Origin of the sequence: Streptomyces sp. SP18CS02 (genome assembly GCF_036322365.1) — a bacterium.
GTDB lineage: Bacteria > Actinomycetota > Actinomycetes > Streptomycetales > Streptomycetaceae > Streptomyces.
The window spans coordinates 282,334-337,944 of the sequence record NZ_JAQYXC010000291.1; the positions used below are offsets into that span (position 1 = coordinate 282,334).

The window sequence follows — 55,611 nt, forward strand, 5'->3', positions numbered from 1 at the left end:
AGCGCCACGTCGCCGTGCGCGTCCTGGAGCAGGACGGGAACGCCGATCCCGGACGGATCGGTCCGCAGGTGTATCCCGGCCCGCTCGATGAGTCCGGCCGCGACGCCCAGTCTGCGGCCGGAGTCGTGGTTGCCGGAGATCATCACGGTGGGCACACCGGCGTCGGCGAGCCGGTGCAGCACCGAGTCGAACAGCTCGACGGCGGCCAGCGGCGGTACCGCGCGGTCGTAGACGTCCCCTGCCACCAGCACCGCGTCCACCTCGCGGTCGCGCACCGTCGCCACGAGGTGGTCGAGGAACGCGGACTGGGCGTCGAGCAGCCCGACGCGGTGGAACGACCGTCCCAGGTGCCAGTCCGAGGTGTGCAGGAGTCTCATGATCCCCGAGGGTAACGGCGGGGTCGGACATCCGGTGCGGCTTCAGGCGTCCTCGTACACCTCTCCGCCCAGCTCCAGCCGGGCGGTCCCCGCCGTCGCATCGGCCAGCCAGGCGCGGAAGTTGGCGGTGTCGGCGTCCGGCAGACCGAGGTCGATGGTGACGGCCTCGGCGTAACGCACCTCACGCACGGCCCGGCCGGTCGCGCGCAGGTCGTTCTCCAGCTTCCCGGCCCGCTGGTGGTCGACCGTGACGGTGGCGAGCCGGAAGCGCCGGCGGGTGATCGTGCCGAGGGCGTCCAGCGCTTCGCCGACGACACCGCCGTACGCCCTGATGAGCCCGCCCGCGCCGAGCTTCACGCCGCCGTAGTAGCGGGTGACGACGGCGACGACGTAGCGCATCTCCCGGCGGGTGAGCATCTGGAGCATCGGCACCCCGGCCGTACCGCCCGGTTCGCCGTCGTCGGCGGCCTTCTGCACCTCGGCGTCGGCGCCGATGACGTACGCGAAGCAGTTGTGGGTGGCGCTCGGGTGCTCCCGGCGTACGCGTGCGACGAAGTCCTGCGCCTCCTGCTCGGTGGCGGCGGGGGCGAGCGCGCAGATGAAGCGCGAGCGGTTGATCTCGGTCTCGTGGGCGCCCTCGCGGGCCACCGTCCGGTACTGCTCCTGCATTCCGCCACCCTATGCGCCCTGCTCGGCCGCCTGCTCGGCGAGGCGGCGCTTCGCCTCGTCCCAGCCGATGGGGAGGTCCGAGACGGGGACCTCCCAGAACGTGAAGGCGGAGCCGCACATGGTCCGCCGCAGCCCCGTCATGATGCCGCGATGCGGTTCCGCACGGGCGTAGGCGTACAGGGCCTCGCGGTCCTGCCACGCGGAGAGGGTGTAGAACGTCCGCTTCAGCGGTCGCGCCTCCAGAGAGGCCCCGAGCGCTCCGGGCGCCTTGCGCACCTGTCCCCACGCGGAGAGGGACTTGAGGAAGAAGCGCGGCACGTCGCGCACGGAGCGGACCTCGAACCTGGAGGCCATGACGACGGCCGTGGCGCCGGGCGGAGCCGGATTCGGGGTGACCCAGGGAATGGTCGGCATGAGATCTCCTTGATAGCGAGTGGCGAGTGCCACTATCCATATTTAGATAGTGGCACTTTCCATTCTTGGAGGGAAGGGGACACCCGGCCTTCCACCCGGGGACCCGCTTCCGGGGAATCCCCACCGGCGTCCGCCGGTTCGCGCTCACAGCGGATGGCGGCGGGCGGCAGCGGAGACGCCGAGGAGAGCGACTACGGTCGATCCCGACCGACGACAGCAGCGACCGACGACAACCGCGGACGGCGGCCACCGGCGGCAACCCACTCGGCGGCCCCACCGCAAAGGCCCACCACAGGAGGCAGACGTGCCCAGCGAGACGGACACCATCCGCAGGATCCTCACCGAGTCGGGCGACACCTGGGCGGTGGTGGGCCTGTCGGACAACCGGGCCCGCGCGGCCTACGGCGTCGCGGCCGTGCTCCAGCGCTTCGGCAAGAGGATCGTGCCCGTGCACCCGAAGGCCGAGACCGTCCACGGCGAGCAGGGGTACGGCACGCTCGCCGACATCCCCTTCCCCGTGGACGTCGTCGACGTGTTCGTGAACAGCGACCTGGCGGGAGCGGTGGCCGACGAGGCGGTGGCCAAGGGCGCCTCGGCTGTCTGGTTCCAGCTCGGCGTGATCGACCAGCAGGCGTACGAGCGCACCACGGCGGCCGGGCTCGACATGGTGATGGACCGCTGCCCCGCGATCGAACTCCCCCGGCTGGGCTGATCCGCCCGGACGGACGCGGGACCGCCGACCGGCCGCGCCGGTCTTCCCGCCCGGCAGGACGCGCCCGGGCCGCTGCCCGCGCGCCGGCCCCCGCCGGACACGGCGCGCCCGATGCCGGTTCCGGTGCCGGTGTCCCGGACACGAGTCCGGGGCCGACGAGGGGCCGGTGCGGTGCCGGGCCGGGCGGTGCCGGGCCGGTGTGTGCCGACGTCGGCCCGGCCGGGCGCCGGGACCGTACGACGGCGGCCGCGCCGCCACCGCGAGCGCGTCCGACCGGCTGTCTGCCTGACTGTCTGTCTGTTGGTCTGTCAGGCGACGTCGATGCCGAGGCCCTCCAGGACCACGGCTCCGGGCAGCTGCGCGAAGGTCTTGCCGGGCACGATCAGCTTGCCCCGGCGGCGGCCGCTGCCGATCAGGACCCACTCCGTGTCGACCACCGCCGAGTCGACCAGCAGCGGCCAGCCGGACGGCAGGCCGATCGGGGTGATCCCTCCGTACTCCATGCCGGTCTCGCCGGTCGCGGTGTCCATCGGCGCGAACGAGACCTTGCGGGCACCCAGCTGCTTGCGCACCACTCCGTTGACATCGACCCTGCTACGGGACAGGACCACGCAGGCGGCCAGGGACGTCTCGCCGCCGCGCTTGCCCGCGACGACCACGCAGTTGGCGGACACGTCGAGCAGCGTTCGCCCGTGATGCTCGGCGAAGACGGCGGTGTCGGCGATCGCCGGGTCGGTGTCCACGTACAGCAACTGCTCCGCGGGCACGCCCCCTTCCCAGGCCCGTACGGCGTTCGCGACGGGCGCGGTGAGCTGATCGAGGCAGTCGGGGGCGGGGCGGGCGTCGTCGAAGTTCCCGAGGGGTGCGCGCATGCCGGTCACGCTAACAGCGGCGCCGGCCCGGTCGGCCGGCCGTCTCAGCGTACGGGAGGGATGGAGACCGCCATCGTCATCTCCACCGCCTCCTCGCCGTCGTTGCGGTAGATGTGCGGGACGTTCGACTCGAAGACGGCGGACGTCCCGGCCGGTACGGGGTGCGCCACGCCGTCGACGACCAGCGTCAGCCGCCCGGCCGTGACGTGGAGCAGCTCGGTGGTCCCGTCGGGGTGGGGATCGGAGGCGCTGGCGTCGCCCGGCATCAGCGTCCAGGCCCACAGCTCCAGCGGACCGCGCGCTTCCGCGCCGACGAGCAGGGTGGTGTGGCTGCCTTGGGCGGTGGACCACATACGGACCGCCTGCTCCTGCGGCACCAGGCGCACCTGGGGGCCCTGCTCGAAGTCGAGCAGGGTGGTGATGGAGACACCGAGCGCGTCCGCCAGTTTCACGGTGGTACCGACGCTGGGGTTCGTACGTGCCTGTTCGATCTGGATGATCATGCCGCGACTCACGCCCGCCCGTGCGGCGAGGGCGTCGAGCGTGAAGCCCCTTTCGTTCCGCCAGCGCTTGAGATTGCGGGCGAGCGATTGGGTGAGCTGATCGAGGTCCGACACATTCCGTCCAATATTTTAAATGAGGCGTTCAATCCACTGCACTACGGTGTGGTGCACCCGATTGTTCACCGCACTGTACTGCGAGGACAGGGCGACAGCACGGTTCACCCGGGTCATCGCCCTCCCGCGGGGACGGCCGGCGCCGGGGCGGACCCTCGCCGCCCGGTGCGGGTCCGGCCGGGAACAAGGCGTCGTGCCGCCGGTCACATCTTCTTCAGTTCCGCCAGCGCCAGCAGCTGTTCAGGGGTCACGCCGTCGGGAACCGGTACCGGCGCGGGCGTGCGCAGCGGGGGCTGCCAGCCCTTCTCCGGGTCCCAGCTGCGCACCACCTTGGCCGGCGCCCCGGCCACCACGGCGTGATCGGGCACCTCGCCCCGTACGACGGCACCGGCGGCCACCACCGCGTTGCGGCCGATCCTGGCGCCGGGCAGGACCACGGCCCCCGTGCCCAGCCAGCACCCCGGGCCGATCTCCACCGGCTCGGAGCGGGGCCACTGACGGCCGACCGGCGTATGCGGATCGTCGTAGCTGTGGTTGGTCGAGGTGATGTAGACGTACGGGCCGCAGAACGTGTCCGGGCCGATGGTCACGGGGGCGTCGGCGATGACATGGCTGCCGCGCCCCAGCACGACGCCGTTGCCCAGGGTGAGGATCGGGTCGGCGCCCAGGTCGAGGCCCGGCATCATCCCGGCGGTGAGCGTCACCTGCTCGGCGATGATGCAGTGGTCGCCGAGCACGATCCACTCCTCGCCGAACACCGTCCCCTGGGGAAACGCCAGCCTGGTCCCGGGGCCGAGTCCGCGGAAGCGCAGCCGCCCGGGATGCTCGGCGGTCACGGCCCCCGCCTCCTGCACCCACCGCCAGCCGCCGTGCACGGCGCGGGAGAGGACGCGGCGCCGCCAGGCGGTGAGAGAGGAGAACGTGTTTCTGTTCTTCGGCACCCGCACACGGTAGTCGGCCGGATGTCGACGGCCCGGCGCGGCATGCTGTGATGTTCGCCCCACCGTCGCGGGCCCGGTGGCCGTCGCCTACGGTTCCCCTGGCGCGACCAGACGGCACAAGAGGCATCCGAGGAGCGGGCGATGGCAGAGCGGGCGTTGATCACCGGGGTGGGCGGCAAGGAACCGGACGTGGACCCGGGGGCCTTCGCGGCGCCGACGTCCGTGGTGATCGGTGAGGTGACGATGGCCGCCGGATCGAGCGTCTGGTACCACACGGTCCTGCGGGCCGACTGCGGGCCGATCGTCCTCGGCGCCGACAGCAACATCCAGGACAACTGCACCGTGCACGTCGACCCGGGCTTCCCGGTCACGGTCGGCGAGCGCGTTTCCGTCGGTCACAACGCGGTGCTGCACGGCTGCACCGTCGAGGACGACGTGCTGGTCGGCATGGGCGCGACCGTCCTCAACGGAGCCCACATCGGCGCCGGTTCGCTGATCGCCGCCCAGGCGCTCGTACCCCAGGGCATGCGCGTACCTCCGGGCTCGCTGGTCGCGGGCGTACCCGCCAAGGTCAAGCGGGAGCTCACCGACGAGGAGCGCGAGGGCATCAAGCTCAACGCGGCGATGTACCTGGAGCTGGCGAAGGGGCATCGGGAGGCCCACCAGGGCTGATCCGGCCCGCTCCCGCCCCGGGCCCTGTCCCGCGGGCCCTGTCCCGCGGGCGGGAGGGGACTCCCGCGAAGGACGCGGGCCCGGACCACCCGGACCGGACTGGACCGGACCGGACCGGACCGTCCTCAGTCGGCCGACGCGGGGGCCGGCGCCGGATCGGCCGTCGGCCGGACATCGGTACGGGCGGCCGCGCCCTTGCCCGCCGTGACCCCGGCCGTGCCGGTCCCGGCTCCGGTCCCCGTCCGCTCGCCGGCCGCGCCCTCGGCCTCGACCCGCGCGGCCGCCTTCTTGGCCCGGTTCTTCAGCACGAGCATCGAGGTGAGACCCACCAGGACGGCGAGGACCAGACCCAGCCAGGAGAAACGCTTCAGCCATGCCTCGGCCACGATGCCGACCGAGTAGATGACGGCCGTCGTACCGCCCGCCCACAGGATCCCGCCGAGGATGTTGGCGATGAGGAACTTCCAGTACGGCATGCGCAGGACACCCGCGAGCGGGCCCGCGAAGATCCGCAGCAGCGCCACGAACCGGCCGAAGAAGACCGCCCACATGCCCCACTTCTCGAAAGACCGTTCCGCCATGGCGATGTTGGCCTCCCCGCAGTGTTTGGGGAATCTGGCGCCGAGCCAGGCGAGCAGGGGGCGTCCGCCCTTGCGGCCGATGGCGTATCCGATCGAGTCACCGATGATGGCGCCGGCCGTGGCGCAGGCGCCGAGGACGTACGGGTCGATGTCGCCGTGCTGGGAGGCGAGCAGCGCCGAGCTGACGAGGACGATCTCGCCCGGCAGCGGGATGCCGAGGCTTTCGAGCCCGATCACCACCCCCACCAGGAGGTAGATGCTGACCGGTGGAACGGTCTCTAGCCACTCCTGGACGTGCAACGCCGGTTCCTCCGTATCACCTGTGACTGCCCGGCGCGCGGGGGCGCGCACGCCGGGCAGCCTACCGCGTCAACGGACGACGACCCGCGCGCGTGTGGTGAGCCGCAGATCACGGGAGGAGACGCCGATACGCACCGTGCGCACGCCGGTTCCGAGGACCCAGCCGGGCCGCTCCGGGTCCCAGGAGGAGAGGGTCCGGGCGGCGACGCGGACGGTGACGCGGCGGCGCTCTCCGGGCCGGAGCTCCAGGCGCCGGTACCCGGCCAGCACCTGGGGCACCTGCTCCAGGCGGGTCAGGTCCGGCGACGGGCCGACGTACAGCTGGGCGACGGTGACACCGGCGCGGGTTCCGGTGTTGCGCACCGCGAAGCAGGCCGTGAGGCCGCCGCCGCGCGCGGGCGTCACGGTCAGCCCCTCGTACGCGAAGGTGGTGTAGGACAGCCCGTGACCGAAGGGGAACAGCGGCTCGACGCCCTCCGCGTCGTACCAGCGGTAGCCGGTGCGGATGCCCTCGGAGTACTCCTCGACGCCGCCCGCCCCCGGGTACCGGCTCGGGTCGCCTGCCGTGGGGTGCAGCTCCTCCGAGGCCGGGAACGACTGGGTGAGCCGGCCGCCGGGATCGGCGTCGCCGAAGAGGACCGCGGTGGTCGCGGCGGCGCCTTCCTGACCCGGGTAGTACATCTGCAGGACGGCGCCGGTCCTGGTCAGCCACGGCATGGTGAGGGCGGACGAGGTGTTGAGGACGACGGTGGTCCGGGGGTTGACCGCGGTCACGGCGTCGATCAGCGCCTCCTGGCCGCCCGGCAGCGCGAGGGTGGTGCGGTCACGCCCTTCGGTGGCGTCCTCGTACGCGAAGAGCACGACACTGTGGGCGGCACGCGCGGCGTCCACCGCCTCGGCGACGTCGGCGGCGCGGGTGGCCCCGGTCGTCCGGCGGAGCCGGAAGAGCTGCCCCTTGGCGCCGCCCTTCGCGGTGACGCGCAGGGTGTGCCGGCCGGCCGTGAGGCCGAGGGTCCCGCGGCGGACCTTGAGGCCGTCGGGCGCCAAGGCGACCAGGCCGCCCGCGAAGAACTCGGCCAGGCCGTCCTGGACGGCGAACACGTCGACGCCGTCCAGGAGGACCTTCGGGCGCTCGCCGCCGTAGTGGATGACGAAGGTCCACGCGTCGGCCTCCTCGACGGTGAGCGTCCCGTCGTACGTCCAGGTCCGTCCCGCCGGGACGGCCATGCCCTCGAAGGCGGCGGCGGGAGCGAGGGCGGCCGCCGGCAGCGGCTTCCCGTACAGGTCCTCGCCGACGGCGTGGGCGACCGTGGCGCCGTGGCCCGCCCGGGCGGTGATCACGTCGAGGGGGCTGTCGGCCCGGTCGGGGACGACATGGGCGCTGCCGCCGCCGCTGACGAACGCGAGGGCGCCGGTCGGGCCGATGACGGCGAGGGACCGGGCGGCCGCCCCGGCCAGCGGCAGGGTGTGGTCCTCGTTGCGCAGCAGGGTCGCGCCGGCGACGGCGACGCGGTACGCGACCCGGGCGCCGGCCGCCGCGTCGCGGACGGGGCGGTCGGACGCGGAGCCGTCGAGGAGGCCGAAGCGGCCCATGACGGTGAGGACGCGGCGTACGGACCGGTCCACCAGGCTCTCGGGCACCCGGCCGTCGCGTACGGCGTCCCGGAGGGGGGTGCCGAACCAGCGGCCGCCGGGCATCTCCATGTCGAGTCCGGCGGTGAGCGACGGCACGGTGCTGTGGGTGGCGTCCCAGTCGCTCGTCACCCAGCCGTCGAAGCCCCACAGGTCGCGCAGGATCCCGGTGAGGAGGGGGGCGTTCTCACAGGCGTGCACCCCGTCGACCTTGTTGTACGCCGCCATCACGGAACCCGCCCCGGCGGCGACCGCCGCCGCGAATCCGCGCAGCTCCGTCTCGTGGACGGCCTGCTCGCCCGCGCGGACGTCGACGGTCGTGCGGTCCCTCTCCTGGTTGTTCAGGGCGAAGTGCTTGACCGTGGCGATCAGGCCCTCGCCCTGGATGCCCCGGATCTCCGCCGCGACGAGGTCGGAGGTGAGCAGCGGGTCCTCGGCGAAGGTCTCGAAGTTCCGTCCGGCGTAGGGGGTGCGGATGAGGTTGGCCATGGGCGAGAGCAGGACGTCCTGCCCGAGCGCCCGGCCCTCGTGTCCGATGACCCGGCCGTACTCACGGGCCAGGCCGGGGTCGAAGGTGCTCGCCAGCATGACGGGAGCGGGCAGCGCTGTGGCGCGGGCCGTGACGCGCACGCCGGCGGGGCCGTCGGCCAGCCGCAGCGGTGGGATGCCCAGACGCGGCACTCCGGGGATCCAGCCCGCCTGGCCGAGGCCGGCCGGGTCCTTGGCCCCGTGGAGGAAGGTGAGTTTCTCGTCGAGGGTGAGCCGCGCCAGGATGTCGTCCACCCGTGCGGACACCTGCTCCGGCGCCCGTTCGGCCGGGCCCCCGGCGGGCGGGGCCGGTGCCTGCCCGGGCCCGGTGCCGGGCGCGGCGGCCCGGGCACGGGGTGCGAAGCCGCCAATCGCGGTCGCCGCCGTCGCGGCGGCCGCCCCGAGCAGACGGAGGGTGGATCGCCGCGAGACGTTCCCTGGTCCTCGCGGGACGTTCCCTGGTCCTCGCGAGACGTTCTCTGGCATGGGGGCGACTCCTGGCATGCGGGCGACTCCTTCACGCGACCCGGCGCACCGCCGGACAAAGGTGCATATGCGCACTATGCGTGAGCAGTGCCGGATAGCCCGTCAGACAGGGCCGCCCCCGCGTCCCGAGGGGGCGTGGGGGCGGCGTCGGCCGGTGTCCGCGGTGTCAGGAGCTGGGGCGCAGGGTCCAGATGATGGTCATCTCACCCGTCACCGCGCCGTCCTCGCGCGTGATCTCTATGTTCACCGGGAACTCGGGGCGCTGCCCGGCGTCCAGTTCGGCGACGACCTCGGCCTTGGTGCGGCCCAGCGTGGCGGTGGCGGTGACGACCCCCATCGCGAGCTTCTTGTAGCCGATCTCCGCCTTGACGGCGAGCGGGACGGCCCGGTTCATCTGGTCGCCGAAGGCGCCGATGACGATGGCGCCGCTGGCGGACTCGGCGAGCGTGAACATCGCTCCCGCGTGCGGGCCGCCGACGTGGTTGTGGAACTCGCCCTGGTCGGGAAGCCGGAGGACGGCGCGCTCGCCGGTCGCCTCCACGACCTCCAGGTTCAGGGTCTTGGCCATGGGAACGGTGGCCAGCAGCATCTCGCCGATGTTCGGCAGGGTCTCGGACATGCCCCGAAGTTACCAGGCAGTAGCAAAGACGGGAACCCATGGCGCGGGGGCGGCCGTGGCACCCCGCGGGCCGCCCCTCTATCGTTACTCGCCATGTGGCCAGGACAGCAGCCGCCCGGGGGCGAGCAGAACCCGCAGGACCCGAACCAGAACCCGTACCAGCAGGCGGGGTACCAGCAGCCGAACCCGTACCAGCAGCCCGGCTACCAGCAGCCCGGCCCGCCGACGGTCCCGCCGGGCGGACAGCAGCAGCCCGGTCAGCAGCCCGGCTACGCGCAACCGCCGTACCAGCAGCCCGGCTACGCCCAGCCCAACCCGTACCAGCAGCCCACCGTGCCGCAGTACGCCGTGCCCGGACAGCCTCCGGGCCCGCCCACCCCGCCGCCCGGCGGCAGGAAGAACACGACGCTCATCGCGATCGTGGCGGCCACCGCCGTCGTCGTGGCCGCCGGTGTCACCGGCTTCCTGGTCCTGAACAAGGACGACGAGAGCACCCGGGCCGGCGGTGACGGCAAGCCCTCGCAGAGCGCGTCGAAGCCCGCGGACTCCCCGTCCGCCATCGACAACCCGCGCGACGGTTCGAGCAACGCCAAGCCGACCATCCCCGGGTGGAAGGTCGTCTACAACCCCAAGTACGGGACCCAGTTCGACGTCCCGGCCGACTGGGAGGTGGGGAACTCCGGCGGCCTCACGTTCATCGAGGACAAGAAGAAGAACGACGGCCAGCCCATCCTCACGATGTCCGCCCCGGCGTACTTCAAGGGCGAGTGGTGCACGTTCGACACCAACAAGGACGGCCGCGAGGAGCAGTGGAGCCTGGCGACCGTCGCCACCAAGGGCGGCCAGGGCGCCAAGGACACCGCCGAGGCGTCCTACAACGAGGCGTTCAACTGGGTGTACGGCGCCTACGCGCAGCTGGAGGCCAAGGGCACGGTCAAGGCGACGAAGGCGGTCCCCTATACGTCCAAGTCCGGTCTGACCGGACACGTGTCGACGGCCACCGCCCTCAACACCAAGAAGGACAACAAGTGCGACACGGACGGCAAGTCGATCGCGTTCTCGTTCAAGAACGCCAAGGGTGACTTCGCCTCCTGGGTGCTCTACGCCAACGCCGGCATCAAGGACGAGCTGGCGAACGAGCTCATCCAGCAGATCCTGAGCACCGTCCGGCTGGCCCCGCCCACCTCGTGATCCTGCCGGGCGTTCCGTGACCGCCCCGACGGGCGGTCCATGACAGCCGGCGGCCCCCGGTGGCCGCCGGGGGCACCGTCGGGCTCCCGGACACGGGCCGCCCAGGGGTGTCCGTCACGCCGCGCCGGAGGGCGACGGCTCTCGTGGCGCCGGATTCCGGCGGACCGGCGGCTCCCGGCAGGCAGAACGCGTCCGGGGGGCGGGTCCTCCCGCGCCGGGGCCGGAGAGACGGGCCTCCGCGGCCGGGACCGGTGAGGAATCGGTTTGGCATCCGGGGACCCGGGCGGGGATAGTCCCGGAGTGAGATCTCCCGACGCCCCGCCCCGCTCCCCACGCCGCCCCGAGTGGGCCGGCCGCAACTACACCCTGCTGACCGCCGCGGCCGTCGTCACCAACCTGGGCACCCATGGCGCCCTCATCGCGGCGGCCTTCGCCGTGCTGGAGGCCGGCGGCGACGGCGGCGACGTGGGCCTGGTCACCGCGGCCCGCACCCTGCCGCTCGTCCTCTTCCTGCTCATCGGCGGCGCGATAGCGGACCGGGTTCCCCGCCACCGGGTGATGGTCGCCGCCAACGCCCTCAACTGCGTCTCGCAGGGGGCGTTCGCCGCCCTCGTGCTGACGGGCGACCCCCAGCTGTGGCAGATGATGGTGCTCTCCGCGCTCTGCGGCACCGGGCAGGCGTTCTTCAGCCCGGCCGCCGAGGGCATGCTGATGTCGAGCGTCAGCGGCGAGCAGGTGAGCCGGGCCTTCGCGCTCTTCCGCATGGCCATGAACGGCGCGGGTATCGGCGGGGCCGCGCTCGGCGGTGCGATGGTCGCCGCCGTCGGTCCGGGCTGGGTGCTCGCCATCGACGCGGCGGCGTTCGCCGTCGCCGGCGCGCTTCGCGCCTTCCTCGACGTGAGCCACATCGCCGCGCGCGAGTCCGGCGGAGGGCTCCTGGCCGATCTGCGCGAAGGCTGGGCGGAGTTCGTCGGCCGCCCCTGGCTCTGGTCGATCGTGGCGCAGTTCGCGGTGGTCGTGGCGGTGGTCGGCGCTGCCGAGTCGGTGTACGGGCCGCTGGTGGCCCGGGACCAGCTGGGCGGGGCGCGCCCCTGGGGCGTGGCGCTGGCCGCGTTCGGGGTCGGCACGCTGTGCGGTGCGCTGCTGATGACGCGCTGGAAGCCGCGGCGGATGCTGCTCGTGGGGACGCTCTGCGTCTTCCCGCTGGCGCTGCCGTCGGCGGCGCTGGCGGTGCCGCTGCCGGTGGCCGGCCTGGTGGCGGTGATGTTCGTGAGCGGGGTGACGCTGGAGGTCTTCGGGGTGGCGTGGATGACCGCTCTGCACCAGGAGATCCCGGAGGACAAGCTGTCGCGCGTCTCGGCGTACGACTGGTTCGGCTCGACCGCGATGCTGCCGCTGTCGACGGCGCTGGCGGGCCCGGTGGAGAGCGCCGTCGGGCGGAGCGAGGCGCTGTGGGGGTGCGCGGCGCTGATCGTGGTGGTGACCGCGCTGGTGCTGCTGGTGCCCGACGTACGGAATCTGACCCGGCGCACGACGGAGGTCAAGGCCGCCGTGCCACCGCCGACCCCGCCTGTTCCGCCGGTCACCTCGCCGCCGGTGAGGCCGGTGGTGCCCGCGGTGCCCACGCCGGGCTCACCGCCCGCGCCGGGCCTCGCGGGGTCAGCCGATGCCGAAGGCCCCGTCCGGGGGCGCGGGTGACGCCACCGCGTCGGCGTCCCGCACCGGTCGCGCGTCGCCGATGAGCCGGTCCAGCGGGGCGCCGTGCTCCACGCGCGCGGGAAAGGCGTCGGCGGCTGCTCTGCGGGCCAGCGGAGCCGTGTCGATCTCCGCGTGAGAAGCGATGAGCACCGTGTTGCCGAAGCGCCGTCCGCGCAGCACCGCCGGCTCGGCGATCAAGGCGAGGTGCTCGAACACGGCGGCGAAGGTCGCCAGCTGGGACCGGAGGAACGCGAAGGGCGCGCCGTCCGCGAGGTTCGCGGCGTAGATCCCGTCCGGGCGCAGTACGCGCTCGGCGGCCCGCGCGTAGGCGAGCGACGTCAGATGGGCGGGCACCCTGGAGCCCCCGAAGACGTCCGCGATCAGCACGTCCGCCGAGTGCGGCGGCGCGGTCTCGACCCAGTGCCGGGCGTCCGCGCCGTGCACGGCGACGCCGGAGCCCGCCGGCAGAGGAAGGTGCTCGGCGACCATCGCGAGCAGCCCCCGGTCCGCCTCCACCACGTCCTGCCGCGAACCGGGCCGCGTCGCGGCGACGTAACGGGGCAGGGTCAGCGCGCCACCGCCCAGGTGCAGGACGTCGAGCGGCGCGCCCTCGTCGGCGGCGCAGTCCACGACATGGGCGAGTCGCCGGGCGTACTCGAACTCCAGGTGCGTGGGCTCGTCCAGGTCGACGTACGACTGGGGTGCGCCGTCGACGGTCAGCAGCCAGGCCCGCTCCCGGTCCACGTCGGGCATCAGCCTCGCGGCGCCCCCGTCCACGTCCCGTACGACGGGAAGGTGCTCGTTCACCGTCCCATTGTGACGCTGTTCGGCGACGGCCGTTCCCCGGTGGCCGCGGCGGGCACCGCCGTACGGCGCCGGGCACGGAAGCGCGCGGGGCGCGGGCGCGCCGGTCTTCGCGCGGACGCCGGGGCGGGGGCGGCCCGGGCCGCCCCCGCCGCGTGGAGACGGCAGGTCAGCTCTTGCTGCCGAGGAGCTGGTTCATGCGCGTGATCTCCGCGCTCTGCGAGGTGACGATGGCACCGGCCATGTCCTTCGCGGGCCGGTGGGCGCCCTGGGCCTGCTCGGTCCTGGCCATCTCGACGGCGCCTTCGTGGTGCTTGACCATCATCCGCAGGAAAGCGGTGTCGAAGGCCGTTCCCGAGGACTTCTCCAGCTCGTCCATCTCCCCTGGCGCCATCATCCCCGACATGGCGTGGCCGGCGTGCTCGCCGCCCTCCCGCCCGTCGGGGCTCCCGCCGGGGACGTCCTCGCCCCACGCGGTGAGCCAACCGGAGAGGGTCCTGATCTCCGGTTCCTGAGCCTTCTCGATCTCCGAGGCCAGCTTCTCGACCTCCGCCGAGGCGGCGCGTGTTTTCGCGAGCTCCGCCATCTCCACCGCCTGGCGGTGGTGCGGGATCATCCCCTGGGCGAAGGAGACATCGGCGGCGTTGTGCCCGCCCTGCCCGGCGGGGGCGGAGGCGGGGGCGCCGGGCGAAGAGGACGTGCGGTGGCCCTCGCGGCCGGCCGGGCCGTCGTCGCCGGCGCAGGCGGCGAGTACGACGGCTGCGACGGCCGTGGCGGCCACGGCGGCCGCGCGGCGGGCCGGGGAACGGTGTGCGGTCATGGTGGTGCGACTCCTGTGTGTGCGCTGGTCGGGCATGGCTCTCCACGACGGCCGGTCGCGAGGGGTCCGGTCCGCCGGGGTGCGCCTATACGCGCAGGAGTTGCAGCTCGCTCAGGGAGGGCGGGGCGCGTACGCCCGGGGCGGCCGTGGAGACGGCCGTGCGCGGATGCGTGGTCCCGCACCCGGGGACTGCGGCCGCGGCCAGGGCGGGCGTCGCGGGCGCCGTGGTGATGCCGCCGGCGGCGCAGGTGGAGTCCGCGTGCTCGGCGTGCCCGCCGGTGCCCCCGTCGCCGGGGTCCACCCGGACACAGCCTTGGCCGGTCGCGTGGGCGGCGTGGGACGCGGCAGCGGCCATGTCGTGACCGTGCCCGCTCACCACCGCCGCGTGGGATGCCGCCGGGGAGGGAACGGCGGGGCCCAGACCGTGCATGCACAGCAGACCCGCCAGGACGGCCAGGACGAGCAGCGTGTACGCCCGCGCCCCGAAGGGCCGCCTCACGCACCACGCCTGCCGACTCATACCCGCATCGTAACGGCCCGCCTCCCCGGCGCCCACTCCCACCCGCCGCGCCCTCAGCACCACCGCGCCTGCGCATCTCAGCACCTGCGCGCCTCCGGGACGCGCGTCATCGAGCGGGGACCGGCGGCTCGCCGCCTCGGACCCGTACGGCCGTCGTGGGCGCACGCGCGTGGGACGCCGAACGGCGTGTGACGGGCCCTCACCAGGCTGCGCGCCCCGGCGAGAGCCCGTCCTCTTCGGCTCCTCCTACCCCGCTCGGGGGCCCGGATCAGGCCGGTCCGGTCACCGTGCCGGCGCCGACGGTACGACCGCCCTCGCGGATCGCGAAGCCGAGCCCCGGCTCCAGCGGTACGTCGCGGTCGAGTTCGACGGTCATGGTGACCGTGTCCCCCGGGCGCGCGACGGCCGTCCCCCCGAGGTCCACCTCGCCGGACACGTCCGCGGTGCGGATGAAGAACTGCGGCCGGTATCCGGTCGAGACGGGGGTGCTGCGCCCGCCCTCGCCCGCCGTCAGCACGTACACCCGCGCGGTGAAGCGGCGACGGGGTGCGACGCTGCCGGGCACCACCACCACGTGGCCGCGTCGGACCGCGTCGCGCGGGACACCGCGCAGCAGCAGCGCGACGTTGTCGCCGGCCTGGGCGGACTCCATCGGCTTGCCGAACGTCTCCAGGCCGATGACGACCGTCTCCGTCCCGGCCCCGAGCACCTCCACCCGGTCGCCGGTCCGTACGGTGCCGCGCTCGACGGCGCCGGTGACCACGGTTCCCCGTCCGGTGATGGTGAGGACGTTCTCCACGGGCATCAGGAACGGCGCGTCGACGTACCGCTCCGGCATGGGGACATAGGTGTCCACCGCGTCGAGCAGCGCCTCGATGGCCCCGGTCCACCGCGGGTCGCCCTCCAGTGCCTTGAGCCCCGAGACTCTGACGACGGGTACGGAGTCACCGCCGTACCCGTGCGCGGTGAGCAGTTCGCGTACCTCCAGCTCCACCAGGTCGGCGAGGACCGCGTCCTCACCGTCGCCGACGGCGTCGGCCTTGTTGAGGGCGACGACGATGTGGTCGACGCCCACCTGGCGGGCCAGCAGGACGTGCTCGGCGGTCTGCGGCATGATCCCGTCGAGCGCGGACACGACCAGGATCGCCCCGTCGAGCTGGGCCGCGCCCGTGACCATGTTCTTGACGTAGTCGGCGTGGCCGGGCATGTCGACGTGTGCGTAGTGCCGGGTGTCGGTCTCGTACTCGACGTGCGCGATGTTGATGGTGATGCCGCGCTGCGCCTCCTCGGGGGCGCGGTCGATGCGGGCCAACGGCACGTACGCGGTGCCGTTGCCGGTCCCCCGCCCGGTCCCCCGCTCGCTGAGGACTTTGGTGATGGCGGCGGTCAGAGTGGTCTTGCCGTGGTCGACGTGGCCCATGGTGCCGATGTTGAGGTGCGGCTTGGTGCGCACGTATGCCGTCTTGGGCATGGTTCTTCCCCGGATCTCGAAGCGTTGACGTGGGACCCCCTGGGCCTTGCCGACCCTCCCCTGCGGGGTCCGCCGGACGATCCGGGAAGGGTCAGCTTCGGGCGCCGCCGAGCGGCGCTGCCACAGCCGCGGCCGTGGTGTGCGCCACATACAGGACGTAGGCGGCGTACCCGGTGGCTGCTTCCGCGGGGAGGACGGCAGCCTTCGGCGCGTCCGCGACTGCGGACGGCGCTACGAGGAAGGCGTACCGGGACATGTCGCCGATCATCGCGCCCCGGAGGGAGCGCGTCGAGCGATTTTCCGGGCGCTCCAGCACACGCGCGCGCCGTTCACGTGCGGCGTTCCGCCGGGCCCCGGCCGGCGCACCGCCGTCCGACGGCGCCGTCGGGCGGGCCGGAACGACGGGGCGGTCCGAGGTCTCGTCGCGCCGGACCCGGCCGGCGGACCACGAGAGGACGGCGGTCCTCCGCGCGCGCCGTCCCGCCGTGAACCCCCGGGCGCGGCAAGGGTCCAGCGGTGCGCGTTACGGCGATCAGACACCTTCGTCGGTTAGTCTCCCCGGATGCTCGACCCCGTCATCAGGCCCCGGAACGCTCTGGCCATCCGCTGCTCGCAGGCGCTGCTCTCGCCGTGGTCGCGGCTGTCCCTGCTCGTCGTGGTCCTCGCCTCCGCGGCGGTGACCGTGGTGCTCTTCGAGCCGCAACGGCTGCTGTCGGCCGGCTGGCCACCGCAGGTGAGCGGCGCGGGCGCGGTGGTGCTGTTCGCTCTCGCGTACGGGCTGTGCACCGCCGCCTTCGTACCGAGGCCGATCCTGAACCTGGCGGCGGGCGCGCTCTTCGGCTCGCAGGCCGGACTGGTCGCCGCGGTGGCGGGCACCGTCCTGGGGGCGGGCATCTCCTTCACACTGGGCCGGCTGCTGGGACAGGACGCCCTGCGTCCGCTGGTGCGGGGGCGCTGGCTGGAGGCGGCGGACGGGCAGCTGAGCAGGCACGGCTTCCGTTCGATGCTGGCGATCCGGCTCTTCCCCGGCGTGCCGTTCGCCGCGGCCAACTACTGCGCGGCGGTGTCCCGCATGGGCTATCTGCCGTTCCTGCTCGCCACCGGCATCGGCTCGGTCCCGAACACCGCCGCCTATGTCGTCGCGGGCAGCGAGGCCGCGTCGCCGACCTCGCCCACCTTCCTGATCGCGATGGGGTTCATCGTGCTGACCGGCCTCGCCGCGGCCGTGGTCGCCTGGCGCAAGCGCCACCGGCTGGCAGGCCGGTGACGGATGGGCGGCCCGGTTCTCCGGCGTACGGCCCGGGGGGCGATCGGCGCCGGACGTCCCGGCGGCACCGACCGCCGGGGCGCCTGAAGCGGCCTGGGGCTCCGTACCGACACATAGGCACCGCACGACCGCACGACCGCACGGACGACCGGACGACCGGACGACGGCGGGAACTGTCGGGTACGGGCGACCGGCTGTTCATCCAAGGGCTGTACGCTGCGCACCGACCGGCCGTCGACCGAACGGCCGCCGCCATGACCGTACAAGTGCATCCGGGACGGCCCTAGCCCCATGAGTTGGTTCGAATCGTTCATCCTCGGACTCGTCCAGGGGCTGACGGAGTTCCTCCCCATCTCCTCCAGCGCGCACCTGCGTCTCACCGCGGCGTTCGCGGGCTGGCACGACCCAGGGGCGGCCTTCACGGCGATCACCCAGATCGGCACCGAGACGGCGGTCCTCATCTACTTCCGCAAGGACATCGGCCGCATCCTGTCGGCCTGGTTCAAGTCGCTGGGGAACAAGGCGATGCGCTCGGACCACGACGCCAAGATGGGCTGGCTCGTCATCGTCGGCTCGATCCCGATCGGCGTCCTGGGCATCACGCTCAAGGACCAGATCGAGGGCCCGTTCCGCGACCTGCGCCTGATCGCCACCACCCTGATCGTGATGGGCATCGTGCTGGGGATCGCCGACCGGCTCGCGGCCCGCGACGAGGAGGGCGGCCGGCACCGCGCGGTGCGCGAGCGCAAGTCGCTCAAGGACCTGACCGTCAAGGACGGCCTCATCTACGGCCTGTGCCAGGCGATGGCCCTGATCCCGGGCGTCTCCCGGTCCGGCGCCACGATCAGCGGCGGCCTGCTCATGGGGTACTCGCGCGAGTCGGCGGCCCGCTACTCGTTCCTGCTGGCCATCCCCGCGGTGCTCGCGTCCGGCGCCTACGAACTGAAGGACGCGGGTGAGGGCCATGTGTCGTGGGGGCCGACCGTCTTCGCCACGATCATCGCGTTCGCCGTGGGGTACGCGGTCATCGCCTGGTTCATGAAGTTCATCACGACCAAGAGCTTCATGCCCTTCGTCATCTACCGGATCCTGCTGGGCATCGTCCTGTTCGTGCTCGTCGGCATGGGCGTCCTCAGCCCGCACGCGGGCGAATCGGCCGGCTGACACCGACGCGGCGCGCAAGCCACACGCTCCGCACGGGCTGCGCGGGCCGCACAATCCGCACGGGCTGCGCGGGCTGCGCGAGGCGGGACGCACTTGGCGCGCCGCACCGTCCTCCCGCCCAGGTCCTCCGGCCCGGATGCGCTCCTTGAGCGTCCCGCGCGGAAGGGCGGTCCCGAGGGCGCGCGCCACATGGAGGCACGCGTTCCGTTCGCACCCCGTGCGGACGGCCCCGCCACGGCCGCCCCGGACCGCCCGGACGGCCCTGCGCCGCCGGCCCCACCCGGCCGTTCCCTCGGCCGCCCCCGGGCCCGTCACCGAAAAGCCGCCCGGCCCGCCCCCGGCCTGACGGGGGGCGCCTTCGGGCTTCCCCGCCGGACACCGCCCACGCCTGCGCGGCCGGGACCGAGGGGACGCCCGCGCGGACCGCCGGGCTGCGATCAAGCACCGCCCGACGCACGCTGGTGCCATGGTCTGGCAGGCACCCATCGTCGTGCACCGTCCCTCCTCCGGCGGCGGGCGGCGCGTCACCGTGCGCGGGCAGATCCTGGGGCTCGCCCACAACGACGCGGACCTTGTCGAGTTCCTGAGGCGGGCCGGGCTCGACGACGCCGACATGGCGCTCGACGACCCGCAGCTCGTCGAGTGGCGGGGCGGCCGCGCCCACCACTGGGAAGCGGCATAGGCCCCGCCCCGGTGCGGCCCCCTCCCCGCACAACGCTGCCCCGGCAGCAGCGCGGCTCCGCCGACGGCGCGGAAGGCGGCCTCGGCGGACACCTGGGATGGCACGTACACGTCCCGCCGGAGCCAGGTGATGAGCGACCCGCGGAGGGCCGGCGGCCCTGTGCCCAGCCAGGTCCCGGGGCCGCCCTCGGTGCCCTGCCGGACGTGGACACCGGCCAGGGGCCGGCGTAGGACCGACGCTCCGCACCGCGTCGGTGGACCGGACCGTCGCGTCGCGCTCGCCCCCCGTCCCGCCATCCGGTTCCGGAGGGTCTTTACGCGGTCCCGGCGCGGCCCGCCGGTGGCGGTGCGGCCCTCGAAGCGCGGGGGCCACCAAGGGCCTCGGTCCCGCGTCAGGCGCCGGGCTCGTACGGAACGCGCTCGATCTCCCGTACACCGCCGAGCGTGCCCCACTCGTTCTTCCCGAGCCGGGTCAGCGGGCGCATCCGTCCGATCTCCGGATGACCGTCCACCATCACGTCCTCGGCGATCGCCGCGTGCACCACCCGGCCGAACACCACGGTCGAGTCGCCCAGCAGCACGGTGCTGTGCAGTTCGCACTCCAGCGCCACCGGAGAGGCCGCCACCCGCGGCGGCTTGACCCGCAGGCTCGGTTCGCGCGCGACGCCGACGGCGTCGAACTCGCTGATCCCGGGCGGGAAGTCGGTGGCCGTGGCGTTGATCTGCTCGAAGAGCGGCTCGGGCGACAGGTTGACGACGAACTCGCCGGTCTGCTCGATGTTGCGCAGCGAGTCCTTGCGGCCGACCGAGGTGAACTGGACGATCGGCGGCGTCACGCACGCGATGGTGAAGAAGGAGTGCGGGGCCAGATTGTCGGTGCCGTCGGCGGCGGTGGTGGACACCCACGCGATGGGGCGCGGCACCACGGTCGCGGTGAGCAGCCGGTAGAAATCGGCTCGCACGGTGGTGGCGGGATCGTAGTCGATACGCATGGAGCCCAGTATCCGGTCCGGCCACCCGATGGAGTACGCGGCCCTTGGCCTGCCGTCCCGACTGCCCGACACTGATCCGATGACACAGCGCGTGGACCTCGCGACCGTGATGGACCGGCTGGCCATCGACGAGTTGATCACCGGCTACGCGGTGGCCGTGGACGATTCCGACTGGACCGCGTACCGGGGCCTCTTCACCCGTGACGGGCGGGCCGACTACCGCGAGGCGGGCGGCATCGCGGGCGGCGCGGAGGAGATCGCCGACTGGCTGGCCGAGACGATGCGCCCGTTCCCGGTCCGTCAGCACCTGATCGTCAACCGCCGGGTACGCATCCAGGATCTGGGCGGGTACCCGGGCGACAGTGCCGAGGCGCTGGCGGACTACGTGAATACGATCCGTCCGCAGGCGCCGCCGGACGACGCCGCACCGGCGGGTGACCTCGTCTCGGGCGGCCGCTGCGCCTTCACCTTGCTGCGCACGGAGGCCGGGTGGCGGGTGCGCTCGGTGATCGTGCGGGAGAAGTGGCGACGCGCACCGGGCGTACTGCCCACCGGCTGATCCGCTCCCGCACACTGGAGGCGGGCGCCGTTCGCGCGCGGCACCCGCGCCAGCCGTTCGCACGGATTGGCGCGGAATTGCGGAGATTCGTCCGCGTGGATTGGTCCCACCGGCGTGACCCCGGACCCGTGGGCCGGACCGCTCCACGGCGCCCGTCCCCGCGAGGCCGTTCTCCCGGGCCGTCCCGGGGTAGGTGCGCAGATGTCCCGGGGGCGGTCCCGGGAGCACGTTCCCACCTGCTCGTGGAGGAGGAGCCGCATGCGCATTCCGGCGGGCCGACGGGAGTCACCGGCACGCGACGGATCGGCCGGGCGGGCGGGAACGCTCCCGCGGCCGGTACGCGAGGTGTGGACGTCCCGTTGGTGGCGCGCCGCAGCCGCCATCGCGGCCGGTGCCCTTCCAGCGCTCGCGTTTCCCGCTCCCGGGCTGTGGTGGTGGGCGTACGTCGCGCTGGTGCCCTGGATGCTGCTGGCCCGTACGGCCGCGACCGGGCGTCGGGCGGCGCTGGACGGCTGGCTCGGCGGGCTGGGCTTCATACTGGCCGTGCACCACTGGCTGATGCCGAGTCTCCATGTGTTCATCGTGGTGCTGGCGGCGCTGCTCGGTCTGCTGTGGATGCCCTGGGGGTGGCTGGTGCGCCTGATGCTGGCCGGGACGCCGTCCCGGGCACGGGCCGCCGCCGCACTGGCCGTGGTGCCGTCGGGCTGGCTGATGGTGGAACTGGTCAGGTCCTGGGAGGCGTTGGGCGGTCCATGGGGGCTGCTCGGGGCGAGCCAGTGGGAGGTCGCCCCCGCCCTGCGGGTCGCTTCGGTGGGCGGTGTCTGGCTGGTGAGTCTGCTGGTGGTGGCCGTCAATACAGCGGTGACGGTGCTCGTGGCGGTGCCTCGGGCGCGTACGACGGCGGTCGCCGGGCTGATGGTATGCGCGCTCACCACGGGATCGCTGTGGCTATGGGTACGGCCCCCACTGGAGACGGGCCGGGTCCGGGTCGCGGTCGTCCAGCCTGGTGTCATCGACGGCATCGGCGGCGCGGAACGCCGGTTCGCGCGCGGCGAGGAACTGACCCGCGAGCTGGCCGGCCGGGACGTGGACGTCGTGGTGTGGGGCGAGAGCAGCGTCGGTGCGGATCTGGCGACCCGGCGCGATCTCGCGGACCGGCTCGCCGCGCTCTCCCGGGCGGTGGGCGCCGAGATCCTGGTCAATGTGGACGCGCGGCGCTCGGACCGGCCCGGCATCTACAAGAGCAGTGTCCTGGTCGGGCCCGCCGGTCCGACCGGTGACCGTTACGACAAGATGCGTCTGGTGCCGTTCGGCGAGTACGTCCCGGCCCGTGCGCTGCTGGGCTGGGCGACCTCGGTGGGCAAGGCCGCCGGCGAGGACCGGATGCGCGGCACCGGCCAGGTGGTGATGGCCGTCGGTGAGCGGGGGCTGAGGCTGGGGCCGCTGGTCTGCTTCGAGTCGGCCTTCCCCGACATGAGCCGGAGTCTGGCCCGGGACGGGGCGCAGCTGCTGGTCGCCCAGTCCGCGACGTCGACCTTCCAGGACAGCTGGGCGCCGGACCAGCACGCCTCGCTGGCGGCGCTTCGGGCGGCCGAGACGGGGCGGCCGATGGTGCACGCGACGCTCACCGGTGTCAGCGTCGTCCACGGGCCCGACGGCGGCCGGGTCGGCCCGCCGCTGGGTACGGACCGCAGCGCGTCCGCCGTGTACGACGTCCCGCTGGCGAGCGGCACCACCGTGTACGCCCGGTTCGGCGACTGGGCGGTCTACACGGCCCTGGCCGTACTGTGCGCCGTCTGTGCCGTCAGCGGGGGGAGCTCGCTCAGGCGGCCTGCTCCAGGGACTCCCGGACCACCCGCTCGCACAACTCGTGGGTCAGCAGGGCGTCCTGGGCACTGAGCGGCTTGCCGGCCGCCACCGCTTCGAGGAAGGCGTCCACGGCCTGCTCGATGCCCCGCTGCCGGGCGACCGGCACCCAGTCACCGCGCCGCCGCACGCTCGGCCGGCCCTCGTGGTCGACGATGTCGGCGAGGTTGACGATCTGCCGCTTGGAGTCCTGGCCGGACACTTCGAGGATCTCCTCGGTGGAGCCGTTCCTGCGGTTCATCGTGCCGATCGCGGTGAAGCCGTCGCCGGACAGCTGGAGCACGACGTGGTGCATCAGTCCGTCGCGGACCCTGGCCCGTACGTCGATGTGCTCGACCGGCCCGGGCACCAGGAAGCGCAGGGTGTCGACGACGTGGATGAAGTCGTCCAGGACGAGGGTGCGGGGGTCCTCGGGCAGGCCCACGCGGTTCTTCTGCATCAGGATCAGCTCGCGCGGGTGGTCGAGGCACTGCGCGTATCCGGGCGCCAGGCGGCGGTTGAAGCCCACGGCCAGGCCGACGCCGCGTCGCTCCGCCAGTTCGACCAGGCGCCTGGAGTCGTCGAGGTCGTAGGCCAGGGGCTTGTCGACGTACGTGGGAACCCCCGCCTCCAGCAGGCGGGTGACGATCTCGGCGTGCACGGAGGTCGGCGCGTGCACGAACGCGGCGTCGAGGCCCGCGGCGAGCAGCGAGTCGAGACCGGTGTGGCACCGGTCCGCCGGGACGCGGTACATCCCGGCGGTCCTGGCCAGGGTGGCGGGGGTGCGGGTCTGGAGGTGGAGCTCGGTCCCGGGTCGGGTGGTCAGCACCGGCAGGTACGCCTTCTGGGCGATGTCGCCGAGGCCGATGCAGCCGATCTTCACGGAGGTCTCCCTATCGCGGTACCTGACGGTCCCGGCCGCCCTGAGGGCCCCGGGGATCCTGGTGGACCGCGGATTCCCGGCCGGCCGGGCGATGCCGGTCGTGCCGGTGGTCCGGGCGGTCCTGGTGATCGTACGTCCGGGCAGCATACGTGCCCTGCGGCGGGCGCCAGTCGGCGATGCCGTCGAACGTACGCAGGGCGAGGCCGGGCCCGAACCCGGCGAGGGTGATCAGGGCGTCGCGCAGCAGGACGAAGGGTGCGCCGGTGCGGGTCTGGAGCCTGGCGACGCGCGCGGCCTTGCGGACGACGGCCGTGGTGCGGGGCAGGCGGTCGGCGGAGTAGGCGGCGAGCGCGGCGCCCAGGTCCGCGGGCGCGGCGAGGTGGTGGGCGAGCACGATGCCGTCCTCGATGGCCTGGTTGCCGCCCTGGCCGAGCGTGGGGGCCATCGGGTGGGCGGCGTCGCCCAGGAGGACGGCGCGGCCCTGGTGGAAGGCGGGCAGCGGGGTCGTGAGGTGGTGGATGTCATGGCGCAGGATCCGGTCCTCGCCGCAGGCCGCGAGGATCGCCGGGACGGGGTCGTGCCAGTTGCCGAAGCGGCGCAGCAGTTCGGCCCTCTCGCCGTCGGGCGACCGGTCTCCTTCGGGGGCGGCGGCCGCCGCGTACGCGTAGACCCGGCCGTCCTTGAGCGGCTGTGTGCCCCACAGCGCTCCCCGTCCCCAGGTCTCGTGCGGAGGGAAGGGCTTCCGGGGGGCGGGGACGACCATGCGCCAGCTCGTGAGTCCGGCGTACTCGGGACCGGGGCGGGAGGGGAAGAGGGCCCGGCGCACGGCTGATCCGATTCCGTCGGCGCCGATGACGAGGTCGGCCTCGATGTCGCCGTCGGGCGTGGTGACGACGGCGCGCCGGCCGTGGGCGACGCCCGGGTCGGTGAGCGTCGCCGCCGAGCCGGTGCGCAGGGCGTCCGGGGGCAGCCCGGCGGCCAGCGCGTCGATCAGGGTGGCGCGGTGGACCAGCACGAGCGGGTCGCCGAACCGGTCGGCGGCCGCCCGGGCGTCGGTACGGGCGAGCCACCGGCCGCCGGGGGTGCGCAGGCCCCCGTCGCCCTGCCAGGCGGCCAGGGCGCGGATCTCGTCCCCCAGGCCGATGACGTCGAGGGCGCGCAGGGCGTTGGGGGCGAGACCGATACCGGCACCCACGGGCAGGAGTTCCCCCGCCCGCTCCAGGACGGTGACGTGCCAGCCCGTCCGGTGCAGGGCGACGGCCGCGGTCAGACCGCCGATCCCGCTCCCGACGACGACCGCCCGGAGGGCGCCGGGCCGGCCGGACGTGCGGGGTGCGGTGAGGGCTCGGCTCGTGGGCGGACGGTCCATGACTCCTCCAAGGACTACACCTGAACTACACCTGTAGTGACACCGTCACCGTACTACAGGTGTAGTCGCGGCGGTAGATTGTCCCCATGACCGCACGCACTTCCGGGGCCTCCGCACGGGCCGAACTGATCGCCGACACCGCCCTCGCCCTGCTCGTCGAGCGCGGGATGCGGGGGCTGACCCACCGGGCCGTGGACGAACGGGCCGGACTCCCCCAGGGCTCCACCTCGAACCACGCCCGCACCCGGCAGGCACTGCTGGAGGCGGCGGTGCGGCGGCTCGCGGAGCGCGAGGCGCAGGTGCTCATGGCCCCCGGGCTGCCCGGCCCCGGCAGCGGCCCGGAACCGCTCGTCGACGCGTTCTCCCTCGCCCTGCACCGCTATCTGACCGGCCATCGCGAACTGCTGGTGGCCCGGTACGAGCTGGCCATGGAGGCCACACGACGGCCCGGGCTGCGGGCCTTCTTCGACGAGACGGGACGCGAACGATTCCGGGAACCGCTCACCGCCCTCATGAGAGCGGCGGGTTCACCCGACCCGGAGCGCCACACGCTGTCCCTGGTGGCGTGGTGCGAGGGACTGATGTTCTCCTGCTCCGTTGGGGCCTTCCACTCGTCCGTACCGAGCCGCGCCGAACTGCGGAAGGGCTTCGACGAGCTGCTGCGCGGCATGCTGGGGCCGCGGATCCGATAACCACTGGCGGCACCGGTGGCGTGTGCGTGAGGATGCCCGGCATGACGACACCCCCGCGGACCGCACCCACCTCCACCACCGCCGACGACGGAGCGCGCACCGAGCCCTCGGGCGTCGCGGGCGAACGCGAGATGCTGGAGGGCTGGCTGGAGTACCACCGCCGGACGCTGGCGATGAAGTGCGAGGGCCTGGAGGACAGTCAGCTGCGGGAGACCTCCGCCCCTCCCTCCGGGTTGTCACTGCTCGGCCTGGTGCGGCACATGGCCGAGGTCGAGCGCGGGTGGTTCAGCCGGACGCTGGCCGGCGAGGACGCCGAACCGATCTACTACACCGACGAGGACCCGGACGGGGACTTCCACCCCTCGCCCGACGACACCTGGGACGAGGCCCGCACCACCTGGCAGGCCGAGATCGCACGCGCCCGCGAACTGGCCGCGCCCGTCGCGCTGGACGACCTGGCCGTCGGGCGGAGCCGCAGCGGAGAGGGATACAGCCTCCGCTGGATCTACACCCACATGATCGAGGAGTACGCGCGCCACAACGGCCACGCGGACCTTCTGCGCGAACGCGTCGACGGCGCGACCGGCGACTGACACGGCCACCGCGCGGCCGTCACCCATGTGGGCCAATAACCGCCGGTAGCAGCCCCCTGCTGCGCCCCGCAGCCCTCAGAGTTGCGGGGTGCAACCAACGAGAACCACAGCGAAGGTCCTGGTCGGCGTGGCGGTGGCGGCCCTGACGGGCTGCGTGTCCGTGGAAGGGCGCCCCCCGGCGCCCGTTCCGGCCGCCCCCGAAGTCGCCCGGCCGGTGCAGGACGTGGCCCCCCAGATCGTCGAGGGCCCGGCGCGGGAGGCCCTGGAAGCCGCCCTGCCGTCACGGCCGCCGGCGACCGTCGCGGCGCGGCCGCCCCGGCCCCGCGCCGAGCCGCGCCCGGCGCCCGCCGCCCCGCGCCCCCAGAGTCCTCGCCGCGCCCCGACGAGGGAGCGGCCCCGGGAACGGGTCCCCGCGGTGCGCCTGCCCGCCGTCCCCGTGCCGCGGGGCATCGAGGACGCGTGCGCCCTGGGAGAGAGCTACGGACGCTGGCGCCCCGACAGCCAGGAGGCCCGTATCTGCCGCGGCGTCTATGGGCGCTGAGCCCGGTTGCGGCACTGGCACAAGGCGTGCTGGAACGCGAAGGACCGCCGTCCCGCGCCGGCCGGAGCCCGCCCGCCGGCGTCTCAGTCGGCGCGCAGCCGCCGGTCGAGCCGGTCGATGGCCTCGCGGACCCCGTTTCCGTACCCGTCGTCATCCAGGGCGCGCGAGGCGGCCCGGGCCCGGTCGAGATGGGCCCGCGCGGCGTCCGGGCGCCGCAGCTTGGCGTAGTCGGCGGCGAGGTTGAGGTGGAGCGAGGGGTAGAGGGCCCGCAGCGCCACGGCGGAGTCATGGCCGACGGGCTCCTCCTCGCCCAGCCCCTCGGCCGCCGACAGCGCCCGCAGGTCCCAGGCGAGCTCGTCGTCGGGGTCGTCCTGTGTATCCGCCATGTAGTGCGCGAGGGTGCACCGGTGCAGCGGCTCCCCCTCGGCACCGATCTGCTCCCACAGCTCCCCGAAGCGGTTGCGGGCCTCTTCGCGGTCCCCGCCGTGGAGCAGCATCATGGCCTGCCCGATCCTGGTCATGACGACGTCGTCCGACGCGTCCTGCTGCTGCTCCCGCACTGCGGCCTCCACTCATCGGTCGTGATCCGACGCTAGCCGCCGCCACCGGCATTCCCGCTCAGGCTCGGGGTCGGACCCCGGACCTGTCGGTCCGCCCCGACCGCCCCCGACCGTCCGCGACGAATGGGCACGGCTCGCCGGGCCGGGGCGGGGGACGGAAGCAGCGGTAAGGCGGTAGTGAGGGGCCCGGGCCGGAAATCCCTGGGCCCAGAGGCCCTCCGTGAGGAGCCGGGGGCAGCGGCCCGAGGGCCGGCCGCCGGGCTTCGGCCCGGAGCGGATGCCACCGAGCCGGTGGCCAGGGGGTCAGGGGTGTCCCGCAGGCTCAGGCGAGGCTCGGGCCCCGCCGGCTCAGGCGAGGTTCGGGATGCGCCAGTCGATCGGCTCGTGACCCTGGGCCGCGACCGCCTCGTCGATCTGCGTGAACGGGCGGGAGCCGAAGAACTTCTTCGCGGAGAGCGGGGAGGGGTGCGCCCCCTTGACCACCACGTGCCGCGTCTCGTCGATGAGCGGCAGCTTCTTCTGCGCGTAGTTGCCCCACAGGACGAACACGGCCGGGTCCGGCCGGGAGGCCACGGCGCTGATCACGGCGTCCGTGAACTTCTCCCACCCCTTGCCCTTGTGCGAGTTGGCCTCGCCGGCCCGGACCGTCAGTACGGCGTTGAGCAGCAGGACACCCTGCTCGGCCCACGGCATCAGATAGCCGTTGTCCGGAACAGGGTGTCCGAGCTCTTCGTGCATCTCCTTGTAGATGTTGCGCAAGGAGGGCGGAGTCCTGACGCCCGGCCGCACCGAGAAGCACAGTCCGTGCCCCTGGCCCTCCCCGTGGTACGGGTCCTGGCCCAGGATGAGGACCTTGACCTGGTCGTACGGAGTGGCGTCGAGAGCGGCGAACACCTCGTCGCGCGGCGGGTAGACCGGCCCCTTCGCCCGCTCCTCCTCGACGAACTCGGTGAGCAGCTTGAAGTAGGGCTTCTGCAACTCGTCGCCGAGGACGCCGCGCCAGGACTCGGGCAGCATGGCGGTGTCGGTCACGTCAACAACCTCCGGTGTGTGATCGCTTGTCGTTCCAAGAACCTACCTGCGACCACTGACAACCGGTCCTACCAGCTGGTCTTCCGATGCAGCTCCCACATCTGCATGACCGTCTGCGGGTCCAGCGCACGCTCGCCGCCCGCGATCTCCTCGCTCGCCGCGACGTAGAGCTTGCCCTGCCACAGCGGGAGCAGCCGCACATCGTCGACCAGGAGTTCCTGGGCGCGCTCGAACTGCTGGGAGACGGCTCCGCGGTCGCTCTCCCGGCGGGAGAGGGGCAGCAGCTGCTCGGTGATCTCCGGCCGGACGTACGGCGTGGAGAGCACGTTCTCCTTGCCGACGAAGGGCGCTATGAAGTTGTCCGGGTCCGGGAAGTCGGGGAACCAGCCACGGCCGAAGACGGGGTAGTCGCCCTTCTGGTAGCCGGCCTGGAAGTCCTTCCACGGCTTGCTCTGCAGCGTCACCTCGAAGAGACCCGAGCCGTCGAGCTGCCGCTTCAGCTCCGCGAACTCCGGAGCGGTGGAGGAGCCGTAACGGTCGGTGGTGAACCAGAACGTCAGCGGGACCGGCTTGTCGATGCCCGCCTCGCGCAGGATCTTCTTGGCCTTGGCGGTGTCCGGCTCGCCGTACCGGTCGAAGAATCCGGTGGTGTGACCCGCGATGCCCTTCGGCACCATCGAGTACAGCGGCTCGGCCGTGCCCTGGTAGACCTTGGCCACCAGCGCGTCGCGGTCGACGATCTGGGCGATCGCCTGGCGGACGGCGAGCTTGCTCACCGAGGGGTCCTTGGCGTTGAAGACGAGGTAGCGGATGTCGGCGCCGGTGGACTCGACCAGCTGCAGCCCCTCGTTGGCGGGCTTCCGTTCCCGCAGGTCGACGACCTCCTCAGCGGTCAGACCGCGGTAGGTGGCGTCGATCTCCTTCTTCTTCAGCGCGTCGACCATCGCCTCGGACTCCTTGAAGTACCGGATGGTCACGCCGTCGTTCTTGCGGTCCGCGAAACCCTTGTAGGTCGCGTTCTTGGACAGCTCGGCCTTCGTGCCCTCTTCGTACGCGTCCAGGACATAGGGGCCGGAACCGGTGAGCTTGCCGTCCTCGCGGAGCTTGTCGGCCGGGTACTTCGCCGGGTCGACGATCGACATCGCGGGGGTGGCCAGGATGAACGGGAACGTCGCGTCCGGCTCCTTGAGGCGGAACGTGATCGTGCTGGCGCCGTTCGTGTCGACCCGGTCGAGCGAGCCGAGCAGGCCGTTGGGGCCGCCCTTCGCGTTGATCGTGCGGATGCGCTCGATCGAGTGCTTGACGGCCGCGGCGTCGAGCTTGGTGCCGTCGGAGAACTGCAGATCGTCGTGCAGCTCGCACTGGAAGACCTTGCTCGACGCGTCGGTGAACTTGCAGTCCGCGGCATCGGGCTGAGGCGTCGTGCTGCCGGTGGGGAAACTCAGAAGCGTCTGGAAGACATTTCGGTACATTTCCCATGAATTGTCCCACGCAGCGGCAGGATCAAGCGTGGTGGGCGAGCTGGTCGTACCGACAATGATCCGGTTTTCCCCATCGGCCTCATCGCCCGAAAAGAGACTGCATCCCGCCAGCAGGGATATGGACGCAAGGGCTGCAGCGGCCTGCAGACTGGTCCGGTTGAACACGTGCACGCTCCTCGTTCAGCCATGGGTCGGCCGACCATACCGCAGCGCCCCGCCAGGTCAATGAAGCAGCCCGACGGGGCACTTGAGGCAATCAGCTGTCAATCAGGAACAATCCGACTCAGCCGACTCCGGCATTGAGGAAGATTCCGCCGTCCAGCACCAGGGTCTGACCGGTGATCCAGTCCGACTGGCCGGAGGTCAGAAAAGCGGCCGCACCCCCGATATCCTCCGGAACTCCGAGCCTTCCGAGAGGGTAGGCGGCGGCCGCCTCCGCTTCCCGGCCCTCGTAGAGGGCCTCGGCGAATTTCGTTTTGACAACGGCCGGCGCGATCGCGTTGACCCGGACCTTCGGAGCGAATTCGTGCGCCAGCTGGAGGGTCAGGTTGATCATCGCCGCCTTGCTCATGCCGTACGCGCCGATGAAGGGCGACGGGGCGAGTCCGGCGACCGACGCGATGTTCACGATCGCGCCGCCGTTGTCCTTCTGCCACGCCTTCCAGGTGTGCTGCGCGAAGCCGAGCGCCGAGGTGACGTTGGTTTCGAAGACCTTGCGCACCACGCCCAGGTCCAGCTCGGCGAGGGGACCGAAGACCGGGTTGGTGCCGGCGTTGTTGACCAGGAAGTCGACCCGGCCGAAGGCCTCCATGGTGCGCTCGACCGCGAGCGCCTGATGGGCCTCGTCATGCGCCTTGCCCGCCACGGCGATCACCCGGTCGGCGCCGAGGCGCTCCACGGCCTCCTTGAGGGCCTCCTCGCCCCGGCCGGTGATGCACACCCGGTCACCCCGGGCGACGAGCGCCTGCGCGACGCCGTAACCGATGCCGCGGCTCGCACCCGTGACGAGGGCGACCTTGCCGGAGGGCTCGGGAAGTGCTTGTTCAGTCATGTCCGCTTCCTCCGGGAATCAGTTGAGCGGTCCGCCGGCCACGTACATGACCTGGCCGGAGACGAAGCCGGCGTCGTCGCCCGCGAAGAACGCGATGGCGTTGGCGACGTCCTCCGGCCGGCCGACCCGCTGCACCGGGATCTGGGTGGCGGCGGCCGCCTGGAAGTCCTCGAAGCCCATGCCCACGCGCGCGGCGGTCTGGGCGGTCATCTCGGTGACGATGAAGCCGGGCGCGACCGCGTTGGCGGTGATGCCGAACTTGCCGAGCTCCTTGGCGAGCGTCTTGGTGAAGCCCTGCAGGCCGGCCTTGACGGCGGCGTAGTTGGCCTGGCCGCGGTTGCCGAGCGCCGAGGAGGAGGAGAGGCTGACGATGCGGCCGAAGCCCGCGTCCACCATGTGCTTCTGGCACGCCTTGGCCATCAGGAACGCGCCCTTGAGGTGCACGCTCACCACGGTGTCCCAGTCGGACTCGCTCATCTTGAACAGCAGGTTGTCGCGCAGCACGCCCGCGTTGTTGACGAGGATCGTGGGGGCGCCGAGCTCGGCGGCGACCCGCGCGACGGCGGCCTCCACCTGGGCGCTGTCGGAGACGTCGCAGCCGACGGCCACGGCCTTGCCGCCGGCCGCGGTGATCGCGTCGACGGTGTCCTTGCAGGCCGCCTCGTCGAGGTCGAGTACGGCGACGGCGCGGCCCTCGGCCGCCAGTCGGAGCGCGGTGGCGGCGCCAATGCCCCGCGCCGCCCCGGTCACGATGGCGACGCGCTGCTCGGTGGTGGACATTCTGGTTCTCCTCGCCCTTGGATGCGGCTCACCCGGTACGTCCCGTCGGATGAGCGACCGCTTAGTACCTTCAGCAGAAGGGACGCTAGAAGCCCTGGCACCCGGTGTCAACGGCCCACCGGGTGCCCCCGATCACTCCGCCGCGGGCCGGACCGCCGCTCAGCGCACGAGCAGCGCCAGCAGCCGCTCCGCCTCACCCCGCGGATCCGCGGTCAGACCCGTGTGGACCGGGCCGGGCTGCACCACCGTCGAGCGGGGCGCGATCAGCCAGCGGAAGCGCCGGCCCGCGTCGTCCTGGGCGGCCTGGCCCGCGTGCTCGCCGCCCCGGCAGACCCCTTCGACCGCGTGCAGCGCGGCGCGCACACCGACGACATCGGCCGACGGGTCGAGCGCCTTGAGCTTCACCTCGTCCAGATGGGTCAGGGCGGCCACGAAGGACTTGGCGCGGCAGTACACGACCACACCGGCGTTGAAGCACTCACCGCGTTCGACGCGCGGCACGACACGCAGCAGCGCGTACTCGAAGACGTCCCGGTCGCTCACTTCTCGGCGTCCTTCGTGCTCTGCGCGCTGTCCGCGCTGTCCGCGCCGGTGGCGCCCTGCGTGCCGTCGGCGTTCCGGGCGGCCCGCTCGGCCTTCGTGGGGTGCGGCCAGGGGGCCAGGCGCTCGGTCAGCCAGCCGGGGGCCTGCGAGGACGTGCGCGCGGTGCGGGCCCCCAGGGTGATCCGCTCGTGGATGGTCGCGGCGCGCGACAGCAGCGCCCCGACGTAGGCGCGGCGCAGCGCGTCCGTGGTGTCGAAACCGGGTTCGTCCAGCAGCCACTCGTCCGGGACCTCGGCGGCGACCTCGGTCAGCAGCTCCTCGGTGACCAGGGGGGCCAGTTCGGCGGCGGCGGTGGCGATGTCGGGACCGTACGAGGCCAGCACGTGGTCGGAGGCGTCGTACGGCTTCGCGGCGGAGGCCAGGGCGCCCGGCCAGTTGTGGTGCCAGATCATGGTCGCGCCGTGGTCGATCAGCCAGGGCTCACCGTGCCAGACCAGCATGTTCGGGTTGCGCCACGAACGGTCGACGTTGTTGATCAGCGCGTCGAACCAGACGACCCGGCCCGCCTCCTTCGGATCCATCTCGTACGCGAGCGGATCGAAGCCGATCGAGCCGGGGAGGTAGTCCATACCGAGGTTCAGCCCGCCGCTGGCCTTGAGCAGCTCCTGCACCTCCTGGTCCGGTTCACCGAGCCCGATGACCGGGTCGAGCTGGATGGTGACCAGCTCGGGGACGCGCAGCCCGAGCCGGCGGCCCAGCCGCCCGCAGATGACCTCGGCGACCAGGGTCTTGCGGCCCTGTCCGGCGCCGGTGAACTTCATGACGTACGTACCGAGATCGTCGGCCTCGACGATCCCCGGGAGCGAACCGCCCTCCCGCAGGGGCGTGACGTAGCGGGTCGCTGTGACTTCGGAGAGCATCCCCCAAGATTACTCGGGGGTACGTCGGCGGTCGCCCGGGTTTCGGCCTGTCATGCTCAGCCCCATGGCCACCGACAAGATCGTCCGATCCCCTGATCTCCCGCGGCAGTTCGCCCGGACGCACCGCTTCGCGCTCGGCGTGCCGGGCCGGTTCACCGTCTCCCCCGACGGCGAGCGGGTGCTCTATGTGCGGACGGGAGCGGGCACGGACGGCGTCGGCCGGCTGTGGATCCACGAGGACGGCGCCGAGCGCGTGCTGGCCGACCCCGACGCCCTGGGCCGCCGCAGCGAGGGCGCCGGCGACGACGGGGTCGCCGAGGACGAGGGCGTCCCGGAGGAGGAGAGGATCCGGCGCGAGCGGGCCCGGACGACCGCGTCCGGCGTGGTCGACTACGCGACGGACCGCCACGCGCGGGTAGCGGTGTTCACGCTGGGCGGCTGCCTGTGGACCGTCCGGACGGACGGCACCGTCCCCCGCCGGATACCGACCGCCGGACCCGCCGTGGACCCGCGGCCCTCGCCGGACGGCTCGCTCGTCGCCTACGTGACCGGAGGCACCCTGCGTGTCGTCCGCATGGACGGGACGCGGGACCGGCCGCTGGCCGCCCCCGAAGGCCCCGACGTGACGTACGGCCTCTCCGACCACGTGTCGGCCGAGTCGATCGGGCGGCTGCGCGGCCACTGGTGGTCCCCTGACGGGGACGCCCTCCTGGTGGCTCGCGTGGACCAGGCGCGCGTGGCGCGCTGGTACCTGACGGACCCCGCCGATCCGGCGAAGCCGCCGAGGGCCATCCGGTACCCGGCGGCCGGGACGGCCAACCCCGAGGTGTCGCTGCACATCCTGCGCCTGGACGGGCGGCGGATCGCCGTCCGGCTCCCCGAGCGCGCCGCAGCGGACCGCCATCCGCCCGGCGAGTGGACGGACCCGCGGTACGAGTACGTCACCGCGGCGGGCTGGGACCGGCACGGGCCCTTCGCCCAGGTGCAGACGCGCGACCAGCGCACGGCCGCACTGCTGGCCGTCGATCCGGACGGCGGTGGCACCCGGCCGCTGCACGAGGAGACCGACCCGGCGTGGGTGGCGCTCGTCCCGGGCACGCCCGGCCGCACCGGCGGCGGGACGCCGGTCCTCGCGCACCTCGAAGACGGTGACACGCGCGGCCTGCGCATCGGCGGTCCGGAGGGCGGCGTCGCCACCCCGGCCGGCCTGCACGTGCGGGCGGTCGTCGGCACGGCGGGCGAGCGGGTCGTCTTCACCGCGAGCGAGGACCCCACCGAGACCCATGTGTGGTCGTACGCCCCGGAGGAGGGCTTCCGCCGCGTCAGCCGGGAGCCCGGCGTCCACACCGCCGCGGTCGGCGGGGACACACTCGTCCTGGCCAGCAGGACCGCGCGGGGGCGGAGCGTGACCGTTCTGCGCGGCGCGGAGCCGGTCGGCACCATCGCCGTACTCGCCGAGAGGCCCGTGGTGACGCCTCGCCCCGTCCCGCTGTCGCTCGGTGAGCGGGAGCTGCGCAGCCATCTCCATCTGCCGTCGTGGCACCGGCCGGGTGACGGCAGGCTGCCGGTGCTGCTGAGCCCCTACGGGGGGTACGGGACCCAGCTGGCGGTGCGGGCGCCCGGCTGGTGGAGCGCGGTGGCCCAGTGGTTCGCGGAGCAGGGCTTCGCGGTGCTGATCACCGACGGGCGCGGCACACCCGGCCGGGGGCGGGCGTGGGAGACGGCGATCCACGGCGACCGGCTGACGGCTCCGCTGGACGACCAGGTGGACGCGTTGCGGGCGGCGGAGGGGCGGTATCCCCAACTGGACCTTGACCGGGTGGCGATCCGGGGCTGGTCGTACGGCGGCTACCTCGCCGTCGGAGCCGTACTGCACCGGCCGGAGGTGTTCCGCGCGGCGGTCGCCGGCGGTGCCCCCACCGACCGGCGGCTGTACGACACCCACTGGGAGGAGCGGTTCCTCGGCCACCCCGGCGTGCATCCGGACCGGTACGAGCGGTCCTCGCTCGTACCGTACGCGCACCGGCTGACGAGGCCGCTGATGCTGATGCATGGCCTGGCCGACGACAATGTGGTCGCCGCACATACGCTCAGGTTCTCCACCGCCCTGCTCGCGGCCGGCCGACCGCACACCGTGCTCCCGTTGCCCGGCGCGACACATATGGTCACCCGGGCCGATGTGGCGAGCAATCAGTTGCTGCTGGAACTGGATTTCCTGAAGAGGGCGCTGGCCGGGTGAACGGTCCGCTCCGCGGGCCCGTACCCCTCCATGACGTCGTGAACGCCGATGTCGTGCATACGGACGGTCGTGGATACCGACGTAGTGAACACCGACGTAGTGACCACCATGGAAGGGAAGCCCGAATGACCGGATCGCAGGAGACCACCGGGGCAGTGGCACGCCGGACCGTCGTCACGGCGGCGGGCGGGGCGGGCCTCGCCGCTGTGCTCACCGCGTGCGGGGGCTCGGACAACGCGGCCGAGTCCGTCGGCAGCGCGTCGACCGGTGGCGCCACCGGCGGGAGCGGCGGAAGCGGCGGCGCCACCGGGGGCGCGGGCGGCGGTGCTCAGGTGCTCGCGAAGACGTCCGACATCCCGGAGGGCGGGGGGAAGGTCATCGGCGATGTCGTGGTGACCCAGCCGAAGGCGGGTGAGTTCAAGGCGTTCTCGTCCAAGTGCACCCACGCGGGGTGTGCCGTGAAGGACATCGTCGACGGGACGATCAACTGCCCGTGCCACAACAGCAAGTTCGACGCTGCGGACGGCAGCGTGAAGGCGGGCCCGGCCACCATGCCGCTGCCGCCCGCGTCGATCAAGGTGGAGGGGGACTCGATCACCCTGGCGTGATCACTCCGCTGTGCTCGCTCCGCCGTGCTCAAACCGCTGCGATGGCACTGCTCTGACAACGCTGCTTGACAGCACCGGTGCGACCGAGCCAGGGAACCCCCAGCCCCACAAGCACCCTCGGCAAGCCGGACGTTGCCGATGCCGGGGAGTGGGCCGGCCCGCACGGCGCCGGCAGGACGGGCGAGAGCGGTGACCCCTTGCGCGGAGAGGGAAGGCGCGCCATCATTCCTGACTGCTGATCAGACGATCGGACAAGAGGGGGCCGGAGACCGGATGGCCGTCACTCAGCGCCGCGGCCGGCGCATCATGATGTCGCCGGAGGAACTCGACGCGTACCTCGCCGGGCAGCGCACCTGCCGCGTGGCGACGGTCTCCCCCGACGGCCGGCCCCACCTCGGCGCGCTCTGGTTCGTGTGGGACGGAACGTCCATCTGGCTGTACTCCCTCACCCGCAGCAGGCGCTGGAGTGAACTGCGCCGGGACGCGCGGGTCGCCGTGCTGGTCGACGACGGCGAGGAGTACGGCGAACTGCGGGGCGCCGAGCTCTCGGGGACCGCGGCCTTCGTCGGGGAGGCGCCGCGCACGGGCGCGCCCTGCCCGGAGCTCGATGCCGCGGAGGGGCTGTTCGCCCGCAAGTACTTCGGTCTCGACCGGATGCCCCACGACGGGCGGCACGCGTGGCTGCGGCTGACCCCGGACGCCGTCGTGTCCTGGGACTTCCGGAAGATGGCCGCCGGGTAGGGGGCCCGGCCGGGCACGGCGCGGCCACGGGCCATCGGCCTCGGCGATCGCCTCCCGACCCGTCCCCCGGGCTCGCCCGGCCGACCGCCCTTCGCCCTCCGCCCTCCGCCCTCCGCCCTCCGCCACGGCACCCTCCCGCGCCGGCCGCGGCCCGGCCGGTCAGATTCCCACGGCCCGCCCGACCTCGCGCAACGCGTCCACCGCGGCCCGGATCGAGGGCCGGCGGTCGGCGTCCGTGCGCCACACCGCGTAGATGTGCCGGAGCATCGGCTGCCTGACGGGCACCAGGGCGACCCCGTCCGGCACGGGCCCGCGCCCGAGCCGGGGCGTCACACAGACGCCCAGTCCCGCCGCGATGAGCGCCAGTTGCGTGTGGTGCTCACCCGCCAGGTGCGCGATGCGCGGCTCGACACCCTTCGACCGCAGCGTGAACACGAGCCACTCGTAACAGAACTCGCCCTCGGGCCAGGAGACCCAGTCCTCGTCGGCGAAGTCCTCCAGCCCCACTTCCGCGCGCGTGGCGAGCGGATGACCGGCGGGCATCGCCACATCGGCGGCGTCGTCCAGCAGCGCCGCCGTGGCCAGGCCACCGGGGACGGGCAACCGCTTGTTGTTCCAGTCGAGCACCACCGCGAGGTCCATGTCCCCCCGGATGACCTGCCGGATGCCGTACTCGGGCTCCAGCTCGCTGGTACGCACGCACAGCTCGGGGTGGCTCGCGCGCAGCATGGTGACGACTTCCGGGAACAGCCCGCGCGCGGCCGTCGGGAAGCCGGCCAGCCGCACCTCGCCGACCACCTGCCCGCGCTGCGCCTCGATGTCCGCCTGGGCGAGCTCGACCTGCGAGAGGATGCGCGCGGCGTGGTCGGCCAGCAGCTGTCCGGCGTCCGTGAGCCGGACCCCCCGGCCGTTCTTGGCCACCAGTTGCTGGCCCACCTCGCGCTCCAGCTTGGCCAGCTGCTGCGAGACGGCGGACGTCGTCACATGCAGTCCGTCGGCCGCGCCGCTCACCGAGCCGTGACGGGCGAGGGCGTCCAGGGTCCGCAGGCGCTCAAGATTCAACACGTAAGCAATGCTAATGGAACAGCTACAGAAAATCTCGCTTGTTCTAAGACGTCGTGCGGGCCATCGTGGACGGCATGAGCACAGCGACCCCTCCTCGGCCACCGGCCGCCGCCACCGGTACCGCCGCCGGCCCGGCGGCCGCGGACCGCGCCTCCACACCGGCATCCGCCTCCACCGACGGGACCGCCGGTTCACCGGGTTCCGCCCCTGCGCCCGGCTCCGCCGGGGTCTCCGGTCCCGGCACACCCGCCACGGCCACCGCACCCTCCCCCGGCCCGGGGCCGCGCCGGGGGCTCGACTGGCGCGTCCGCTTCGCCGTGCTCTCCCTCATCTGGGGCTTCAGCTTCCTGCTCATCAAGGTGGGCACCGGGGCCTTCGCCCCGTTCCAGGTGACCTTCGGGCGGCTGCTGTTCGGGACGGCGGTGCTCGCCGTGGCGATGGCCGTGAAGCGCGCGAAGCCGCCGCGCGGCCTTCGCACCTGGGGTCATCTGACGGTGGCGGCCTTCTTCCTCAACGCGCTGCCGTTCTCGCTCTTCTCGTACGCCGAGCTGACGATCCCCTCGACGCTCGCCGGGATCTGCAACGCCACGTCCCCGCTGTGGGGCATGGCCCTGTCGCTGGTCGCGCTCTCCGAGGACCGGCCCACCCGCCGGCGGGTGGCGGGCCTCGGCATCGGCTTCCTCGGCGTCCTGACCGTCCTCGGGGCCTGGCAGGGCTTCTCCGGCCTCGACATCACCGGCACCGCCATGGCCCTGCTGGCATCGCTCAGCTATCCGATCGGCTGGATATACGTACGCCGCACGCTCGCGGGCCGGAGCGAATCGCACCTCTCGCTCACCGGGGCGCAGCTCTTCCTGGCCACCCTGCAGCTGGCACTGGTCACTCCCGCGTTCACGAGTCCGCCGGACGACCTCCCGGTCGTTCCGCTGCTCGCGGTGGTCGCGCTGGGCGCGCTGGGTACCGGGTTCGCCGTACTGCTCCAGTACGGCCTGGTCGCCGAGGTCGGCCCGACGACGGGCCAGATGGTCACGTACTTCATCCCGGTCATCGCCACGGCGGCGGGCGTCACACTGCTGGGCGAGGGCCTGACCTGGAACACTCCGGTCGGCGCGTTGATCGTGCTGGCCGGTGCCGCCCTCACCCAGAGCCGGGCGCCCCGCGGCCGCACGCGCGCCGGCCGGACCGCGCCCGCCCCTGCCGCGGAAATCCCGCGTCAGCCGTAACTGCGCGCCGCCAGGGGGCCGCTCGCCGCCGCGACCGCGTCGGCGAGCGGCCCGACGTCGGCCGGGGCCAGCCCCGAAACGGTCAGCCGCACGCCCGGCCCCGCCGACATCCGGAACCGCGCCCCCGGCGCCACCGCCCAGCCCGCGTGCAGCAGCCGCGCCACCGTGCCGGTCTCGTCGGCCACCGGCACCCATACGTTCATCCCGCTGCGCCCGTGCGCCGCGACCCCCCGTTCGGCCAGAGCGCGGACGAGCGCGTCGCGCCGTTCCCCGTACGAGGCCGCGACGGCGCGCGCGTCCACCGCGCCCGTCTCCCACAACCGGGTGACCGCGCGCTGGAGGAGCCGGCTGACCCAGCCCGGTCCGAGCCGCTGCCGGCCGAGGACGCGGTCGACCGTGACGGGGTCCCCGGTCAGCGTGGCGATCCGCAGGTCCGGTCCGTACGCCTTGGCGACCGAGCGCACCAGGGCCCAATGGGTGGTCGTCCCCGCCAAGGGGTGCAACGGCAGATCGACGATGCCGTGGCCGTGGTCGTCCTCGATGAGCAGGACGTCCGGCCGCCGGGCCAGCACCCGCCGCAGCTCCGCCGCGCGGGCGGCGCTCACCGCCGCACCGGTCGGGTTCTGCGCCCGGTCCGTCACGATCAGCACCCGCGCCCCGCCGTCCAGGGCCCGCTCGACCGCGTCGGGCAGCGGCCCCTCGTCGTCCACCTCGACCGGCACGGGCCTCAGGCCCAGGGCCGGTACGAGATCCAGCAGGCTGCCCCAGCCGGGGTCCTCGACCGCCACCGCGTCGCCGGGCCGAACATGCGCGGCCAGGACCCGCTCCACCGCGTCCAGGGATCCGGAGGTGACGGCGATCGGGCCGTCGGGCACCCCGTCCTCGGCGAACGCGGCGCGGGCCAGTCGTGCGAAATCCGCGTCGACCGGCTCCTGGCCGTAGAGCCCCGGGTGCTCGGCGTCGTGCCGCGCGGCGGCCGCCAGGGCCTCCTCCAACGAGGGGAGCAGCGCCGGGTCGGGGTTGCCGTCGCCCACGTCCCGGACGCCGGCCGGGGCGTCGATCCGGAAGCCTCCGCGAGCGGTGGTCGCCGGGCGCGGCCGCACCCTGCTGCCCCTGCGACCGGCCGTCTCGATCACCCCCCGCTCGCGCAGGGTCCGGTAGGCGGCGGCCACCGTATTGGGATTGACACCCAGTCGCTCGGCCAACTGCCGCATGGGCGGCAGCAGTTGACCGGGCTGCAACTCGCCCGCACCCACAGCCTGCTCCACGCTCGCGGCGATCTCCGATGCGCGACGCCCGGCAATCCGATACTCTCCTAGCACAAACCAAATTATGCACTAGTGCAATGGAGATCGCAATGTCGGAGACCTCGACTGGTCCGGTGCCGCAGACCGCGCCGGGGACCGCTGTCGACGCCCAGCAGGACTACGCCCCGACGGGGCGCACCGTGCCCACCCGCTCCCGGGAGCGCGCCGCCTACGACCGCCCGTCGGTGCACGCGATACTCGACGAGGCGTATGTGTGCCACCTCGGCTTCGTGCGCGACGGCGCCCCGGTCGTCCTGCCGACGCTCTACGGGCGGGTGGGCGAGCGGCTGTACGTCCACGGCTCCACCGGCTCCCGCCCGCTGCGCATGGCGGGCGACACCGATCCGGGCCTCGCCGTCTGCCTGACCGTCACCCACGTCGACGGCCTGGTCCTGGCCCGCTCCGCCTTCCACCACTCCATCAACTACCGCTCGGTGGTGATCCACGGCATCGCCCGCCAGGTCACCGACCCCGAGGAGAAGCGCATCGCCCTCGACGCCCTCGTCGACCACGTCGTACCGGGCCGCTCCCTCGACGCGCGCCCGGCGAACGCCAAGGAGCTCGCCGCGACCGCCGTCCTGCGCCTGGACCTCGCCGAGGTCTCCGCCAAGACGCGCACGGGCGGGCCCAACGACGAGCCGGAGGACCTCACGCTCCCGCACTGGACCGGCGTCGTCCCCGTCCGGAGCACGCACGGTACGCCGATCCCCGCCGACGATCTCGACCCCGCCGTCCCCCTGCCCGACTATCTGTCCGTCCGCTGAGGCGCCGTGCTCATCCACCCCTGGGACGCGCCCCACGACGACGCCGAGTGGCGCGACTGGCTCGCCTCGCACGACTTCGGCCAGCTCTCGGTGAACGGTCCGCCCGGGCAACCGCCCTGGGTCCAGCCACTGCACTTCCGGTACGACGCGCACTCCGGACCGTACGGCGCCGTCATCACGCACCTCGCCCGCCCCAACCCGATGTGGCCGGCGCTCGAAGCCGACGGGCTCGTGCTGCTCAGCGTCGTGGACGACTACGCGTTCATCCCCGGCCCGTGGGCGGCGCCCGAGGGCGGGCCGTCCGAGCACGGCACTCCGACGTCGTTCTACGCGGCGGTCCAACTGACGTGCACCGCCCAGGTGGTCGACGATCCCTACGAGAAGGCGGAGCTGCTGAACCGCCAGGTGGCACACTTCCAGCCCGGGGGCGGCTCGGCACGGGCCGCCGTGGGCGAGGCGCCGTACGGCAGGCTGCTGTCCGGACTGCGCGGGCTGCGACTCGACGTGCGTGAGGTGCGGGCGAAGTTCAAGTACGCCAACCACAAGCCGGAGGCCGTCCAGGAGCGGATCGCCGAGGGCCTCGCCGCCCGCGGGGCTCCGCTCGACCCGGCGGCCCGCGCCCATCAGATCCGGCGCCGCACCGGCGTCCGAGACGGGCGCGGGCCCGCGCCGCCGCCGCGAGCAGAGTGATCACCGTGCATCCGGCCGCCGGGAGGACCACAGGGCACCCCGGAGCGGTTCGTCACTGCCCGCGTGCCGAACGGCCCGCGGCCGGCGGGGCGACCGGCCTCGCCGTCGCGACCGCCGTCGCGAACGCCGTCACCCTCGGCGCCGACGGCGGCCCGGGCCGGTCTCCGCCGAAGTGACGGCCGCGCGCGTGGGACAACGGGCGGCGGAGGCACGGCCGGACGCGGGATCGTCCCCCTAGACGGCGGTCGGCCGGGCGGATCGTTCGGCTTCGGCGCGGTCCCGCCCCTCGGCCGGACCGGCGACCGGCCCCGACGGCGGCCTGGGGGTCGAGGACTGGGCGATGAAGGCCCCCACGAGTACCACCGCACCACCGAGGACCTGTGGCGCCGACAGGTGCTCACCCAGCAGCACCCACGCCAGTACGGTCGCGATGACCGCCTCCAGGCAGGCCACCACGCCCGCCACCTGGGGGGAGAGCCGGCGCACGGAGATGACGCCGGCGATGTACGCGACGACGGTCGCGATCAGGATGATCCAGCCGAGCAGCAGCCAGGCCGGGGCCGCGGTGCCGCCCACGTCCGCGGTTCCGGTCAGCACCGCCCACTCCATGCCCCAGGGGGAGGCGACGACGGTGAGGACGAGGGCGCCGAACAGCAGCCCGTACGCGATCACGCCCAGCGGGTCGGCGGAGTCGTCCTCGCCGCCGCCCTGGTCGGACAGGACGAAATAGCCGACCTGACAGCAGGCCGCTCCGAGCGCCAGGAGCAGGCCGAGTACATCGAAGCCCAGTCCCGACCACACCTCGACGACACAGGCGAGCCCGCCGACCGCGAGGACCACACCGAGCGCCGCGGCGCGGGTCACCGGCCGCCGCTGCACGAACCGCACCCAGCCGAGGACCAGCGCGGGGGCCAGGTACTCGATGAGCAGAGCGACGCCGACGGGGATGCGGGAGAGAGCGGCGAAGTAACAGGCCTGCACGCCGGCGACGGCCAGCAGACCGAAGCCGGCCAGCAGCGCGGGCCTGCGGCGCAGCAGATCCCGGTGACGCCAGGCGACGGGCAGCATGATGAGCGCGGCACCGGTCACCCGTAGCCAGACCACGTGCAACGGGTCCAGCCCCGCTTCGATCAGCGGCTTGGCCGCGACACCTGATCCACCGAATGCGAACGCCGAGGCCAGGGCGAGTCCCAGGCCGGCGCTTCTCCCCTGAGACGCGTGCATCGCCACATCATGTCAGCAGCCCGACAGGAGCGTAAAGGCTGTCACACCTGTTGAGACGGGTTCCCGATCCGTCCGGCCAGAGCCTCGGTGTCGATCCCCGCCCGGGTCAGCACCTCGACGGCCCGGCATCCACGGTCCGCGGCGATCCCGGCGAGCAGGTCCACCCCGGCCGCCCGTTCGGCGCCGCGCAGCGCCGCGCGGGCGAGCGCGGCCTCCATGACGGCCACGGCGGCGGGCGACCACCCGGCCATGTCCGCCCCCCGAGCCGGGGGCACGGCACCGGAGCCCTCGACGCGGGCCCGCCAGCGCAGCCCGTAGCCGATGCTGCGCTGGACGAGGCAGCCGAGCACCCGGGCGGCCTGCGGGCCGTCGAAGAGGGCCCGCACCGCGGGGTCCGACTCGATCAGGGAGTGCAGGAGGGGTGCCGTGTCGATCTGGCGGTCGCCGTCGCGCAGCGCCCTGCGTCGCGCTCCGGTGACGACCGGGGCCGGCTCGGCGGTGAGCCCGGCCGCGATCTCCGCACGGCTCTCGGCGGGCCGATGGAGACGTGCGGGGTAGGGCGGTGCACCCTCCCACCTCGTCAGTCGGCCGAGGCCGGAACATCCCCGGCGGGAAGCATTCGCGTGTCCCACGGAAGGTGGGGACCTGCGACCGCTTCCTCCACCTTGGGGAGGAGATCGGAAGATCTTCCCCCGGGGAGAGCGCGCGCCGACTTGCCCCGATGGGGCCGGCGGGCGCGTCGCCACGGGTGGCGGAAGGGGCGGACCGCCGCTCCCCGGCCGCCCGATCGCGCCCCCTCACCTCCCGGCCGCCCAAGGGTGACCGCCCGCCCCTCGGACGCCCGGCCGGGCCGCCCGGCGACCGGAGACCGGGCGCGGTACGGGCGGGTCCCGCGGCCGTAGCTCGCGGGGCCCGCCCGTACCGGCCGCCGATCGGGCGCACGGCCGGCAGCGCACCGGCCGGAACCGGCGGGCCGGTGCGAGCCGGGTCAGTCCTCGTCGGCGAGGATCAGGTACAGCCTCTTCTTGGCGTCGTTGATGACGCCGAGCGCTTTCTGACGCTGATCGGCACTGCCGGTCTTCCAGACCTGGCCGAACGCCTCCATCAGGCCGAAGCCGGCCTGGCGGATCTCGTTCATGGCCTCCCAGTCGACCCCGCGTCCGACCTCCTCCCACGGGGCGTCCGGCCCCGATCCGGCCTCCTCGACACCCGCCTCGGTCAGCGTGAACAGCTTCTTGCCGCCCTCGCTGGCACTGCTGATCAGGCCCTCGTCCTCCAGCAGCTGGAGCGTGGGGTAGACGGAGCCGGGGCTGGGCCGCCAGGCCCCGCCGCTGCGCTCGCCGATCTCCTGGATCATCTCGTAGCCGTGCATGGGGCGGTCCTTGAGCAGCGCGAGGATCGAGGCGCGCACATCACCGCGCCTCGCCCTGCCGCGGCCACCTCCACGACCGCGCCCGCCACCGAAGTGGCCGCCGCCGAACGGACCGCCGCCGAAGCCCGGCCCGAAGGGGCCGAAGGCGGATCGCCCGCCCTCGAAGTCGCCCTGTTCGGCCCAGCCGCCACGACCGCGATGACCGGGTCCGCGGTCACCGTGCCCGTGCCCTCGTCCGTGGTCATGCTCGTTTCCTCGGGAACGCATCACTGACACTCCTTCCACCGTCGATCTGTCGCGATGCGTCAACGATATATCGGAACTGGTCGCCAGACAATCGTTTGCGGTCCAGCGACGCCGGATTGGCCTTGGCCTGCGGCTTCCTTCCGCCCCTACCGTCGGACCATGCGGATTCGAATCGTCGACGCGTTCACCGACCGGCCCTTCTCCGGAAACCCGGCGGGAGTCCTGCTCCTGGACGCCTTCCCCGATGACCACTGGCTCCAGAAGGTCGCCATGGAGGTCAACCTCTCCGAGACGGCCTTCGCCCATCCCCTGCCGCCCGGCGGCGAGGCCGACTGGGCGCTGCGCTGGTTCACCCCGGTCGCCGAGGTGGACATGTGCGGACACGCCACTCTGGCCACGGCCCACGTCCTGCACACCACCGGCCGCGCGACCGGTACGGTGCGCTTCGCCGCACGCTGCGGCATCCTCTCGGCGACGGCCGGCGACGACGGCACCATCACGCTGGACTTCCCCACCTCCACGCTCACGCCGGTACCCGCGCCGGACGGGCTCGCGAAGGCCCTCGGCGCGGAGGTGCTCTCGGTGCACGACACCTCCGCGCACATCGGGGACCTGCTGGTCGAGCTCGCGGACGAGCGGGCCGTACGATCCCTGGCGCCGGACCATGCGGCGCTCACCGCGCTCTCGGACCGGGGCGTCATCGCCACGGCCCGCGCCGAGGACCCGGCACGCGGCCACGACTTCGTCTCCCGCTGCTTCTTCCCCTCCGTGGGCATCGACGAGGACCCCGTCACGGGCAGCGCGCACACCGCGCTGGCGCCGTTCTGGTCGGCCCGCCTGGGCCGCGACGAACTCACCGCCCTCCAGGGCGGAGCGCGAACCGGCGTCATCCGCACCTCGCTGCGGGGTGAGCGCACCCTGCTGACCGGGAGCGCGGTGACGGTCATCGAGGGCGACCTGCTGACCGGAATCGGGAGCTGACCGCCGCGCACGGCCAGGGCACCCCGCAGGGCGCACGGCGTACCGGCCGGGAGGCACGACTCCGTCGCCGCGGGACCGTGCGTTCCGGTGGCCGGACCCGCCGGGGCACACATGACGCGCCCACGACGAAGGGGGCGTACGGCCGCTGCCGTACGCCCCCTTCGTCAGCGATCTACGCGGTCGGCAACCAGCCCACCCTGCCCGCCAGCAGGGCGTATCCGACGAAAGCCACGATGTCGAGCAGCGCGTGCGCCACCACGAGGGGCCCGACCCGTCCCCACCGCCGGTACAGCAGTACGAACACGACGCCCATCACCATGTTGCCGATGAAGCCGCCGATGCCCTGGTAGAGGTGGTACGAGCCGCGCAGGACCGAGCTCGCGACCAGCGCCGCCGTCGGTGTCCACCCCAGCTGCCCCAGCCTGCGCAGCAGGTAGCCGACGACGATCACCTCCTCCAGTACGGAGTTCTGGACCGCCGACAGGATCAGTACCGGAAACTTCCACCACACTCCGGGCAACGCCTCGGGCACTACCGTGAGGTTGAACCCGGCCGCCCGCGCCACCAGGTAGAAGGCCAGGCCCGCGCTGCCGATGCCCGCCGCCACCAGCGCCCCGCGCCCCAGGTCCGACCAGGGCCTGCGGTGGTCGAAGCCGATCGCCCGCAGACCCGCGCCCTCCCTCATGAGCAGGTGCGCCACCAGCGCCACCGGCACCAGCGCGGACGCGATCCCGAAAAGCTGCCACGCGAGGTCGAGCCATGGCCGCCCCGGCGCGTACGACCCGTTGAGCGTCGCGGCCTGGTCCTTCAGCCCGCCCGGCTTCGTCAGAGACCCGATGAAGCTGATGAGCGCGGAGACACCGCTCGCGCCCAGCGAGATCGCCAGGACGAGCACCGTCTCGGACCGGAAGATCTTTCGTGAATTCCCCTCGGGAGGAAGAGAATTCGCCACGCACCCCGCGTCCACCTGCACCCCTGTCTCCACTTCGCCGATCCCGTCCCGCCCCGGCCGGCTCCCGCGCGGCCGGAGTCCCGATGCGAGCGGGACGCTCATGCGCGACGGGCCTCGGGGGCGGACGTCATTCCTACGGCGCGGGATCCTCGTCCGTTCAGTCCCGAGGACACGGCAACGGCTCCCGGCCGCGGGACGTCACAGCTTGCCCGACGGCGAGGCGCGAGGGCGAGGCGGGGCGTCCGCTCGGCGGTTCGACCGTCGCACCGGCACGTCGGACCGACCGCTCGTACGGTGCGCGGAACAGCGCACGGAAAGGCGCGGGAGGCCGGCCGCGCCGCGCGCCGTCCCGCCGACGCGCGGCCGGGCGTCGTGACGGACACACCCGCGCTCTCGTCCGCGCATCGCGGCCGCGGTGCGGCCGGGGCTCCCTCCGCCGGCCCGGCGGCCGGGCGGCCGGGCGGCGGAACCACTCGGCGTACCGACGGGCGGGACGACACCCTGCCGCCCCGCCCGTCACGCCCCACCGTCGCACGAGGTCGTCACGCCCCGCCGGTCACGTCACAGCGCCCGCCGCTCCGCGGGCGAGGGGAAGGCGACCGGCCAGGTGTGCACCGGGTCGCCGTGGTTCATCAGCTCGATGTACCGACGCGTGGTGGCGGCGAGCGCCGCCTCCCGGTCCAGACCTGCCTCCAGGGCCCGGTGGAAGGTCTCCACCTGCCAGGAGGAGCCGTTCACCCGGCGCTTGCAGCGTTGCTCGATGATCCCGAGGTAGTGGTCGCGGTCCCCGGCCTCGATCCCCCAGGCGTCGAGGCCGGCGGCCGCCAGGGGAAGCAGTTCGTCCCGGACGAGCTTGACGGCCGGCACCGTGGTGATGCCGCCGTTGCGGCCGGGGCGCGGCCAGCGCAGCTCGGCGTCGATGCCGAACCGACAGGCGGTCTCGAAGTTCGCGTCGGCGTCGGCGAACGGCATCCGTCTCCAGACCGGTCTGGCCTCCTCGGCGAGCGCGCGCACCAGGCCGTAGTAGAAGGCGGCGTTGGCGATCACGTCGTCGACCGTGGGCCCCGCGGGCAGCACCCTGTTCTCCACCCGCAGGTGGGGTACGCCGTCGGCGACGCCGTAGACGGGCCTGTTCCACCGGTAGACCGTGCCGTTGTGCAGGACCAGCTCGTGCAGCGAGGGCACGCCTCCGTCGTCGAGCACCCGCAGGGGGTCCTCCTCGTCGCAGATCGGCAGCAGCGAGGGGAAGAACCGCAGGTTCTCCTCGAAGAGCTCGTACGCCGATTCGACCCATCGCTCACCGAACCAGGTGCGCGGTCGCACGCCCTGGGCCTGGAGCTCCGGCGGGCGGGTGTCGGTGGCCTGCTGGAACAGCGGAGGCCGGGACTCCCGCCAGAGTTCGCGGCCGAAGAGGAACGGCGCGTTGGCACCGACCGCCACCTGCACGGCGGCCACCGCCTGCGCCGCGTTCCACACATCGGCGAACCGGGCCGGGGTGACCTGGAGGTGCAACTGCACCGAGGTGCACGCCGCTTCGGGAGTGATGGACGCCGCCGTGCAGTTCAGCCGCTCGACACCGTCGATGTCGAGGGTGAAATCCTCACCCCGCGCCGTCACGATCTGATCGTTGAGGAGCATGTAGCGATCGACGTCGGAGAGGTTCGCGGAGACGACGTCCTGCTGGGCCAGCGTCGGGAGAATTCCGATCATCACGATCCCGGCACCCAGCTCCTTGGATTTGCGATCGGCATATCCCAGCCCCGTGCGCAACTCCTCGGCGAGCTGCTCGAAGACGTGCCCGCCGAGTCGGTGCGGGGCAACATTCACTTCGAGATTGAACATTCCGAGTTCCGTCTGGAAATCCCGGCTGGCGATGCGCTCCAGCACCTCGGCATTCATCATCCGAGGCATCCCGTCGGCACCCGCCAGATTGAGCTCGATCTCCAGTCCCATGAGATTCTTGGGCCGGTCGAACCGCTTCTCGGCCAGCAGCCTCCCCAGTCCCGCCAGACACTGTTGCAACTTCTGGCGGTACCTCTGCCGATCGGACAGGTCAGACCCGCCTGCCACGACCTTCTCCCCCATCGAAGCGTCCCTCCTCGAGTGGGCGGCACGCGGCGTCGGCCGCTCGCGTCACGGACGATAATGCCCAGCCGGACTGATCTGTAACGCCCTCGCGGAGACCACCTGGGCGGTAGGCTGAGTAGATCGGGCACCCGGCACATTCCGCTGGCATGAGGCAGTCGGCAGTTACCACTGTCCAGGGCCGCTGAAGAAGGTCGGCGTTTTCCGGCCGACCGCGTTTCGGATAACGCCCCAGGCAGGCGGTCTGCATTCACAGGAAATCCACGAAAACTCCGGTGAATAAAGTCCTGATTCGGCCTTGTCCGTAATATGGGCGACGGCTAGTGGAAACACCGGGTGAACACCTGTCGTATAAACTCCGCGAACGAGGCAGAGAGTCGGCGCCCGGCCATGGGCCCATCGGCCCTCCTCTGACCCCGCGCTGACAGTGCCGTCCGCACCTTCCTCGCTTCACCCTGTCTCTTGAGTGAGAGGCGACCCACCATGCCGCTCCACGTCTCCCAGCCCCCCGCGCCTGCCCTGCGCAGCGTCCTCGCGGCCCTCGGCTCCCCCGCCGTCCGCGAGGCCCATACCCCCGCTCTGCGGTCCGTCCAGGGACCTCTGAGCCCCGAACTGCCGCTGCCCGTCCACGTACTGGACGTACGCGACCAGGCCGTTGCCGCCGTCGGCGCACCGCGCACCAGGCTCACGGGCTGGCGGTTCCTGATCCGCGGCGGTGATCGCGCCGTCGCCGCCGGGGACACCATGCTCACTCCGGACGGCTGGGCCTTCTCGCACTTCTTCGAAGGCCCCTACCTCACCTCCACCGAACGCGCCCTGCGCCAGGCGGAGGCGATGCAGACCGCCTACCAACCGCGCCTGCTGTCGATTCCCGATCTGTACATGCTGACGCTCTGGCTGCACGGCGACACGGAGGCGGACCCCTCCGTCGGCACCCCCGCCCCGGCGGACCTGCTGGTCCCGCTGGCGCCGGCGCCGCCCGGGATCGCCGCGCACTTCCCGCACCGGGTCGCCGACCTGCTGCCGGTCCTGTCGCTGAGACTCGTGCCGCCGCCGCTGCTCGGCTCCACGGCCTGACCCGACCCCCGGGATCCGGTCCCGGGCCCAGCCGGTCACCGGCCCGCCACGCGAGCCGGTGAGACCCGCAGTGCCCCGCGTGCGCTCCGGCCGCGGGGCACTGTGCTGTCGCGGCCGGGTCCGTACGGACTAGCCCGATCCGACCATACGAACCACCCGAAGGGACAGTGCGGTTGAGCTGAACCATCCGCGCGAGTGATACGTCATTAAGCAGTAGGAAGTGCTGCCGCGAAATCCCTGCGGATCGACGCCCGTAGGGCAACACTGGAACGGACCACCGACAACGGGGGGCGGCCATGAACACCGCATCGAGCCGCAGGACAGACACCACACCGCAGCGAAAGAACCCAGCCATGTGCCAGCACCAGCCAGCCTGCCCGACAGCCGACTCCGCGGACCGGGAGGCCGCTCGTCTGATGGCTCACCACCCGGAACAGGGCTGGAGCCTGCTGTGCAACGGCGTCCTGCTCTTCGAGGACACCGGTGAGCTCCTGCCGGACGGACAGATCATCGCGCCGCACCGGCCGCTGAGCACCACGCAGATCATGACGGCGGCCTGAGGGCGGAGCCGCACGGACACGAAGGGGGCCGGCCCGGAGTTCTCCTCCGTACCGGCCCCGACGCATGCCTGCCCGTCAGGCATCTCCTGTGCCGCCTGCGTCGGTCGGCGTACTCACCGACCGACGCTCCTGCCGACGGGCCTACGCCTCAGTTGTCGTACTCGTCCAGCGGCGGGCACGAGCAGACCAGGTTGCGGTCGCCGAACGCCCCGTCGATCCGGCGTACCGGCGGCCAGTACTTGTCCGCGGCCGAGACCCCGGCCGGGAAGACCGCCTCGTCACGGGTGTAGGCGTGCTTCCACTCGCCGCCCAGCGCGGCCGCCGTGTGCGGGGCGTTGCGCAGCGGGTTGTCGTCGGCGGGCCACTCGCCGGACGCGACCTTCTCGATCTCCGCACGGATCGCGATCATCGTGTCGCAGAACCGGTCGAGCTCGGTGAGGTCCTCGCTCTCGGTCGGCTCGATCATCAGCGTGCCGGCCACCGGGAACGACATGGTCGGCGCGTGGAAGCCGTAGTCGATCAGGCGCTTGGCGATGTCGTCGACGCTGACGCCGGTGGCCTTGGACAGCGGGCGCAGGTCCACGATGCACTCGTGCGCGACCAGCCCTGCCGGACCGGTGTAGAGCACGGGGTAGTGCGGCTCCAGGCGCTTGGCGATGTAGTTGGCCGCCAGGACGGCGACCTGCGTGGCCCGCTTGAGTCCCTCGCCCCCCATGAGCCGGACGTACGCCCAGGAGATCGGCAGGATGCCGGCCGAGCCCCACGGGGCGGCCGAGATCGGGCCGACGCCCGTCTCCGGCCCGGCCGTCGGCTGGAGGGGGTGGTTGGGCAGGTACGGGGCGAGGTGCTCCCGCACACCGACCGGGCCGACGCCCGGGCCGCCGCCGCCGTGCGGGATGCAGAAGGTCTTGTGCAGGTTCAGGTGCGAGACGTCGCCGCCGAACTTGCCCGGCTTGGCCACTCCGACCAGGGCGTTGAGGTTGGCCCCGTCGACGTACACCTGGCCGCCGGCGTCGTGCACGGCCGCGCAGATGTCGGCGACGTGCTCCTCGAAGACACCGTGCGTGGAGGGGTAGGTGATCATCAGTACGGACAGCTCGTCACGGTACTGCTCGATCTTGGCGCGCAGGTCCGCGATGTCGACCTCGCCGTCGTCGGCGGTCTTCACCACGACGACCTTCATGCCGGCCATCACGGCGCTGGCGGCGTTGGTGCCGTGCGCGGAGGACGGGATGAGGCAGACGGTGCGGCGGTCGTCGCCGTTGGCGCGGTGGTAGGCGCGCACCGCGAGCAGACCGGCGAGCTCGCCCTGCGAACCGGCGTTGGGCTGGACCGACACCTTGTCGTAGCCGGTGACCTCCGCGAGGCGCTCCTCCAGCTCACGGATGAGGGTGAGGTAGCCCTGCGCCTGGTCGACCGGGGCGAAGGGGTGGATCTGCGCGAACTCCGGCCAGGTGACCGGCTCCATCTCGGTGGTCGCGTTGAGCTTCATCGTGCAGGAGCCGAGCGGGATCATGCCGCGGTCCAGCGCGTAGTCACGATCGGCCAGCTTGCGCAGGTAGCGCAGCATGGCGGTCTCGGAGCGGTGCGCGTGGAAGACCGGGTGGGTGAGGTAGGCGTCGGTGCGCAGGAGGCCCTCGGGCAGCGCCTCGGCCGTCCGGGCGTCCAGTGCCTCTATGTCGCCGTGCACCCCGAAGGCGTCCCAGACGGCGGCCAGCTGCGCACGCCCGGTGGTCTCGTCGCAGGCGACGGAGACGTGGTCGGCGTCGACGAGGCGGAGGTTGACCCCGCCCTCGCGGGCGGCGGCGACGGCCTGGGCGGCCTTGCCGGGCACGCGGACGGTGAGGGTGTCGAAGTACGAGTCGTGCACCACGTCGACCCCGCCCGCCCGCAGGCCCTCGGCGAGGATGGCGGCGTAGCGGTGGGTGCGCCGCGCGATCGCCTTCAGGCCGTCGGGGCCGTGGTACACGGCGTACATGCCGGCCATGACGGCGAGCAGCACCTGCGCGGTACAGATGTTGCTGGTCGCCTTCTCACGGCGGATGTGCTGCTCGCGGGTCTGCAGTGCCAGGCGGTACGCCTTGTTGCCGTCCGCGTCCACGGAGACGCCGACGAGCCGGCCCGGGAGGCTGCGGGCGAACTTCTCGCGTACGGCCATGTAGCCGGCGTGCGGACCGCCGAAGCCCATGGGGACGCCGAAGCGCTGCGTGGTGCCGACGGCGATGTCGGCGCCCAGCTCACCGGGCGAGGCGAGCAGGGTGAGGGCCAGGAGGTCGGCGGCGACGGTGACGATCGAGCCCAGCTCGTGCGCCTGCTCGATGACCGGCTTCAGATCGCGCACGGCGCCGGAGGCACCGGGGTACTGGAGCAGGACGCCGAAGACCCCGCGCTCGGCGATCTCGGCCGGGATGCCGTCGCTCAGGTCGGCGACGACGACCTCGACACCGGTCGGCTCGGCGCGGGTCTCGATGACGGCGATGGTCTGCGGCAGGGCGTCGGCGTCGACCAGGAAGACGCCGTCCTTGACCTTGCCCACACGGCGGGCGAGCGACATGGCCTCGGCGGCCGCGGTGCCCTCGTCGAGCAGCGACGCGCCGGAGGTGGGCAGACCGGTCAGATCGGCCACCACGGTCTGGAAGTTGAGGAGCGCCTCCAGGCGGCCCTGGGAGATCTCCGGCTGGTACGGCGTGTACGCGGTGTACCAGGCCGGGTTCTCCATGACGTTGCGCAGGATGACCGGCGGGGTGAAGGTGCCGTAGTAGCCCAGGCCGATCATCGGTGCGAGCACCTGGTTGCGGTCGGCCAGCGAGCGCAGCTCGGCGAGGACCTCGGCCTCGGTACGGGCCTCCGGCAGCCCGAGCGCCTCGGCGCTCTTGATGACGTCCGGAACCGCGGCGGCCGTGAGCTCGTCGAGCGACCCGTAGCCCACCTGCGCGAGCATCTTGGCCCGGGCCTCGGCGTCGGGTCCGATGTGGCGCTGCTCGAAGGGGATGCCTCGCTCCAGCTGGGAGAGCGGAATGCGGTTGGCGGTCATGCGGGGGGCCTCCTGGTCGATGCGACCTGCGAGGGGCACCACGGCGCGGGTGCCCGGACGGCCTCCCCCTCTGTCATCTCAACCTGAGAGCTTCACCGGACGCCACAGGGCGGTCCGGCTTTCACCGTCGGTGAGAGCGGATGCCGTCCGACGCCCGCCCTGCTTTCCAGAGTGACCTCGTCCGTGCGGTACAGGGTGCCTGAGAGATTCCGGGGAGGATTTGCTCCTTCGGCGCCTCCGAAAGGTTTCTCCAGAGGACTCTCCCGCACGGGGTCAGCAGCCGCTAGCCAGACTACCAGCGAGGTCGGATCACGATCCCTCAAGTGGCCGAGGTCACCGTTGTGCACTTTCGTAGTGTTGACGGAACTGTTGCGACCAGTTGGAGGGACCGTGCAGACCGATATCGATCCGCGCAGCCTGATCGGCCGCAAGACCTTCGACCGCAACGGGCACAAGATCGGCAGCATCGACGAGGTGTATCTGGACGACGCGACGGGCGTGCCGGAGTGGGCGGCCGTCCGCACGGGTCTGTTCAGCCGTGACGCCTTCGTCCCCCTGGCCCCCAGCGAGCTCGCCGACGACGGCCTGCACGTCCCCTACGAGCGGGCCCTGATCAAGGACGCGCCCGACTTCGGCGTCGGACGCCACCTCTCCCCCGAACAGGAGCTGCAGCTCTACCACCACTACGGAATCGACCTGCCTTCCCCGCCGGAGGACTCCGCGCCCCCCTCCGCCGCCTCCGACCGCGACTTCGGCAGGCTGGCCGGACAGGACGACTGACCGGGGTGCCGGGACTCCCCCGGCACCAGCGGCAGCGGATCCGACAGCTCCAGCATCGGATCGTCCGACCAGAACGTCCGCACACGCCCCGGAGCCGATCCCGGCGTCTCGAACCGCACCGTGACCCGCCCCACCCCGCTGCCCTGCACCCACCCCGCACCGTGATCGGCGTGCCGCACGTCGTGCCCGGCCGGCCACCGCCGTTCGTGCCGCTCCTCGTCGGGGCGGGCCCCCTCGGCCGCCCGGGCACCGCTGTCCCCGGCCGCACCTCCCGGCCGGCCCGCCTGAGCCCCCGGCCCCTCGGGGTGGCCGTGGGGCCGACGGTGGGCCGGTCCGTCGGCGGTCGCGGGCGAGGCGGCGTCGGACGGGCCGCCCGCCGCCAGGACGGCCGCCTCGTCGGCGGCGGCCGCCTGCGCGAACAGATCCTCCTGCGTGTAGTCGGCCAGCCCCGACACGCCCACGCCCAGCAGCCGCACCCCGCCCGTGGTGTCCACGGCCTCCAGCAGCCGCCCCGCCGCCTCGCGCACCACCCCGGGATCGTCCGTCGGGCCGCGCAGCGTCTCCGAGCGGGTCAGCGTCGAGAAGTCGTACCGCCGCACCTTCAGCACCACCGTCCGGCCGGAGCGCCCCGCGGCCCGCAGCCGCCGCACACACCGGTCGGCCAGCCGCTCCACCTCCATGCGCACCCGCACCCGGTCGTGCAGGTCCACGTCGAAGGTGTCCTCCACCGACACGGACTTGGCATCCCTCTCCGCCACCACGGGCCGGTCGTCGTACCCCCGGGCCATCCGGTGCAGCGACACCCCGTGCGCCTTCCCCAGCAGCCGTACGAGCTCGTCCTCGCCCGCCTCCGCCAGGTCCGCCACCGTGGTCATGCCCGCCCGTCGCAGGTGCTCGCCGGTCGCGGGCCCCACGCCCGGCAGGGTGCGCACCGGCATCGGCCCCAGCAGCTCTCGTTCCGTGCCGGGCTCGATCAGCAGCAGCCCGTCGGGCTTGGCCTCCTCCGACGCGATCTTCGCCAGCATCTTGGACCCCGCCAGCCCCACCGACCCGCTGAGCCCCGTGGCCCCGTAGATGTCCCTGCGCAGCCGCTCACCGGCCTCCCGCGCCGTCGCGGCGTCATGGGCCGATCCCCCCGCCTCCAGGTCCACGAACGCCTCGTCCAGGCTGAGCGGCTCCACCAGCGGCGAGAGCCGCCCCAGCAGCTCCATGACCTGCTCGCTCACGGCCCGGTACAGCGTGAACCGCGGCACCAGGTACGCGGCGTTCGGCGCGAGCCGCCGGGCCTGGGCCATCGGCATCGCCGAGTGCACCCCGAACCGCCTGGCCTCGTACGACGCCGTCGCGACCACACCGCGCGGCCCCAGCCCGCCGACCACCACGGGCTTTTTGCGCAGACTCGGCTTCGCCGCCTGTTCGACGGCGGCGAAGAAGGCATCCATGTCCAGATGCAGGATCGTCGGCGCTGCTCTCACATCACTGATGCTGCACTACGCCACTGACAATGGCTCGCACCCGTGTACGACCGGCCGCCCGGGCTCGTCCGCGGTCCCGGTCAGACGGCCTTGTCACGCCGGCGCCTGGCCAGTTCGTCCGAGGGATTCGGCCCGATCAGCGTCTCGCCCGTGTCGACGCGCTCGCCGTGCAGCTGCGACAGCGCCGCCTCGACGTCCCGCCACACCACGCCGACGGCGATGCCGAAGATGCCCTGGCCGCCCTGGAGCAGGTCCACGACCTCGTCCGGGGAGGAGCACTCGTAGACCGTGGCGCCGTCGCTCATCAGCGT

The 55,611-nt window shown here is 73.0% G+C and carries 56 protein-coding genes and 1 riboswitch (2 of these 57 cut by a window edge); of the genes, 22 read left to right on the forward strand and 34 right to left on the reverse strand.

The window, feature by feature from the left end:
- The 3 genes in view from PUR26_RS23945 to PUR26_RS23955 are tightly spaced (at most 42 nt apart) and all read right to left on the reverse strand, a layout consistent with a single transcriptional unit that may run on beyond the window.
- Window positions 1-377, reverse strand: the 5' end (the start) of a protein-coding gene (locus PUR26_RS23945) for an exonuclease SbcCD subunit D (RefSeq protein WP_329874800.1). Its footprint begins 790 nt before the window's first position; 377 of the gene's 1,167 nt are visible here — the first part of the coding sequence; the start codon lies at window positions 375-377; its stop codon lies off the left edge, out of view.
- Window positions 378-419: 42 nt separating this feature from the next.
- The gene (locus PUR26_RS23950; protein WP_329874802.1) at window positions 420-1,046 is read right to left on the reverse strand and encodes a YigZ family protein; all 627 of its coding nucleotides are present in this window, start codon (window positions 1,044-1,046) and stop codon (window positions 420-422) included.
- 9 nt (window positions 1,047-1,055) lie between these two features.
- The gene (locus PUR26_RS23955; RefSeq protein ID WP_329874804.1) at window positions 1,056-1,460 is read right to left on the reverse strand and encodes a DUF3291 domain-containing protein; all 405 of its coding nucleotides are present in this window, start codon (window positions 1,458-1,460) and stop codon (window positions 1,056-1,058) included.
- A gap of 304 nt (window positions 1,461-1,764) precedes the next feature.
- Between PUR26_RS23955 and PUR26_RS23960 the strand changes: the two genes are divergently transcribed.
- Entirely contained in the window at window positions 1,765-2,172 is a 408-nt protein-coding gene (locus PUR26_RS23960) for a CoA-binding protein (RefSeq protein WP_329874806.1), read from the forward strand.
- Window positions 2,173-2,480: 308 nt separating this feature from the next.
- On the opposite strand, the gene PUR26_RS23965 is transcribed toward PUR26_RS23960, so the two are convergent.
- The 3 genes from PUR26_RS23965 to PUR26_RS23975 all read right to left on the reverse strand — a co-directional run bounded on the left by PUR26_RS23965 (window position 2,481) and on the right by PUR26_RS23975 (window position 4,602).
- On the reverse strand, window positions 2,481-3,044 hold the full coding sequence (locus PUR26_RS23965; RefSeq protein WP_329874808.1) for a YbaK/EbsC family protein: 564 nt from the start codon (window positions 3,042-3,044) through the stop codon (window positions 2,481-2,483).
- A 44-nt stretch (window positions 3,045-3,088) separates the two neighbouring features.
- The gene (locus PUR26_RS23970; RefSeq protein WP_329874809.1) at window positions 3,089-3,661 is read right to left on the reverse strand and encodes a helix-turn-helix domain-containing protein; all 573 of its coding nucleotides are present in this window, start codon (window positions 3,659-3,661) and stop codon (window positions 3,089-3,091) included.
- A gap of 203 nt (window positions 3,662-3,864) precedes the next feature.
- Complete coding sequence (locus tag PUR26_RS23975) at window positions 3,865-4,602, reverse strand: acyltransferase (protein WP_329874812.1); 738 nt, start codon at window positions 4,600-4,602, stop codon at window positions 3,865-3,867.
- Window positions 4,603-4,743: 141 nt separating this feature from the next.
- On the opposite strand from PUR26_RS23975, the gene PUR26_RS23980 reads away from it, so the two are divergent.
- Window positions 4,744-5,274, forward strand: coding sequence for a gamma carbonic anhydrase family protein (locus PUR26_RS23980; protein WP_329874814.1), 531 nt, complete (start codon window positions 4,744-4,746; stop codon window positions 5,272-5,274).
- 125 nt (window positions 5,275-5,399) lie between these two features.
- Here the strand turns inward: PUR26_RS23980 and PUR26_RS23985 are convergent, their stop codons facing one another.
- The 3 genes from PUR26_RS23985 to PUR26_RS23995 form a co-directional block, all read right to left on the reverse strand.
- Window positions 5,400-6,155, reverse strand: coding sequence for a DedA family protein (locus PUR26_RS23985; protein WP_329874816.1), 756 nt, complete (start codon window positions 6,153-6,155; stop codon window positions 5,400-5,402).
- A 69-nt stretch (window positions 6,156-6,224) separates the two neighbouring features.
- Window positions 6,225-8,570: a beta-glucosidase family protein gene (locus PUR26_RS23990; protein WP_329874818.1), complete on the reverse strand. Its 2,346-nt coding sequence runs from the start codon at window positions 8,568-8,570 to the stop codon at window positions 6,225-6,227.
- 397 nt (window positions 8,571-8,967) lie between these two features.
- Window positions 8,968-9,420 carry a DUF4442 domain-containing protein gene (locus PUR26_RS23995; RefSeq protein ID WP_329874819.1) on the reverse strand — a complete coding sequence of 151 codons (453 nt, stop codon included), beginning with the start codon at window positions 9,418-9,420 and terminating at the stop codon, window positions 8,968-8,970.
- 93 nt (window positions 9,421-9,513) lie between these two features.
- Between PUR26_RS23995 and PUR26_RS24000 the strand changes: the two genes are divergently transcribed.
- Complete coding sequence (locus PUR26_RS24000; RefSeq protein ID WP_329874822.1) at window positions 9,514-10,611, forward strand: hypothetical protein; 1,098 nt, start codon at window positions 9,514-9,516, stop codon at window positions 10,609-10,611.
- A 300-nt stretch (window positions 10,612-10,911) separates the two neighbouring features.
- A complete protein-coding gene (locus PUR26_RS24005) occupies window positions 10,912-12,309 on the forward strand; it encodes an MFS transporter (RefSeq protein ID WP_329874824.1) in 1,398 nt (465 codons plus the stop codon).
- Here PUR26_RS24005 and PUR26_RS24010 read toward each other — a convergent pair.
- From PUR26_RS24010 to PUR26_RS24030, 5 genes are all read right to left on the reverse strand, one after another.
- Window positions 12,271-13,116 (reverse strand): spermidine synthase, encoded by an 846-nt coding sequence (locus PUR26_RS24010; protein ID WP_329874826.1) that lies wholly within the window; start codon window positions 13,114-13,116, stop codon window positions 12,271-12,273. The genes PUR26_RS24005 and PUR26_RS24010 overlap by 39 nt on opposite strands.
- Before the next feature lie 166 nt (window positions 13,117-13,282).
- The gene (locus PUR26_RS24015; RefSeq protein ID WP_329874828.1) at window positions 13,283-13,933 is read right to left on the reverse strand and encodes a DUF305 domain-containing protein; all 651 of its coding nucleotides are present in this window, start codon (window positions 13,931-13,933) and stop codon (window positions 13,283-13,285) included.
- Window positions 13,934-14,018: 85 nt separating this feature from the next.
- Window positions 14,019-14,453, reverse strand: coding sequence for a DUF6153 family protein (locus tag PUR26_RS24020; protein WP_329874830.1), 435 nt, complete (start codon window positions 14,451-14,453; stop codon window positions 14,019-14,021).
- Between the two features lie 268 nt (window positions 14,454-14,721).
- Entirely contained in the window at window positions 14,722-15,924 is a 1,203-nt protein-coding gene (tuf, locus tag PUR26_RS24025) for an elongation factor Tu (protein WP_329874832.1), read from the reverse strand.
- Window positions 15,925-16,015: 91 nt separating this feature from the next.
- On the reverse strand, window positions 16,016-16,180 hold the full coding sequence (locus tag PUR26_RS24030) for a hypothetical protein (RefSeq protein WP_329874834.1): 165 nt from the start codon (window positions 16,178-16,180) through the stop codon (window positions 16,016-16,018).
- Between the two features lie 306 nt (window positions 16,181-16,486).
- Here PUR26_RS24030 and PUR26_RS24035 point away from each other — a divergent pair, with 306 nt between their 5' ends.
- The 3 genes from PUR26_RS24035 to PUR26_RS24045 all read left to right on the forward strand — a co-directional run bounded on the left by PUR26_RS24035 (window position 16,487) and on the right by PUR26_RS24045 (window position 19,037).
- Window positions 16,487-17,191, forward strand: coding sequence for a TVP38/TMEM64 family protein (locus tag PUR26_RS24035; RefSeq protein WP_329874836.1), 705 nt, complete (start codon window positions 16,487-16,489; stop codon window positions 17,189-17,191).
- Between the two features lie 291 nt (window positions 17,192-17,482).
- Window positions 17,483-18,355, forward strand: a complete 873-nt coding sequence (locus PUR26_RS24040; RefSeq protein WP_329874838.1) for an undecaprenyl-diphosphate phosphatase — start codon at window positions 17,483-17,485, stop codon at window positions 18,353-18,355.
- A gap of 466 nt (window positions 18,356-18,821) precedes the next feature.
- Complete coding sequence (locus tag PUR26_RS24045) at window positions 18,822-19,037, forward strand: hypothetical protein (RefSeq protein WP_329874840.1); 216 nt, start codon at window positions 18,822-18,824, stop codon at window positions 19,035-19,037.
- 391 nt (window positions 19,038-19,428) lie between these two features.
- Here the strand turns inward: PUR26_RS24045 and PUR26_RS24050 are convergent, their stop codons facing one another.
- Complete coding sequence (locus PUR26_RS24050; RefSeq protein WP_329874842.1) at window positions 19,429-20,028, reverse strand: flavin reductase family protein; 600 nt, start codon at window positions 20,026-20,028, stop codon at window positions 19,429-19,431.
- Window positions 20,029-20,107: 79 nt separating this feature from the next.
- On the opposite strand from PUR26_RS24050, the gene PUR26_RS24055 reads away from it, so the two are divergent.
- Together PUR26_RS24055 and lnt are read left to right on the forward strand one after the other, a co-directional pair.
- Window positions 20,108-20,587 carry a nuclear transport factor 2 family protein gene (locus tag PUR26_RS24055; RefSeq protein WP_329874844.1) on the forward strand — a complete coding sequence of 160 codons (480 nt, stop codon included), beginning with the start codon at window positions 20,108-20,110 and terminating at the stop codon, window positions 20,585-20,587.
- Between the two features lie 258 nt (window positions 20,588-20,845).
- Window positions 20,846-22,486, forward strand: coding sequence for an apolipoprotein N-acyltransferase (gene lnt / locus PUR26_RS24060; protein WP_329874846.1), 1,641 nt, complete (start codon window positions 20,846-20,848; stop codon window positions 22,484-22,486).
- On the opposite strand, the gene PUR26_RS24065 is transcribed toward lnt, so the two are convergent.
- Window positions 22,410-23,315, reverse strand: coding sequence for a Gfo/Idh/MocA family protein (locus PUR26_RS24065; RefSeq protein ID WP_329874847.1), 906 nt, complete (start codon window positions 23,313-23,315; stop codon window positions 22,410-22,412). The two genes, lnt and PUR26_RS24065, sit on opposite strands and share 77 nt — an antisense overlap.
- 10 nt (window positions 23,316-23,325) lie before the next feature.
- Complete coding sequence (locus tag PUR26_RS24070; RefSeq protein ID WP_329874849.1) at window positions 23,326-24,684, reverse strand: FAD-dependent monooxygenase; 1,359 nt, start codon at window positions 24,682-24,684, stop codon at window positions 23,326-23,328.
- An 86-nt stretch (window positions 24,685-24,770) separates the two neighbouring features.
- On the opposite strand from PUR26_RS24070, the gene PUR26_RS24075 reads away from it, so the two are divergent.
- The 3 genes from PUR26_RS24075 to PUR26_RS24085 all read left to right on the forward strand — a co-directional run bounded on the left by PUR26_RS24075 (window position 24,771) and on the right by PUR26_RS24085 (window position 26,510).
- The gene (locus tag PUR26_RS24075) at window positions 24,771-25,376 is read left to right on the forward strand and encodes a TetR/AcrR family transcriptional regulator (RefSeq protein WP_329874851.1); all 606 of its coding nucleotides are present in this window, start codon (window positions 24,771-24,773) and stop codon (window positions 25,374-25,376) included.
- Window positions 25,377-25,417: 41 nt separating this feature from the next.
- Window positions 25,418-25,969, forward strand: coding sequence for a DinB family protein (locus tag PUR26_RS24080; RefSeq protein ID WP_329874853.1), 552 nt, complete (start codon window positions 25,418-25,420; stop codon window positions 25,967-25,969).
- 88 nt (window positions 25,970-26,057) lie between these two features.
- Window positions 26,058-26,510, forward strand: a complete 453-nt coding sequence (locus PUR26_RS24085) for a hypothetical protein (RefSeq protein WP_329874855.1) — start codon at window positions 26,058-26,060, stop codon at window positions 26,508-26,510.
- A gap of 83 nt (window positions 26,511-26,593) precedes the next feature.
- Here PUR26_RS24085 and PUR26_RS24090 read toward each other — a convergent pair whose 3' ends face one another.
- The 7 genes from PUR26_RS24090 to PUR26_RS24120 form a co-directional block, all read right to left on the reverse strand.
- Window positions 26,594-27,031 (reverse strand): hypothetical protein, encoded by a 438-nt coding sequence (locus PUR26_RS24090; RefSeq protein WP_329874964.1) that lies wholly within the window; start codon window positions 27,029-27,031, stop codon window positions 26,594-26,596.
- Window positions 27,032-27,418: 387 nt separating this feature from the next.
- The gene (ung, locus tag PUR26_RS24095) at window positions 27,419-28,102 is read right to left on the reverse strand and encodes a uracil-DNA glycosylase (RefSeq protein ID WP_329874857.1); all 684 of its coding nucleotides are present in this window, start codon (window positions 28,100-28,102) and stop codon (window positions 27,419-27,421) included.
- Between the two features lie 68 nt (window positions 28,103-28,170).
- On the reverse strand, window positions 28,171-29,748 hold the full coding sequence (locus PUR26_RS24100) for an ABC transporter substrate-binding protein (protein ID WP_329874859.1): 1,578 nt from the start codon (window positions 29,746-29,748) through the stop codon (window positions 28,171-28,173).
- Between the two features lie 118 nt (window positions 29,749-29,866).
- Complete coding sequence (locus PUR26_RS24105) at window positions 29,867-30,634, reverse strand: SDR family oxidoreductase (RefSeq protein ID WP_329874860.1); 768 nt, start codon at window positions 30,632-30,634, stop codon at window positions 29,867-29,869.
- Between the two features lie 18 nt (window positions 30,635-30,652).
- On the reverse strand, window positions 30,653-31,414 hold the full coding sequence (gene fabG / locus PUR26_RS24110; protein ID WP_329874862.1) for a 3-oxoacyl-ACP reductase FabG: 762 nt from the start codon (window positions 31,412-31,414) through the stop codon (window positions 30,653-30,655).
- A 159-nt stretch (window positions 31,415-31,573) separates the two neighbouring features.
- The gene (locus PUR26_RS24115; RefSeq protein WP_329874864.1) at window positions 31,574-31,957 is read right to left on the reverse strand and encodes a DUF3037 domain-containing protein; all 384 of its coding nucleotides are present in this window, start codon (window positions 31,955-31,957) and stop codon (window positions 31,574-31,576) included.
- Window positions 31,954-32,877, reverse strand: coding sequence for a HipA family kinase (locus PUR26_RS24120; protein ID WP_329874866.1), 924 nt, complete (start codon window positions 32,875-32,877; stop codon window positions 31,954-31,956). The genes PUR26_RS24115 and PUR26_RS24120 overlap by 4 nt, the downstream gene beginning before the upstream one ends.
- Window positions 32,878-32,941: 64 nt before the next feature.
- Here PUR26_RS24120 and PUR26_RS24125 point away from each other — a divergent pair, with 64 nt between their 5' ends.
- The 3 genes from PUR26_RS24125 (at window position 32,942) to PUR26_RS24135 (ending at window position 36,465) form a co-directional block, all read left to right on the forward strand.
- Window positions 32,942-35,116, forward strand: coding sequence for a S9 family peptidase (locus PUR26_RS24125; RefSeq protein WP_329874868.1), 2,175 nt, complete (start codon window positions 32,942-32,944; stop codon window positions 35,114-35,116).
- A gap of 125 nt (window positions 35,117-35,241) precedes the next feature.
- On the forward strand, window positions 35,242-35,724 hold the full coding sequence (locus PUR26_RS24130; protein ID WP_329874870.1) for a Rieske (2Fe-2S) protein: 483 nt from the start codon (window positions 35,242-35,244) through the stop codon (window positions 35,722-35,724).
- Window positions 35,725-35,997: 273 nt separating this feature from the next.
- Window positions 35,998-36,465, forward strand: coding sequence for a pyridoxamine 5'-phosphate oxidase family protein (locus PUR26_RS24135; RefSeq protein ID WP_329874872.1), 468 nt, complete (start codon window positions 35,998-36,000; stop codon window positions 36,463-36,465).
- 159 nt (window positions 36,466-36,624) lie between these two features.
- Here PUR26_RS24135 and PUR26_RS24140 read toward each other — a convergent pair whose 3' ends face one another.
- Window positions 36,625-37,530 carry a LysR family transcriptional regulator gene (locus tag PUR26_RS24140; RefSeq protein ID WP_329874874.1) on the reverse strand — a complete coding sequence of 302 codons (906 nt, stop codon included), beginning with the start codon at window positions 37,528-37,530 and terminating at the stop codon, window positions 36,625-36,627.
- 74 nt (window positions 37,531-37,604) lie between these two features.
- On the opposite strand from PUR26_RS24140, the gene PUR26_RS24145 reads away from it, so the two are divergent.
- Window positions 37,605-38,753 (forward strand): DMT family transporter, encoded by a 1,149-nt coding sequence (locus PUR26_RS24145; RefSeq protein ID WP_329874876.1) that lies wholly within the window; start codon window positions 37,605-37,607, stop codon window positions 38,751-38,753.
- On the opposite strand, the gene PUR26_RS24150 is transcribed toward PUR26_RS24145, so the two are convergent.
- Window positions 38,744-40,075 (reverse strand): aminotransferase class I/II-fold pyridoxal phosphate-dependent enzyme, encoded by a 1,332-nt coding sequence (locus tag PUR26_RS24150; protein ID WP_329874878.1) that lies wholly within the window; start codon window positions 40,073-40,075, stop codon window positions 38,744-38,746. The two genes, PUR26_RS24145 and PUR26_RS24150, sit on opposite strands and share 10 nt — an antisense overlap.
- 23 nt (window positions 40,076-40,098) lie before the next feature.
- Between PUR26_RS24150 and PUR26_RS24155 the strand changes: the two genes are divergently transcribed.
- Both PUR26_RS24155 and PUR26_RS24160 read left to right on the forward strand, forming a co-directional pair.
- The gene (locus PUR26_RS24155) at window positions 40,099-40,824 is read left to right on the forward strand and encodes a pyridoxamine 5'-phosphate oxidase family protein (protein ID WP_443077144.1); all 726 of its coding nucleotides are present in this window, start codon (window positions 40,099-40,101) and stop codon (window positions 40,822-40,824) included.
- Window positions 40,825-40,830: 6 nt separating this feature from the next.
- The gene (locus PUR26_RS24160; RefSeq protein WP_329874880.1) at window positions 40,831-41,514 is read left to right on the forward strand and encodes an FMN-binding negative transcriptional regulator; all 684 of its coding nucleotides are present in this window, start codon (window positions 40,831-40,833) and stop codon (window positions 41,512-41,514) included.
- A gap of 234 nt (window positions 41,515-41,748) precedes the next feature.
- Here the strand turns inward: PUR26_RS24160 and PUR26_RS24165 are convergent, their stop codons facing one another.
- The 3 genes from PUR26_RS24165 to PUR26_RS24175 form a co-directional block, all read right to left on the reverse strand.
- Window positions 41,749-42,738: an EamA family transporter gene (locus tag PUR26_RS24165; RefSeq protein WP_329874882.1), complete on the reverse strand. Its 990-nt coding sequence runs from the start codon at window positions 42,736-42,738 to the stop codon at window positions 41,749-41,751.
- 41 nt (window positions 42,739-42,779) lie between these two features.
- On the reverse strand, window positions 42,780-43,322 hold the full coding sequence (locus PUR26_RS24170) for a Clp protease N-terminal domain-containing protein (protein WP_443077149.1): 543 nt from the start codon (window positions 43,320-43,322) through the stop codon (window positions 42,780-42,782).
- Between the two features lie 404 nt (window positions 43,323-43,726).
- The gene (locus PUR26_RS24175) at window positions 43,727-44,377 is read right to left on the reverse strand and encodes a PadR family transcriptional regulator (RefSeq protein WP_329874884.1); all 651 of its coding nucleotides are present in this window, start codon (window positions 44,375-44,377) and stop codon (window positions 43,727-43,729) included.
- A 138-nt stretch (window positions 44,378-44,515) separates the two neighbouring features.
- On the opposite strand from PUR26_RS24175, the gene PUR26_RS24180 reads away from it, so the two are divergent.
- On the forward strand, window positions 44,516-45,337 hold the full coding sequence (locus tag PUR26_RS24180; RefSeq protein ID WP_329874886.1) for a PhzF family phenazine biosynthesis protein: 822 nt from the start codon (window positions 44,516-44,518) through the stop codon (window positions 45,335-45,337).
- Window positions 45,338-45,509: 172 nt separating this feature from the next.
- On the opposite strand, the gene PUR26_RS24185 is transcribed toward PUR26_RS24180, so the two are convergent.
- Window positions 45,510-46,289 carry a CPBP family intramembrane glutamic endopeptidase gene (locus tag PUR26_RS24185; RefSeq protein ID WP_329874888.1) on the reverse strand — a complete coding sequence of 260 codons (780 nt, stop codon included), beginning with the start codon at window positions 46,287-46,289 and terminating at the stop codon, window positions 45,510-45,512.
- 561 nt (window positions 46,290-46,850) lie between these two features.
- A complete protein-coding gene (locus PUR26_RS24190) occupies window positions 46,851-48,374 on the reverse strand; it encodes a glutamate--cysteine ligase (RefSeq protein ID WP_329874889.1) in 1,524 nt (507 codons plus the stop codon).
- Between the two features lie 483 nt (window positions 48,375-48,857).
- Between PUR26_RS24190 and PUR26_RS24195 the strand changes: the two genes are divergently transcribed.
- On the forward strand, window positions 48,858-49,451 hold the full coding sequence (locus PUR26_RS24195; protein WP_329874890.1) for a hypothetical protein: 594 nt from the start codon (window positions 48,858-48,860) through the stop codon (window positions 49,449-49,451).
- 353 nt (window positions 49,452-49,804) lie between these two features.
- Window positions 49,805-50,011, forward strand: coding sequence for a DUF5999 family protein (locus tag PUR26_RS24200; protein WP_329874891.1), 207 nt, complete (start codon window positions 49,805-49,807; stop codon window positions 50,009-50,011).
- Window positions 50,012-50,159: 148 nt separating this feature from the next.
- Here the strand turns inward: PUR26_RS24200 and gcvP are convergent, their stop codons facing one another.
- Window positions 50,160-53,045, reverse strand: coding sequence for an aminomethyl-transferring glycine dehydrogenase (gene gcvP / locus PUR26_RS24205; protein ID WP_329874892.1), 2,886 nt, complete (start codon window positions 53,043-53,045; stop codon window positions 50,160-50,162).
- 176 nt (window positions 53,046-53,221) lie between these two features.
- Window positions 53,222-53,321, reverse strand: a riboswitch (glycine riboswitch).
- A 114-nt stretch (window positions 53,322-53,435) separates the two neighbouring features.
- On the opposite strand from gcvP, the gene PUR26_RS24210 reads away from it, so the two are divergent.
- On the forward strand, window positions 53,436-53,825 hold the full coding sequence (locus PUR26_RS24210) for a PRC-barrel domain-containing protein (RefSeq protein WP_329874893.1): 390 nt from the start codon (window positions 53,436-53,438) through the stop codon (window positions 53,823-53,825).
- Here the strand turns inward: PUR26_RS24210 and PUR26_RS24215 are convergent.
- Both PUR26_RS24215 and PUR26_RS24220 read right to left on the reverse strand, forming a co-directional pair.
- The gene (locus tag PUR26_RS24215; RefSeq protein ID WP_329874895.1) at window positions 53,729-55,300 is read right to left on the reverse strand and encodes a DNA polymerase IV; all 1,572 of its coding nucleotides are present in this window, start codon (window positions 55,298-55,300) and stop codon (window positions 53,729-53,731) included. The two genes, PUR26_RS24210 and PUR26_RS24215, sit on opposite strands and share 97 nt — an antisense overlap.
- A gap of 80 nt (window positions 55,301-55,380) precedes the next feature.
- Window positions 55,381-55,611, reverse strand: partial view of a MerR family transcriptional regulator gene (locus tag PUR26_RS24220; protein ID WP_443077145.1) — the final stretch only. It continues 360 nt past the right edge of the window; 231 of the gene's 591 nt are visible here — the last part of the coding sequence; its start codon lies off the right edge, out of view — the gene reads right to left on this strand; its stop codon occupies window positions 55,381-55,383.

Coding starts and splice junctions, on each gene's coding strand:
- PUR26_RS23950 (WP_329874802.1), bottom strand. CDS start 1,046: ATGCAGGAGCAGTACCGGACGGTGGCCCGCGAGGGCGCCCACGAGACC.
- PUR26_RS23955 (WP_329874804.1), bottom strand. CDS start 1,460: ATGCCGACCATTCCCTGGGTCACCCCGAATCCGGCTCCGCCCGGCGCC.
- PUR26_RS23965 (WP_329874808.1), bottom strand. CDS start 3,044: ATGCGCGCACCCCTCGGGAACTTCGACGACGCCCGCCCCGCCCCCGAC.
- PUR26_RS23980 (WP_329874814.1), top strand. CDS start 4,744: ATGGCAGAGCGGGCGTTGATCACCGGGGTGGGCGGCAAGGAACCGGAC.
- PUR26_RS23995 (WP_329874819.1), bottom strand. CDS start 9,420: ATGTCCGAGACCCTGCCGAACATCGGCGAGATGCTGCTGGCCACCGTT.
- PUR26_RS24000 (WP_329874822.1), top strand. CDS start 9,514: ATGTGGCCAGGACAGCAGCCGCCCGGGGGCGAGCAGAACCCGCAGGAC.
- PUR26_RS24015 (WP_329874828.1), bottom strand. CDS start 13,933: ATGACCGCACACCGTTCCCCGGCCCGCCGCGCGGCCGCCGTGGCCGCC.
- PUR26_RS24020 (WP_329874830.1), bottom strand. CDS start 14,453: ATGAGTCGGCAGGCGTGGTGCGTGAGGCGGCCCTTCGGGGCGCGGGCG.
- tuf (WP_329874832.1), bottom strand. CDS start 15,924: ATGCCCAAGACGGCATACGTGCGCACCAAGCCGCACCTCAACATCGGC.
- PUR26_RS24030 (WP_329874834.1), bottom strand. CDS start 16,180: ATGTCCCGGTACGCCTTCCTCGTAGCGCCGTCCGCAGTCGCGGACGCG.
- PUR26_RS24035 (WP_329874836.1), top strand. CDS start 16,487: ATGCTCGACCCCGTCATCAGGCCCCGGAACGCTCTGGCCATCCGCTGC.
- PUR26_RS24040 (WP_329874838.1), top strand. CDS start 17,483: ATGAGTTGGTTCGAATCGTTCATCCTCGGACTCGTCCAGGGGCTGACG.
- PUR26_RS24045 (WP_329874840.1), top strand. CDS start 18,822: ATGGTCTGGCAGGCACCCATCGTCGTGCACCGTCCCTCCTCCGGCGGC.
- PUR26_RS24050 (WP_329874842.1), bottom strand. CDS start 20,028: ATGCGTATCGACTACGATCCCGCCACCACCGTGCGAGCCGATTTCTAC.
- PUR26_RS24055 (WP_329874844.1), top strand. CDS start 20,108: ATGACACAGCGCGTGGACCTCGCGACCGTGATGGACCGGCTGGCCATC.
- lnt (WP_329874846.1), top strand. CDS start 20,846: ATGCGCATTCCGGCGGGCCGACGGGAGTCACCGGCACGCGACGGATCG.
- PUR26_RS24070 (WP_329874849.1), bottom strand. CDS start 24,684: ATGGACCGTCCGCCCACGAGCCGAGCCCTCACCGCACCCCGCACGTCC.
- PUR26_RS24075 (WP_329874851.1), top strand. CDS start 24,771: ATGACCGCACGCACTTCCGGGGCCTCCGCACGGGCCGAACTGATCGCC.
- PUR26_RS24080 (WP_329874853.1), top strand. CDS start 25,418: ATGACGACACCCCCGCGGACCGCACCCACCTCCACCACCGCCGACGAC.
- PUR26_RS24090 (WP_329874964.1), bottom strand. CDS start 27,031: ATGACCAGGATCGGGCAGGCCATGATGCTGCTCCACGGCGGGGACCGC.
- PUR26_RS24105 (WP_329874860.1), bottom strand. CDS start 30,634: ATGACTGAACAAGCACTTCCCGAGCCCTCCGGCAAGGTCGCCCTCGTC.
- fabG (WP_329874862.1), bottom strand. CDS start 31,414: ATGTCCACCACCGAGCAGCGCGTCGCCATCGTGACCGGGGCGGCGCGG.
- PUR26_RS24120 (WP_329874866.1), bottom strand. CDS start 32,877: ATGCTCTCCGAAGTCACAGCGACCCGCTACGTCACGCCCCTGCGGGAG.
- PUR26_RS24125 (WP_329874868.1), top strand. CDS start 32,942: ATGGCCACCGACAAGATCGTCCGATCCCCTGATCTCCCGCGGCAGTTC.
- PUR26_RS24130 (WP_329874870.1), top strand. CDS start 35,242: ATGACCGGATCGCAGGAGACCACCGGGGCAGTGGCACGCCGGACCGTC.
- PUR26_RS24135 (WP_329874872.1), top strand. CDS start 35,998: ATGGCCGTCACTCAGCGCCGCGGCCGGCGCATCATGATGTCGCCGGAG.
- PUR26_RS24145 (WP_329874876.1), top strand. CDS start 37,605: ATGAGCACAGCGACCCCTCCTCGGCCACCGGCCGCCGCCACCGGTACC.
- PUR26_RS24155 (WP_443077144.1), top strand. CDS start 40,099: ATGGAGATCGCAATGTCGGAGACCTCGACTGGTCCGGTGCCGCAGACC.
- PUR26_RS24165 (WP_329874882.1), bottom strand. CDS start 42,738: ATGCACGCGTCTCAGGGGAGAAGCGCCGGCCTGGGACTCGCCCTGGCC.
- PUR26_RS24175 (WP_329874884.1), bottom strand. CDS start 44,377: ATGCGTTCCCGAGGAAACGAGCATGACCACGGACGAGGGCACGGGCAC.
- PUR26_RS24180 (WP_329874886.1), top strand. CDS start 44,516: ATGCGGATTCGAATCGTCGACGCGTTCACCGACCGGCCCTTCTCCGGA.
- PUR26_RS24190 (WP_329874889.1), bottom strand. CDS start 48,374: ATGGGGGAGAAGGTCGTGGCAGGCGGGTCTGACCTGTCCGATCGGCAG.
- PUR26_RS24195 (WP_329874890.1), top strand. CDS start 48,858: ATGCCGCTCCACGTCTCCCAGCCCCCCGCGCCTGCCCTGCGCAGCGTC.
- PUR26_RS24200 (WP_329874891.1), top strand. CDS start 49,805: ATGTGCCAGCACCAGCCAGCCTGCCCGACAGCCGACTCCGCGGACCGG.
- gcvP (WP_329874892.1), bottom strand. CDS start 53,045: ATGACCGCCAACCGCATTCCGCTCTCCCAGCTGGAGCGAGGCATCCCC.